This window comes from Limosilactobacillus pontis DSM 8475, from assembly GCF_001435345.1.
GTDB lineage: Bacteria > Bacillota > Bacilli > Lactobacillales > Lactobacillaceae > Limosilactobacillus > Limosilactobacillus pontis.
Genome location: NZ_AZGO01000065.1, coordinates 9,925 through 67,595 on the forward strand (window position 1 = coordinate 9,925; position 57,671 = coordinate 67,595).

The 57,671-nt window shown below is 53.9% G+C and carries 58 protein-coding genes and 1 riboswitch; of the genes, 51 read left to right on the forward strand and 7 right to left on the reverse strand.

All coding sequences use genetic code 11. The features are described from left to right. Positions 1-8 precede the first annotated feature (8 nt). Complete coding sequence (locus tag FD34_RS06985; protein ID WP_057808080.1) at positions 9-1,037, reverse strand: lactonase family protein; 1,029 nt, start codon at positions 1,035-1,037, stop codon at positions 9-11. 98 nt (positions 1,038-1,135) lie between these two features. Here FD34_RS06985 and FD34_RS06990 point away from each other — a divergent pair, with 98 nt between their 5' ends. The 3 genes from FD34_RS06990 to FD34_RS07000 all read left to right on the forward strand — a co-directional run bounded on the left by FD34_RS06990 (position 1,136) and on the right by FD34_RS07000 (position 5,010). Next, complete coding sequence (locus FD34_RS06990) at positions 1,136-1,990, forward strand: methyltransferase domain-containing protein (RefSeq protein WP_057808082.1); 855 nt, start codon at positions 1,136-1,138, stop codon at positions 1,988-1,990. Between the two features lie 171 nt (positions 1,991-2,161). Further along, a complete protein-coding gene (locus tag FD34_RS06995; protein WP_057808084.1) occupies positions 2,162-2,671 on the forward strand; it encodes a tRNA (cytidine(34)-2'-O)-methyltransferase in 510 nt (169 codons plus the stop codon). Positions 2,672-2,685: 14 nt separating this feature from the next. Next, positions 2,686-5,010: an FtsK/SpoIIIE family DNA translocase gene (locus tag FD34_RS07000; RefSeq protein ID WP_057808086.1), complete on the forward strand. Its 2,325-nt coding sequence runs from the start codon at positions 2,686-2,688 to the stop codon at positions 5,008-5,010. Between the two features lie 225 nt (positions 5,011-5,235). Here FD34_RS07000 and FD34_RS08500 read toward each other — a convergent pair whose 3' ends face one another. Then, positions 5,236-5,355 (reverse strand): DUF4044 domain-containing protein, encoded by a 120-nt coding sequence (locus tag FD34_RS08500; protein WP_083479927.1) that lies wholly within the window; start codon positions 5,353-5,355, stop codon positions 5,236-5,238. A gap of 125 nt (positions 5,356-5,480) precedes the next feature. On the opposite strand from FD34_RS08500, the gene FD34_RS07005 reads away from it, so the two are divergent. From FD34_RS07005 to FD34_RS07135, 27 genes are all read left to right on the forward strand, one after another. Further along, complete coding sequence (locus FD34_RS07005; protein WP_057808088.1) at positions 5,481-5,834, forward strand: hypothetical protein; 354 nt, start codon at positions 5,481-5,483, stop codon at positions 5,832-5,834. Positions 5,835-5,985: 151 nt separating this feature from the next. Continuing rightward, positions 5,986-6,414, forward strand: coding sequence for a division/cell wall cluster transcriptional repressor MraZ (gene mraZ / locus FD34_RS07010; RefSeq protein WP_057808337.1), 429 nt, complete (start codon positions 5,986-5,988; stop codon positions 6,412-6,414). A gap of 20 nt (positions 6,415-6,434) precedes the next feature. After that, the gene (gene rsmH, locus FD34_RS07015; protein WP_057808090.1) at positions 6,435-7,382 is read left to right on the forward strand and encodes a 16S rRNA (cytosine(1402)-N(4))-methyltransferase RsmH; all 948 of its coding nucleotides are present in this window, start codon (positions 6,435-6,437) and stop codon (positions 7,380-7,382) included. Between the two features lie 17 nt (positions 7,383-7,399). Then, on the forward strand, positions 7,400-7,756 hold the full coding sequence (locus FD34_RS07020) for a cell division protein FtsL (protein ID WP_057808091.1): 357 nt from the start codon (positions 7,400-7,402) through the stop codon (positions 7,754-7,756). After that, positions 7,756-9,909, forward strand: coding sequence for a penicillin-binding transpeptidase domain-containing protein (locus FD34_RS07025; protein ID WP_057808093.1), 2,154 nt, complete (start codon positions 7,756-7,758; stop codon positions 9,907-9,909). The genes FD34_RS07020 and FD34_RS07025 overlap by 1 nt, the downstream gene beginning before the upstream one ends. 12 nt (positions 9,910-9,921) lie before the next feature. After that, on the forward strand, positions 9,922-10,893 hold the full coding sequence (gene mraY / locus FD34_RS07030) for a phospho-N-acetylmuramoyl-pentapeptide-transferase (RefSeq protein WP_057808095.1): 972 nt from the start codon (positions 9,922-9,924) through the stop codon (positions 10,891-10,893). Between the two features lie 26 nt (positions 10,894-10,919). Next, positions 10,920-12,293, forward strand: coding sequence for a UDP-N-acetylmuramoyl-L-alanine--D-glutamate ligase (murD, locus tag FD34_RS07035; RefSeq protein WP_057808097.1), 1,374 nt, complete (start codon positions 10,920-10,922; stop codon positions 12,291-12,293). Positions 12,294-12,295: 2 nt separating this feature from the next. Next, positions 12,296-13,399 (forward strand): undecaprenyldiphospho-muramoylpentapeptide beta-N-acetylglucosaminyltransferase, encoded by a 1,104-nt coding sequence (murG, locus tag FD34_RS07040; RefSeq protein WP_057808100.1) that lies wholly within the window; start codon positions 12,296-12,298, stop codon positions 13,397-13,399. 22 nt (positions 13,400-13,421) lie between these two features. After that, positions 13,422-14,264, forward strand: coding sequence for a cell division protein FtsQ/DivIB (locus tag FD34_RS07045; protein WP_057808102.1), 843 nt, complete (start codon positions 13,422-13,424; stop codon positions 14,262-14,264). A gap of 127 nt (positions 14,265-14,391) precedes the next feature. Beyond that, on the forward strand, positions 14,392-15,759 hold the full coding sequence (gene ftsA, locus FD34_RS07050) for a cell division protein FtsA (protein ID WP_057808104.1): 1,368 nt from the start codon (positions 14,392-14,394) through the stop codon (positions 15,757-15,759). Positions 15,760-15,780: 21 nt separating this feature from the next. Beyond that, positions 15,781-17,037, forward strand: coding sequence for a cell division protein FtsZ (gene ftsZ, locus FD34_RS07055; RefSeq protein WP_057808106.1), 1,257 nt, complete (start codon positions 15,781-15,783; stop codon positions 17,035-17,037). 60 nt (positions 17,038-17,097) lie between these two features. Further along, a complete protein-coding gene (locus tag FD34_RS07060) occupies positions 17,098-17,517 on the forward strand; it encodes a cell division protein SepF (protein ID WP_407068179.1) in 420 nt (139 codons plus the stop codon). An 11-nt stretch (positions 17,518-17,528) separates the two neighbouring features. Then, positions 17,529-17,789, forward strand: a complete 261-nt coding sequence (locus tag FD34_RS07065) for a YggT family protein (protein WP_057808110.1) — start codon at positions 17,529-17,531, stop codon at positions 17,787-17,789. 15 nt (positions 17,790-17,804) lie between these two features. Then, entirely contained in the window at positions 17,805-18,590 is a 786-nt protein-coding gene (locus FD34_RS07070; RefSeq protein ID WP_057808111.1) for a YlmH family RNA-binding protein, read from the forward strand. Between the two features lie 21 nt (positions 18,591-18,611). Next, positions 18,612-19,346: a DivIVA domain-containing protein gene (locus tag FD34_RS07075; RefSeq protein ID WP_057808113.1), complete on the forward strand. Its 735-nt coding sequence runs from the start codon at positions 18,612-18,614 to the stop codon at positions 19,344-19,346. A gap of 295 nt (positions 19,347-19,641) precedes the next feature. Next, the gene (ileS, locus tag FD34_RS07080) at positions 19,642-22,437 is read left to right on the forward strand and encodes an isoleucine--tRNA ligase (protein WP_057808115.1); all 2,796 of its coding nucleotides are present in this window, start codon (positions 19,642-19,644) and stop codon (positions 22,435-22,437) included. A 121-nt stretch (positions 22,438-22,558) separates the two neighbouring features. After that, positions 22,559-22,774, forward strand: coding sequence for a cold-shock protein (locus FD34_RS07085; protein WP_057808117.1), 216 nt, complete (start codon positions 22,559-22,561; stop codon positions 22,772-22,774). After that, positions 22,774-23,325, forward strand: a complete 552-nt coding sequence (locus FD34_RS07090; protein ID WP_057808119.1) for an NUDIX hydrolase — start codon at positions 22,774-22,776, stop codon at positions 23,323-23,325. Before FD34_RS07085 ends, FD34_RS07090 begins: the two co-directional genes overlap by 1 nt. Next, positions 23,318-23,611 carry a hypothetical protein gene (locus FD34_RS07095; protein WP_057808121.1) on the forward strand — a complete coding sequence of 98 codons (294 nt, stop codon included), beginning with the start codon at positions 23,318-23,320 and terminating at the stop codon, positions 23,609-23,611. Before FD34_RS07090 ends, FD34_RS07095 begins: the two co-directional genes overlap by 8 nt. 35 nt (positions 23,612-23,646) lie before the next feature. Continuing rightward, entirely contained in the window at positions 23,647-24,342 is a 696-nt protein-coding gene (locus tag FD34_RS07100) for a 5'-methylthioadenosine/adenosylhomocysteine nucleosidase (protein WP_057808123.1), read from the forward strand. A gap of 18 nt (positions 24,343-24,360) precedes the next feature. Beyond that, a complete protein-coding gene (locus FD34_RS07105; protein WP_057808125.1) occupies positions 24,361-25,530 on the forward strand; it encodes a cysteine desulfurase family protein in 1,170 nt (389 codons plus the stop codon). Continuing rightward, positions 25,530-25,871, forward strand: a complete 342-nt coding sequence (locus FD34_RS07110) for a DUF1831 domain-containing protein (protein ID WP_057808127.1) — start codon at positions 25,530-25,532, stop codon at positions 25,869-25,871. The genes FD34_RS07105 and FD34_RS07110 overlap by 1 nt, the downstream gene beginning before the upstream one ends. Positions 25,872-25,979: 108 nt before the next feature. Continuing rightward, positions 25,980-27,113, forward strand: coding sequence for a tRNA 2-thiouridine(34) synthase MnmA (mnmA, locus tag FD34_RS07115; protein ID WP_057808129.1), 1,134 nt, complete (start codon positions 25,980-25,982; stop codon positions 27,111-27,113). A gap of 107 nt (positions 27,114-27,220) precedes the next feature. Further along, positions 27,221-27,877 (forward strand): histidine phosphatase family protein, encoded by a 657-nt coding sequence (locus FD34_RS07120; RefSeq protein ID WP_057808132.1) that lies wholly within the window; start codon positions 27,221-27,223, stop codon positions 27,875-27,877. A gap of 13 nt (positions 27,878-27,890) precedes the next feature. Next, positions 27,891-28,574, forward strand: coding sequence for a tetratricopeptide repeat protein (locus tag FD34_RS07125; RefSeq protein WP_057808134.1), 684 nt, complete (start codon positions 27,891-27,893; stop codon positions 28,572-28,574). A 24-nt stretch (positions 28,575-28,598) separates the two neighbouring features. After that, positions 28,599-31,082: an SF1B family DNA helicase RecD2 gene (gene recD2, locus FD34_RS07130; protein ID WP_057808136.1), complete on the forward strand. Its 2,484-nt coding sequence runs from the start codon at positions 28,599-28,601 to the stop codon at positions 31,080-31,082. 86 nt (positions 31,083-31,168) lie between these two features. Continuing rightward, on the forward strand, positions 31,169-32,146 hold the full coding sequence (locus FD34_RS07135; RefSeq protein WP_057808138.1) for a ribose-phosphate diphosphokinase: 978 nt from the start codon (positions 31,169-31,171) through the stop codon (positions 32,144-32,146). Between the two features lie 66 nt (positions 32,147-32,212). Here FD34_RS07135 and dapF read toward each other — a convergent pair whose 3' ends face one another. Together dapF and FD34_RS07145 are read right to left on the reverse strand one after the other, a co-directional pair. Next, on the reverse strand, positions 32,213-33,205 hold the full coding sequence (gene dapF / locus FD34_RS07140) for a diaminopimelate epimerase (protein ID WP_057808140.1): 993 nt from the start codon (positions 33,203-33,205) through the stop codon (positions 32,213-32,215). Positions 33,206-33,221: 16 nt separating this feature from the next. Further along, positions 33,222-34,580: an aspartate kinase gene (locus FD34_RS07145; RefSeq protein ID WP_057808142.1), complete on the reverse strand. Its 1,359-nt coding sequence runs from the start codon at positions 34,578-34,580 to the stop codon at positions 33,222-33,224. A gap of 212 nt (positions 34,581-34,792) precedes the next feature. Then, positions 34,793-34,975: riboswitch (Lysine riboswitch) on the forward strand. Between the two features lie 97 nt (positions 34,976-35,072). On the opposite strand from FD34_RS07145, the gene lysA reads away from it, so the two are divergent. The 8 genes from lysA to FD34_RS07185 all read left to right on the forward strand — a co-directional run bounded on the left by lysA (position 35,073) and on the right by FD34_RS07185 (position 43,142). Next, the gene (gene lysA, locus FD34_RS07150) at positions 35,073-36,386 is read left to right on the forward strand and encodes a diaminopimelate decarboxylase (RefSeq protein WP_057808144.1); all 1,314 of its coding nucleotides are present in this window, start codon (positions 35,073-35,075) and stop codon (positions 36,384-36,386) included. A gap of 37 nt (positions 36,387-36,423) precedes the next feature. Continuing rightward, positions 36,424-37,134 carry a 2,3,4,5-tetrahydropyridine-2,6-dicarboxylate N-acetyltransferase gene (dapD, locus tag FD34_RS07155; RefSeq protein ID WP_057808146.1) on the forward strand — a complete coding sequence of 237 codons (711 nt, stop codon included), beginning with the start codon at positions 36,424-36,426 and terminating at the stop codon, positions 37,132-37,134. A gap of 9 nt (positions 37,135-37,143) precedes the next feature. Next, positions 37,144-38,292 (forward strand): N-acetyldiaminopimelate deacetylase, encoded by a 1,149-nt coding sequence (locus FD34_RS07160; protein WP_057808148.1) that lies wholly within the window; start codon positions 37,144-37,146, stop codon positions 38,290-38,292. Between the two features lie 15 nt (positions 38,293-38,307). Then, positions 38,308-39,225, forward strand: coding sequence for a 4-hydroxy-tetrahydrodipicolinate synthase (gene dapA / locus FD34_RS07165; protein ID WP_057808149.1), 918 nt, complete (start codon positions 38,308-38,310; stop codon positions 39,223-39,225). Positions 39,226-39,240: 15 nt separating this feature from the next. Then, positions 39,241-40,020, forward strand: coding sequence for a 4-hydroxy-tetrahydrodipicolinate reductase (dapB, locus tag FD34_RS07170; RefSeq protein WP_057808150.1), 780 nt, complete (start codon positions 39,241-39,243; stop codon positions 40,018-40,020). Between the two features lie 25 nt (positions 40,021-40,045). Beyond that, positions 40,046-41,104: an aspartate-semialdehyde dehydrogenase gene (locus FD34_RS07175; protein ID WP_057808151.1), complete on the forward strand. Its 1,059-nt coding sequence runs from the start codon at positions 40,046-40,048 to the stop codon at positions 41,102-41,104. A 273-nt stretch (positions 41,105-41,377) separates the two neighbouring features. Further along, positions 41,378-42,796, forward strand: coding sequence for a C40 family peptidase (locus tag FD34_RS07180; protein ID WP_057808152.1), 1,419 nt, complete (start codon positions 41,378-41,380; stop codon positions 42,794-42,796). A gap of 139 nt (positions 42,797-42,935) precedes the next feature. Continuing rightward, entirely contained in the window at positions 42,936-43,142 is a 207-nt protein-coding gene (locus FD34_RS07185) for a hypothetical protein (RefSeq protein ID WP_057808153.1), read from the forward strand. A 30-nt stretch (positions 43,143-43,172) separates the two neighbouring features. Here the strand turns inward: FD34_RS07185 and FD34_RS07190 are convergent, their stop codons facing one another. Both FD34_RS07190 and FD34_RS07195 read right to left on the reverse strand, forming a co-directional pair. Further along, entirely contained in the window at positions 43,173-44,114 is a 942-nt protein-coding gene (locus FD34_RS07190; RefSeq protein WP_057808154.1) for a diacylglycerol/lipid kinase family protein, read from the reverse strand. A 73-nt stretch (positions 44,115-44,187) separates the two neighbouring features. Next, entirely contained in the window at positions 44,188-44,403 is a 216-nt protein-coding gene (locus tag FD34_RS07195; RefSeq protein WP_057808155.1) for a DNA-directed RNA polymerase subunit epsilon, read from the reverse strand. A gap of 138 nt (positions 44,404-44,541) precedes the next feature. Between FD34_RS07195 and FD34_RS07200 the strand changes: the two genes are divergently transcribed. Further along, positions 44,542-45,012 (forward strand): hypothetical protein, encoded by a 471-nt coding sequence (locus tag FD34_RS07200; protein ID WP_057808156.1) that lies wholly within the window; start codon positions 44,542-44,544, stop codon positions 45,010-45,012. Between the two features lie 40 nt (positions 45,013-45,052). On the opposite strand, the gene def is transcribed toward FD34_RS07200, so the two are convergent. Next, on the reverse strand, positions 45,053-45,622 hold the full coding sequence (gene def, locus FD34_RS07205; protein ID WP_057808157.1) for a peptide deformylase: 570 nt from the start codon (positions 45,620-45,622) through the stop codon (positions 45,053-45,055). Positions 45,623-45,877: 255 nt separating this feature from the next. On the opposite strand from def, the gene pdhA reads away from it, so the two are divergent. The 12 genes from pdhA (at position 45,878) to FD34_RS07265 (ending at position 57,634) form a co-directional block, all read left to right on the forward strand. Continuing rightward, positions 45,878-46,978, forward strand: coding sequence for a pyruvate dehydrogenase (acetyl-transferring) E1 component subunit alpha (gene pdhA / locus FD34_RS07210; RefSeq protein WP_057808158.1), 1,101 nt, complete (start codon positions 45,878-45,880; stop codon positions 46,976-46,978). A gap of 2 nt (positions 46,979-46,980) precedes the next feature. Further along, the gene (locus FD34_RS07215) at positions 46,981-47,958 is read left to right on the forward strand and encodes an alpha-ketoacid dehydrogenase subunit beta (RefSeq protein WP_057808159.1); all 978 of its coding nucleotides are present in this window, start codon (positions 46,981-46,983) and stop codon (positions 47,956-47,958) included. A gap of 45 nt (positions 47,959-48,003) precedes the next feature. After that, a complete protein-coding gene (locus FD34_RS07220) occupies positions 48,004-49,341 on the forward strand; it encodes a 2-oxo acid dehydrogenase subunit E2 (protein WP_057808160.1) in 1,338 nt (445 codons plus the stop codon). 6 nt (positions 49,342-49,347) lie between these two features. Then, a complete protein-coding gene (gene lpdA / locus FD34_RS07225) occupies positions 49,348-50,790 on the forward strand; it encodes a dihydrolipoyl dehydrogenase (RefSeq protein ID WP_057808161.1) in 1,443 nt (480 codons plus the stop codon). Positions 50,791-50,898: 108 nt separating this feature from the next. Beyond that, positions 50,899-51,186, forward strand: coding sequence for a UPF0223 family protein (locus tag FD34_RS07230; protein WP_057808162.1), 288 nt, complete (start codon positions 50,899-50,901; stop codon positions 51,184-51,186). Next, the gene (locus FD34_RS07235; protein ID WP_057808163.1) at positions 51,186-51,953 is read left to right on the forward strand and encodes an inositol monophosphatase family protein; all 768 of its coding nucleotides are present in this window, start codon (positions 51,186-51,188) and stop codon (positions 51,951-51,953) included. Before FD34_RS07230 ends, FD34_RS07235 begins: the two co-directional genes overlap by 1 nt. Positions 51,954-52,059: 106 nt before the next feature. Beyond that, entirely contained in the window at positions 52,060-53,904 is a 1,845-nt protein-coding gene (typA, locus tag FD34_RS07240; RefSeq protein ID WP_057808164.1) for a translational GTPase TypA, read from the forward strand. Between the two features lie 103 nt (positions 53,905-54,007). Further along, a complete protein-coding gene (locus FD34_RS07245; RefSeq protein WP_057808165.1) occupies positions 54,008-55,219 on the forward strand; it encodes an FtsW/RodA/SpoVE family cell cycle protein in 1,212 nt (403 codons plus the stop codon). Between the two features lie 15 nt (positions 55,220-55,234). Beyond that, on the forward strand, positions 55,235-55,519 hold the full coding sequence (locus tag FD34_RS07250; protein WP_057808166.1) for a YlbG family protein: 285 nt from the start codon (positions 55,235-55,237) through the stop codon (positions 55,517-55,519). Next, on the forward strand, positions 55,516-56,076 hold the full coding sequence (rsmD, locus tag FD34_RS07255) for a 16S rRNA (guanine(966)-N(2))-methyltransferase RsmD (protein ID WP_057808167.1): 561 nt from the start codon (positions 55,516-55,518) through the stop codon (positions 56,074-56,076). Before FD34_RS07250 ends, rsmD begins: the two co-directional genes overlap by 4 nt. Positions 56,077-56,082: 6 nt before the next feature. Next, positions 56,083-56,604, forward strand: a complete 522-nt coding sequence (coaD, locus tag FD34_RS07260; RefSeq protein WP_057808168.1) for a pantetheine-phosphate adenylyltransferase — start codon at positions 56,083-56,085, stop codon at positions 56,602-56,604. Continuing rightward, the gene (locus tag FD34_RS07265) at positions 56,588-57,634 is read left to right on the forward strand and encodes a SepM family pheromone-processing serine protease (protein ID WP_057808169.1); all 1,047 of its coding nucleotides are present in this window, start codon (positions 56,588-56,590) and stop codon (positions 57,632-57,634) included. The genes coaD and FD34_RS07265 overlap by 17 nt, the downstream gene beginning before the upstream one ends. Positions 57,635-57,671 lie beyond the last annotated feature (37 nt).

Consider the following 57,671-nt stretch of genomic DNA (forward strand, 5'->3'; position numbering starts at 1 on the left):
AACTTTAATTACTTCCACTTCATGACGCAGACCGGCTCGGGGCAGGCGACATCCTTTTGTAGGAGGGTCAACTTACCAGTGTCCGCATCCCGCTTGTAGAGGGTGAGGTTGTCGGAGTTCTGGTTGGAGGCCAGCAGGTAGGATTCGTCCTTGCTGAGGTTGAAGTCACGCGGGAAGTCCCCCTCAGTTGAGATGGATTGGATGTGCTTGACGGTGAAGTCCGGCTGAACCGCGAAGACCGCGATCGTGTTTTCACCCCGGTTAGAGGTGTAGATGAACTTACCATCGCTGGAGAAGCGAATAGCAGCGGCCCCATTATGAGCAGTCCAGTCATCTGGAATCGTCTTGACCGTCTGAACATGGGTGAAGCTGGCGTCGGCGGCGTTGTACTTCAAAACTTCAAGCTTGCTGGATAGTTCACCGAGGACGTAGGCGTACTTACCATTCGGGTGGAAGGCGATGTGACGGGTCCCAAAACCGTCTTCACACTTATAACGGGAGACGGCGGTCAGTTTGCCATCGGCGGAGACATCGTAGACCACGAGTAGGTCCATCCCCAGGTCACAGACGACCAGCCGCTTGTCGGGGGTCAGGTCGGCGAAGTGAACGTGGGGGGCCTCCTGCTCTGGCCGTGGACCGGTAGCACCCTGGTGGGTAACAGAATCAGTCTGGGTCAGCGTGCCATCTTCGTTGATCTTGAAGACGTCGACTTTGGCGGTGTGGTAGTTGGCACTGTAGAGCAGGTGGCGTTGTTCATCAAGGCCGACGTAGGCCGGTGGGGCCCCGGCAGCGAGCACCTTACTGAGCATCTTGGCGTTGTCGTCCTTCAGGGAGTAGGAAGCGACCCCGCCCTGGTCATCAATTTGCTTGATGGCGTAGACTCGATCATTGCTGCCGACTTGCAGGTAGGCGGGCTTTTGTGACGGGATGGCCAGGCGGACGTTGGTCAGCTTACCAGCGTCGTCATCGAGGGTGACGGCGTAGACCCCCTTGCTGTCCTTCTTAGTATAGGTTCCAATTAGAAAATTCTCTTCCACGATGGGATTCCTCCTTTGAAAATGCTTACTTATATGATAACAAAATTATGGCTATGGTAAACTATTAATATTGAGAAAAATGAAAAGGACGGATCGACGTGAAGAAAATTGAAAAGCAGCGGCAGTTTGTAAGGGCGCACCTGGACCTTTTCCGGTGCCCAACCTGTCAGGAACCCTTTGTCCAGCTGGAGGAGAACAGTATTGTTTGTGGTCGGGGGCACCGAATTGACTTTAACAAACACGGTTACCTCCATTTCCTGAAGGGGGCCGCAGATACGGAATACGGGCGGGAGATGTTTCTGGCCCGCCGCCAGCTCCTGGACGCGGGCCTGTTCAAACCGATTATTCAGGCGGTTGCCGAGCGATTATCCCAGCGTCCCCTGAAAATTCTGGATGTCGGTACGGGGGAGGGAACCCCACTTGCTCAACTGGCAACGTTGCGGGCCGGTCAAGGTGACTCCCTGCTGGGTTTTGACATTGCCAAGGCCGGGGTGATCCTGGCCACCCAGTTGGACCTGGACGCCTTCTTCTGTGTGGCCGACCTCCGCCAGCTACCCTTCAATGACCAGGCCTTCGACACCGTGATCGAGCTCTTCTCACCGTCAGACTACGCGGAGTTTAACCGGGTGCTGGCTCCAGATGGAACCCTAGTCAAGGTGATTCCCAATGCTGACTACCTGGTCGAACTCCGTCACTTACTCTATAGTCAGGATGACCAGCATGCCCACTACGATAACTCTCGGGTCAGGGAGCTCTTTGCTCGGCACTATCCGGATAGCCAGGTGCAGCGGGTCCGCTACCGTTTTGCTCTACCGGCAGGGATGGCAGCGGCCCTGGTTGAGATGACACCACTGCATTGGGGAAGGGGCGCCAAGCAGCTGACGGCTAGTGAATTGGCTGGTCTGCAGGCGGTAACCGTCGATGTTTCCCTGCTGATTGCTAAGAAATCTTAATAAAATGTTTGCACAAGCGACAAAATGATGCTAAAGTAACATAGAGAAATCGTTTGGCAGTTGACATCGAACCAATTCGTTGGTAACTGCCAAATAGCACTTCATTAAAGCAGCGTTTCGCCGTGCCCACACCGAGACCCTGCTTTTTTTATATTCTGAGGAGTTTTAACAATGACCAATCATATCGTACTGTTTGAACCACTTTTTCCCGCCAATACGGGTAATATCGCCCGGACCTGCGCCGGTACTAATACGGAGCTGCACCTGATCCGGCCGCTGGGCTTCTCGACCGACGACAAACACATGAAGCGGGCCGGGCTGGATTACTGGGACAAGGTCAAGATTACCTACCACGATGACCTGCAGGACTTTGTTGCCAGCGTAGCGGACATCAGCAAGCTCTACCTAGTCTCCAAGTTTGCCAGCCGTGACTACACAGACGTCGACTACACCAGCGCGGGTGATCATTACTTCCTGTTTGGCAAGGAGACGACCGGCCTGCCCGAACAATTCATGCGGCGCTACCCGGAAAATACCATCCGGATCCCGCAAAATGATGACAATATTCGGGCGCTCAACCTCTCAAACAGTGCCGCCATTGTCATCTACGAGGCCTTGCGCCAGCAGAGTTTTCCGGGACTGGCCCGGGTTCACACCTATCACTTTGACAAACTGAAGTAGCGAGGGGAGGGCGTATGGCACAGCGAAAGAAAATAAGCAAGCGGCGCCGTCCGCGGCGTAGTTCAAGCGCTAAGCAGCACCGCCTCATTAACAACCTGGTTGGGCTCATTGTGGCCCTCTTGATGCTAGTGGGATTATTTAAGCTCGGGGCCCTGGGAGCACTCATCCAGGGGATCTTCAAGCTCTTGGTGGGGGCAAGTTACCCGGTATTGATGCTGGTTGTCCTCCTCTATGGGCTTGGCTTTGCCCTTTATGCACGGTGGCTGCGCTTCGGCCCACGGCGGATCGTTGGGGTGGTGGTTTGCTATCTCGGTCTATTGATTTGGCTGCACGTCCTGATGATGAACCAGCTAAACGTTCACGCTAAGATTCCGGTGGTCACCTGGAGTAACCTGAGTAAGGCAATTCTCAATGGCGACAGCACGCTGCCGATCGGTGGGGGGATGGCGGGTGCTTACCTCTACACTGCCTGTGACGTCCTGGTTGACCGGGTTGGCACCGCGGTCTTTGCCTGGCTGCTAATGATCTGTGGGGTGGTGATCTTCTTTGCCCTGCCGTGGCGGGATTCTCTCCGGCTCTGTGGTCAGCTGGTTCAGCGCTTGGCGCGGGCCCTGCATACCGGAGGGCAGGAGCTGTCGGCCAAGGTGAAGCAGCCGGGGGTGACCACCCCGACAGCGCCAGCCCCGGGCCCATCGTTGGGTAAAAAGGTGCAGGACTTCTTCAAAGACGATGACGATAATCAGGCACCATCACCGGCGATGTCCGCCCCTGCTCCACAACCCACCACGCCGGTGACCGAGCCCAAGATCACAGTGGCTAGTGACCACCAGGAGAAGACGACGCCAGAGAGTGCAAAGGACAACGAGCGGCCGGAACTTTCCCTGGCTGGGGTTTCCGCCCAGGCGGATAAGGATTATCAGCTGCCGCCGCTGACCTTGTTGAGTAAGGTCAAGGCGACTGACCAGCAGGCCGACCTGAAGAATATCAAGAAGAACACCCAGCTCCTGCAGAAAACGCTGAAGTCCTTCAACGTTGACGCAACGGTTGAAAATGTTAACCTAGGACCGTCCGTTACCAAGTACGAGCTGCGGCCGGCCGTAGGTGTCAAGGTCAGCCGGATTACCCATCTGGCGGATGACCTAGCCCTGGCCCTGGCCGCCAAGGACATTCGGATCGAGGCCCCAATTCCCGGTAAGTCGTTGATCGGGATTGAGGTGCCAAATCAGCAGGTCGCCACCGTTGGCTTCCGCGACATGTTCGAGGCAGCACCCCAGGACGATAGCCCGATGAACGTGCCCCTTGGTCGAACCGTCACCGGGGACGTTGAGATGGCCGACCTGACCAAGATGCCCCACCTGCTGATCGCCGGGGCGACCGGGAGCGGGAAGTCGGTGGCCATCAACGTTATCCTGACGAGCATCTTGCTTAAGGCCAAGCCTCACCAGGTGAAAATGCTCTTAATCGACCCGAAGAAGGTTGAATTGAGCGTCTACAACGACATTCCCCACCTACTCAGTCCGGTGGTTTCCGAACCTAAGAAGGCTGCCCGGGCCCTGGCCAAGGTGGTGGCGGAGATGGAACGGCGCTACGAGCTGTTTGCTAAGTTTGGGGTGCGCAACCTCAAGGGTTATAACCACCTGGTTCAGCAGCAAAATACCGCCCACCCGGATGACCAGCAGCCATCACTACCCCTGGTCCTGGTGGTCGTTGATGAGTTGGCGGACCTGATGATGACGGTCTCCAATGATGTTGAGGATGCAATCGTCCGGATTGCCCAGATGGGGCGGGCCGCCGGAATTCATATGATTCTGGCGACGCAGCGACCATCCGTCGACGTCATCACTGGTCTAATCAAGGCCAACGTGCCGTCCCGGATTGCCTTTGCCGTTTCCAGCGGGGTTGATTCCCGAACCATCTTAGATGCCAACGGGGCCGAGAAGTTACTCGGTCGTGGGGATATGCTGTTTGAACCGATTGACCAGAACAAGCCAGTTCGGGTCCAGGGGGCTTTTATCTCCGATCATGATGTGGAGGCCGTGGTGGACTTCATCAAGCAGGAGCGACCGGCCGAATATGACCAGCAGATGGTGGTCAGCGACTCCGAGATGGCTGCGGAGGCCGAAAAAGAGGACGAAGATCCCCTCTTCAAGGAGGCACTCGACTTTGTAGTTCAGGAGCAGCGGGCCTCGACTTCACTGATCCAACGACGTTTTCGGATTGGTTACAACCGGGCGGCGCGGATTGTTGACGATATGGCGCAGCGCGGCTACGTCAGTCCGGCTAACGGCTCCAAGCCACGCGAGGTTTATAAGAAGCCTGATCAACTGGAGCAAAAATAAAAGAAGCGTGGCTGGGAGAAAACTTTGTTTTCTCACCAGCCACGTTTAGTTTTCCGAATATTACAGTGCAGTTACGGGAAACCTAATAGGCTAGCTTCGCGTCGTAAGCGCGCCCTTAGCGTCTAGCTACGAACGAAGGCCGACGCCTCTAGCGTCAACCTCCGTTCTAGGCTAGCCGTACAGGGCGCCGAGAAGCTTATTTCCCAGCCTCCTTCTTTTTTAACGTTAGATGAGGTTCAATGCGGCGACCGCACTGAAGATGAGGGATCCCAGCATCGCAATCAGCATTAACCAGATGGCGACCATGGTGATCTTTTGGAAACGTGTCTTCTTTTTCCGTTGCATAATCCTTAACCGCCTTTCACGATTGTTAACTCCTAGTAGTGTACCGCATTTTGCGGCCGTCTTTCAAACGGAATACTAAATTTATGGTAGACTTAAGACAATGAATTTTGAAGGTGGTTAAAAAAGTGTTGGTTGACTATCATCGTATCTTAATGCAGCTGGCGATTGTTATTTTGCTGGCGGTAGTGACCCGGCTGCTGCAACGGTTCAGCCGGGGGCGCCGGATGAAACAGATCTGCGGCTACGTCTGGGTGACGGTTCTCTGGGGGATGAGCATTACTAATCTAGGACCATACTGGTTTGCCTATCCGATGGCCCTTTGGATGATCCTGGCCCTGGTTCTGATTTTCATTCAGTTGATCCATAACCATGAGTTCATTTATCGGCGGCCCTGGCCAGTCTTCTGGCACGGGTCCTTGCTGTATGCGGTGGTGGTGTTTATCGCCTCACTGTTCAGCGGAAAACTGCCATTGATTTAATAAATTAATAATTAATAACTATTAAATAAGGTAGCGGAAATCGGACAATTTCCGTTATTTTTTTATTATAATAAAATTCTAAAATATCGTGGTGAGAAGTGGGGGATTGTGGTAGACTTGTCCTATAAAGTGGTTAAAGGGGATGATTGGCTTGTTGATGGGTGAATATCAGCACACGCTTGACACCAAACAACGGCTGATCATCCCGGCTAAGTTCCGCGATCAGCTCGGTGGTCAGTTCGTGGTTACCCGGGGATTAGACGGGTGCCTATTTGGCTACCCGATGGCTGAATGGCGAGCCCTTGAGGAGAAACTAAAGACGTTGCCACTGACCAAGCGGGATGCCCGGGCATTTGTCCGTTTCCTCTATTCCGCCGCGACCGTCTGTGTGATCGATAAGCAGGGACGGATCAACATCCCCGACCCGCTGTGCCAGTATGCTAAGTTAAGTAAGAAGTGCATGGTGGTGGGGGTTTCTAACCGTCTGGAGATCTGGGACTGTGATCGTTGGAATGAATACAATAGCACCACCGCAGATAATTTTGACGAGATTGCTGAGGACCTAAACATTGATTTTTAATTTAAAGGGAGGGCAAGTTGATGGCAGAATTTAAGCACGTAACGGTTTTACTTCATGAGGCCGTGGCAGGATTAAATCTGCAACCAACTGGCACCTACGTTGATGCAACCCTTGGTGGTGGTGGTCACTCTGGCGAGATCCTAAAGCAGTTGACCACCGGCCACCTTTATTCGTTTGACCAGGACAAGACCGCGATTGAATATAATCAGGAACACCTGGCACCGACCCTGGCGGCAGGGAAACTGACCCTGGTGGAGGACAATTTCCGTCACCTCAAGGCGGCCCTGACTGCACGGGGAGTAACGAGCATCGACGGAATTGTCTATGACCTTGGGGTGTCGTCACCACAGTTTGACGACGGTGCCCGGGGATTTAGCTACCAGCACGACGCTCCCTTGGACATGCGGATGAACCAGGAGCAATCGCTGTCAGCGATGCAAGTGGTCAACGAGTGGCCATATGAGCGGCTAGTGAAGATTCTTTACCGGTATGGTGAGGAGCGCTTTGCCAAGCAGATTGCACGTAAGATTGAGCAGCGGCGGGCGCATCGGCCAATCCAGACGACCTTTGAACTGGTGGATGTCATCAAGGAAGCTATTCCGGCGGCAGCGCGGCGGCATGGTGGGCACCCAGCCAAGAAGAGCTTTCAGGCTATCCGGATCGCCGTCAACGACGAGCTGGGCGCCCTTGAGGAGTCACTTGAACAGGCCCTCGACCTCCTAAATGTTCATGGCCGGATCAGCGTGATCACCTTCCAGTCATTAGAAGACCGGCTGGTGAAGACGATGTTTCGGGAAAAGACTTCACTGAGTGCTGACCTGCCCCAGGGCCTACCGGTAATTCCGGCCGGGATGGAGCCCCATTTCAAACTAGTAAATAAGAAGCCAATTCTTCCTAGTGCTCGCGAATTAGCTGATAATCACCGAGCACACAGCGCTAAATTGCGGATTATCGAGAAAGTCAAATAAAGGAAAGAGTGATTAAAGTGGTTTCAAATACTGCACGAGAATTATCAAACGAGCAAGCGACACGACCGGCTCAACAGGCGCACCCAGTTGGGGTTGTCAAGGTAGCCTGGTCGCCCTTTGAACGTTCGCTAATGTTTGTCGGCAGTATTGTGACCCTGTGCTTAGTCATTACCTTATTATCGACGAAGGTGACGATGAATAGTCGTCAGCACCACTTGCAAGACCTGCAGAATCAAATCACCCGGGTGAAGAATTCTAATACGAGTGCCCACCAGGAGATTGCCGAACTGACCAGCCAGTCCAACCTCAAGGCCGCGGCACACAAGTATGGCCTATCCGATAAAATCTCGAATGTAAGGAACATTAACAAATAATGAATAAGATGCCACGACGAACGAAAAACAAGTTGAATAATAAAAACCGCGGAACATTTGGTAAATGGTTGTTCATGATCACGGTTGCGTTATTCGTCTTGTTTATCGTTCGTTTTGCGTATATTGCGATTAACAAGGATGTTCAGCACGTTAACCTTCAATCAAAGGCGGAGCAGATCTACACCCAGCGCCAGGTAATTCAAGCCAAGCGGGGAACGATCTATGATGCCGAAGGTAACCAGCTGGCTAGCGATACTAGCAATTATACGCTCTATGCCGTGGTTGATCGCAACCAGCGTTCCAACACCGGCAGGCCACTTTATGTGACGAATAAGAAGAAGACGGCCAAGGTGCTGGCACGCTATATCAACCTGTCACCCGCTAAAATTGAGAAGATCCTGACGACTAACCGGCAGACCTATCAGGTCGAATTTGGGGCGGCGGGGAGTCACCTATCCGTGGCGACCATGCAGAAAATCAAGAGTCACCACCTACCGGGGATCAACTTTGTGGCGACCCCGGCCCGCCAGTATCCAGAGGGGGAGTTTGCCTCTCAGCTGATTGGGATGGCTAACCCCAAGACCGATCCAAAGGTTCCTGGGGGGACTACCCTGGTGGGTCAGCTCGGCCTGGAGGGCTACTTCAATAAGCAGCTGACCGGAGTTAACGGGATCCGGCAGGATAAGCAGGATGTTTACGGCTACCAGCTGGCCAACTCTAAGGCGACAATGAAAAAAGCCGTTAATGGTGATGATGTTCGGACCACCCTAGACCCGCAGACCCAGCACTTCCTTGAAAGTAAGGTCAATAAGGTCTATGAACATTCACGGGCCAACGCGATGACGGCCGTCGTGATGGAGGCCAAGACCGGTAAGATCATTGCGGCCACCCAACGGCCGACATTACGTTCTAAAAAGGACCCGGTCTGGCGCAACATGCTGGTCCAGGATGCTTATGAACCAGGTTCGACGATGAAGATTCTGGCCCTGAGTGCGGCGATTGACTCTGGTCACTTCGACCCCAACGGAACCTTTAATTCTGGAACCTGGTCGATGGGTGGTGGTAAAATCACCGACTGGTCATCCGGTGGCTGGGGTGTAATTACCTATAAGGACGCCTTTGACCTGTCCAGTAACGTCGGTTTTGCTCACCTGGAACAGAATATGGGTGCCGATACCTGGTATAAGTACATCAAGCGCTTTGGCCTATTAAAGAAGGTCAACGTGGTTGGGATGGGAAATGAGGTCGCCGGATTCACCCAGTTCAAGGGAATCCTGGAGCAGGCTAACACCGCCTTTGGTCAGGGGATTACAGTAAATGTGATGCAGATGATGCAGGCATTTACGGCAGTTGCCAACCATGGTAAGATGATGCGGCCTTACTTTGTTTCTAAGGTGACGAACAGTGACGGTCAGGTGGTCAAACGAGTCAAGACAACCGAGGTCGGTCACCCGATCAAGAGCCAGACCGCCCATAAGGTCCTTGACCTGATGCAGGGAGTTGTTTACGACCAGAAGGGACTCGGCCATGCCTATCAGATCAAGGGCCACCGGATTGCTGCTAAGACCGGGACCGCCCAGATCGGTGGGGCCAACGGGTACAGTAATGGTGATACCAATTACCTCTACTCGATGGTTGGGATGGCACCGGCCGAGAATCCCCAGTACATTATCTACATTACCCTGCGCCAGCCACAGAACATCAACCCGCAGCCAGCTGATCAGATTGCCGAAGTCTTCAACCCAACGATGAAGATGCTGCTCAACCGGCGGAGTGCTAGCAAGAAGGCTGCCCACAGCAAGGTCACTGTGCCATCCGTTGTCGGTCACACCAGCCAGGCCGCCAGCGATGAACTAAGCGCTCGCCGCCTCCAGCCGGTCCTGATCGGTAGTGGCAAGAAGGTCAAGCAACAATCACAAGCGGGTGGTCAGCAGGTGTTGGTCAACCAGCGGGTTATCCTGGATACCGGTGGTCGCGTCAAGATGCCAGACCTGACCGGCTGGAGCGCTGCCGACGTTGAGGAACTCGCCCAGTTGCTGCACCTACAACTCAGTGAACAGGGTGACGGCTATGTCGACTCGCAGAGTATCAAGGCTAACGCGTCAATCAATAAGAACCAAACCTTGGTTGTTAAATATAAAGCAAAGAACTAATTGGAGGACACTATGAATTTATTGACAGCTATTCTGACGGTAATCAGTGCGTTTGCGATTACCTTTTTCCTGATGCCATCACTAATTCGCTATTTTCGGGCCAAGAAAGAGGGCCAGCAGATCAGAAAGGAAGGACCAACCTGGCACGCCAAGAAGGCTGGGACCCCAACGATGGGGGGACTCCTCTTCATCATCTCGGCAGTGATCACCATTCTCTGGGTGGCGGTCTGGCAGGGGATGGTTACCAACACCCTCTGGGCCCTCCTCTTTATCCTGGTCGTTTACGGTCTGATCGGGATGTGGGACGACAGTATTAAAATTTTTCACCACCAAAATGAGGGCTTCAAGGCATGGCAGAAGGCCCTCTGTCAGGTTATTGCAGCGATGACCTTCACGGTGATCTACCAGCACGAAGGTTTCTGGATGGGCTTTGGCACCAGTCAAATCGGCTGGTGGTTTGGCCTATTCATTATCTTCTGGATCGTTGGTTTCTCTAACGCGGTCAACCTGACCGATGGCCTCGATGGCCTGGTCAGTGGCCTGTCGATTATCTCTTTTGCCGCCTATCTGATCATTGCCCTGATCGACATCAACCAGCCTGGTTATCCTGAGGTAGCCCTGTTCTGTCTGGCGATGATCGGGACGCTGGTGGGCTTCTTCCCGTATAATCACAAGCCAGCCAATATTTTCATGGGTGACATGGGGTCGCTGGCAATTGGGGCCTCCCTGGCAGCGGTATCCTTGCTACTGCACCACGAATGGTCCCTGCTGGTTATCGGGATCGTTTACGTTTGCGAGACGGCCAGTGTTATGCTGCAGGTGGCGTCATTCAAGCTGACTGGTAAGCGGATCTTCAAGATGAGTCCAATCCACCACCACTTCGAACTTTGTGGCTGGAGTGAATGGAAGATTGATATTGTCTTTTGGATCGTTGGTCTGATCGGTGCCATTGTTGCCGTAAGTTGGATTTTAATTGCAGGCTAATTTCAGATTAAGAGAGGGAACATCCGATGAAGAAGATTAGTAAGTATCAAGGCAAGAAGGTTCTGGTAATGGGCTTTGGAATTAGTGGGATTAACGCAGCCCACCTGCTCGTCAAGCTCGGAGCCACGGTAACGGCCAATGACCAGCAGACACCTAAGGACCCGAAGGTGGTTGCCGACCTGGAAAACGACGGCATTAAGGTTATCACCGGTTCCAACCCGGTCAGCCTGGCCGATGAGGGATTTGATATTGTGGTGAAGAACCCCGGAATCCCGTACGATAATCCGCTGGTTGCCAAGTTTGTTGAGCAGGGCACGCCGATCATTACCGAGGCTGAACTCGGCTGGGAGATCTTTGATGGCCACCTGGTTAGCGTTACCGGGAGTAACGGGAAGACGACCACCACGACTTTGACCCAGCTGATGTTGGCTAAGAGCTCCAGTCACAATGTTAAGTACGCGGGGAACATCGGTGTGTCCTTCAGCAAGGTTGCCGAGGGGATGGGGCCCGACGATACCCTGGTCACTGAGCTATCCAGCTTCCAGCTGCTTGGCTGCCCGACCATCCACCCGCGCATTGCCATCATCACCAATATTTTCTCCAACCACCTGGACTACCACAAGACCCGGGAGAACTACATTAACGCTAAGCTCAACATCACCCGGAACCAGACCAAGGATGATTTCCTGATCATGAACTGGGACCGCGACGAGTGGCAAGAGATTGCCCGGCGTTCCCAGGCGACAATCGTACCGTTCTCCCGGCTTAACAAGAGCCATGAGGGGGCTTATGAAGAGGACGGGATGATCTGCTGGCGTGGTGAACAAATCATGAAGGCAAGGGATATTCGGTTGATCGGTCCCCAGAACGTCGAGAACGCCCTGGCCGCCATCGCCGCTGCCAAGCTTAGTGGGGTATCAAACGAAGACATCATCAGTGTCCTAACAACCTTTGGTGGGGTTCGGCACCGCCTTCAGTACGTCATGGAATACCAGGATCGCCTGTTTTACAACGATTCCAAGTCAACCGATATTGAGGCCACCGAGGTTGCCCTGCAGGGGTTTGATCGTCCGGTGATCCTCCTCGCCGGGGGCCTGGACCGTGGTTATACCTTTGAACGACTGGTACCGTACTTTAAGAAGCACGTCAAGGCAATCATCGTCTTCGGTCAGTGCAAGGACAAGATGAAGGATGCCGCAAAGCAGGCTGGTATCCCGACGATTCTGGAGAGTGAGAATGCCATCACCGCGGTTCCGGCGGCCTGGGAGGTCAGTGAACCCGGGGATGTAATCCTGCTGTCACCGGCCAACGCCAGCTGGGACCAGTTCCCGAGTTTTGAGGTACGCGGGGACCGGTTCATTGAAGCCGTTGAGAAGTTAACGAATCAAAAGGAGAAGTAAAAATGCGGTTACTTGTATCTGGTGGGGGCACCGGTGGTCATATCTATCCGGCGCTGGCCCTGATTGAACGTTTGAAACAGGTGGAACCCGATACGGAGGTCCTCTATGTTGGAACCACCCGGGGGTTGGAGAATAAGATTGTCCCCGATGCGGGCATTAAACTGGAGACCATGCATATGCAGGGCTTTAAGCGTTCCCTTTCCCTGGATAATTTCAAGACCATTTATTTATTCCTGCATTCGGTTCACCATGCTAAGAAGATCATTCGCGACTTCAAACCCGATGTCGTCCTTGGTACGGGGGGCTATGTCAGTGGGGCGGTCCTGTATGCGGCAGCCAAACACCATGTTCCAACGGTTATCCACGAGCAAAACAGCGTGGTGGGGGTCACCAACAAGTTCCTCAGCCGCTATGTTGACCAGATTGCGATCGCCTTTGCGGCGGCGCGTGACCAGTTCCCGACTGATAAGGTAACAATGGTGGGAAACCCACGGGCTCAACAGGTGGCAGCCCAGGCCGACAGTGACTTCTCCTGGACCAGCTATGGCCTCAGAGATGACGTGCCAACCCTGATGATCTTTGGTGGAAGCCAGGGGGCCCCGAAGATCAACCAGGCAGTCGTGGATGCCATTCCCGAGTTTAGTAAGCGCGACTACCAGGTGATCTTTGCCACCGGGCAGAAGCGTTATGACCATGTCAAGGAGCAGCTGGGTGACACCAAGATTGGCACCAACGTTAAGGTCGTCCCATATATCAAGGACATGCCGGCCAAGATGCCCCGGGTAGCAGCCCTGGTTTCCCGGGCGGGGGCGACGACCATTGCCGAGGTTACCGCTTTGGGTGTGCCTACCATCTTGATCCCAAGCCCGTACGTCACGGCCAACCACCAGGTGAAGAACGCCCAGGCCCTGGTCAAGAACAATGCGGCCGCCATGATCACCGAGGACAAGCTGGACGCCAAGTCATTACTCTTACAGGCGGATCGGATCATGGAAAATGACGACCTGCGGGCTAAGATGTCAGCAGCGTCCAAGAAGATGGGACGCCCCGATGCGGCCGATCGACTGATTAAGGTCCTGCACCAGGCAATGGATGAACACAGGTAAGAAGTGAGGAGGGCGGCTGAAGATGACAAGGGATCACTATGTCTCTGAACACCAGCGTTACGCCAAGCGGCTGGCAGAGCTGGAGGAACGAAGCCGTCAGGCACACCAGCAACGTCAGCAGCCAAATAAGAAGCACATTAGCAAACGGTTGCCGCGCCTGCGTCACCACCACTACCGCAAGAACGGTGAGCGCGTGTTCAAACTAGTCCTGGTGTTTGGCCTTGTCCTCCTGCTGATGGCCTATATCATCTCACCACTGAGCAAGCTTTCATCCGTGAAGGTGGTTGGCAACAAGGAGTTGACGGCCACAAACGTTGAGGACGCGGTGAAGGTGTACCCGGGGCGTTTTATCTGGGGTGTCTACTTGAACAGGGGCAAGCTCTGTCGGCAGGCCCGGGTGACCCAACCCCGGATTGCCAGTGCCAAGATCAGGGTTACCGGGTTACAGAGCATGACGGTCACAGTCCAGGAGAATCCGCTACTTGGGACTGCCCGGCTCGGTAAACAGGTATACGCCGTGTTGGCCGATGGACACCTGCAGGTAACCACGATGGATAGCACGGGGATCGACTATCGGCAGTTCAACGGTCACCGCGCTGATCTTCAGCTGGTTGCTCGCCAGATAGGTAAACTAAAGCCAGCAATTCGTAGCGGGATTTCGGCGATCGTCTATCAGCCTACTAAGCAGATGCCAAACCGGATTGTTTTGTACATGCGTGATGGCAATACGGTCCTGGCCAACAAGAACACGGTGGGCACGAAGATGGCCTACTACCCTGGTATTGCGGCAAACATGAAGCAAAATGGGGTTGTTGACCTGCAAGTGGGGGCCTTTTCCTACGATTATGGTGCAAAGGATAAGTGATAAAATTTGAAAAGCTTGTAACAATCCATTTGAGAGTAGGATTAACTGTGGTAAAATCTTTATTAGGTCAACATTAAATTACGAAAAAAATAATTTAGTATAATAGTTTTAGGAGGGTTCCGACCAGATGAATAATTCAGAAGTTTATGTTGGATTAGATATTGGAACCACCTCGATCAAGGCAATGGTCTGTGAAAATGTAAAGGGACAACTGAAGGTCATCAGTGTTGGCGTTGTACCTTCGGCTGGTCTGAATCGTGGCGTGATTGTTGATATCGATAAAACCGCTCGTGCAATTTTTCAAGCTGTTAAGAAGGCCGAGGCAAGGTCCAATATCGATATTAAGAATGTTGTCGTGGGGTTGCCGGCAAACTATCTCCAGATGCAGCGGGTCCACGGTTCAATCACGATTGCCTCACAGGGTCAGTCGCGCGAGATCACTGACCGTGACGTGATTGACGTTGCCAAGGAGACGTTGACTCAGAGCATCTCACCCGAGTTAGCGGTCCTTGATTTGATTCCAACCGAGTTCACGGTGGACGGGTTTAATGGTATTAAGGATCCCCGTGGGATGGTTGGTGTCCGTCTCGAAATGAAAGGGACCCTGTATACCGGACCTAAAACTATTATTCATAACACAAAGAAGGCCGTTCAGCAGGCCGGCTATGGCATCCGCGACTTCGTGATCGCGCCGATTGCCACCGGCTTTACCCTCCTCAACGATGGTGAGCAGTACTTTGGGACGGTGGTCATCGACCTTGGTGGTGGCCAGACGACGACCAGCATCATCCATGATCACCAGCTTAAGTATACCTTCGTCGATCCCGAGGGTGGCCAGTACGTCACGAGAGATATCTCGACGGTACTCAACACCTCCCTGCGCAATGCTGAGCGACTAAAGCTCGACCATGGTTATGCCATGGCTAATTTGACCAAGGCTGACGCCCAGGTCGATGTCCCAGTCGTGGGTGAAAATACCCCACAGCAGTTTTCGGAAGAGTACCTGGCTGAGATCATTGAGGCCCGGGTTCGCCAGATCCTCGAGCGGAGTGTTCAACGTTTGCATGCCATTCACGCTCCACGGCTGCCCGGCGGGGTGGTTCTGGTCGGTGGTGGTGCCTCACTACCGGGAATCGTCCAGCTGGCTCAGCAGTACTTCAAGGAGAGTGTCAAGGTCTACCAGCCTGAACAGATGGGGGTTCGTTATCCTCGCTACTCACTGGCCCTGGCACTGACCATGTACGAGAGTCAGCTGACGGACGTTGACCGTCTTATCAAGCAGACCCTGCAACAGACGGACCTGATCACCAGCCCACACGAAACGGCGGTCAAGCCACGTCCTGCCCAGGCCAACAAAGGGCAGTGGACCGCTACACCGACTCAGCCTAGCACGGCCAACCAGGCGGTGGAAAAGAAGCCGGCGCACGCTAAAAAGAATAAGAGCCACTCGATTGGCAACCGCTTTAAGAGTATGTTTAACAACTTATTCGATTAATATTCACGGAGGAACAGCTGTATGGACAACAACGAAACAAACACTATGGAAAACGAATTTGCCGGTGCACGGATTAAGGTAATTGGTGTTGGTGGCGGTGGCGGTAACGCCGTCAACCGGATGATCAGTGAAAAGGTACAGGGGGTTGACTTTATCGTGGCCAACACGGACCTGCAGGCCCTAAACGCTTCGCAGGCTCCAACCAAGATTCAATTGGGCCCTAAGCTGACCAAGGGCCTGGGTGCCGGTTCCAACCCTGAAGTTGGTGATAAGGCGGCCCAGGAGAGTGAAGAACAGATTCAAAAGGCGCTTGAGGGTGCTGACATGGTCTTCATCACTGCCGGAATGGGCGGTGGTACCGGGACCGGTGCCGCCCCGGTCATTGCCAAGATCGCTAAGGACAGCGGCGCCCTGACGGTGGGGGTTGTCACCCGGCCATTCTCCTTTGAGGGACCACGGCGCTCTAAGTTTGCTACCGATGGTCTTGAGGAACTCAAGTCCAACGTCGACACGCTGATCATTGTGGCTAACAACCGTCTGCTGGAGATGATCGACAAGAAGACGCCAATGATGGAAGCCTTCAAGGAAGCCGATAACGTCCTGCGGCAGGGTGTTCAAGGGATCTCTGACCTGATTGTGACGCCAGGTTACATCAACCTGGACTTTGCCGACATTAAGACCTTGATGTCCAACCAGGGGGCAGCCCTGATGGGGGTTGGTAACTCTACCGGCGAAAACCGGGCCACTGAGGCTACTAAGAAGGCCATCTCCTCACCACTCTTGGAAGTATCCATCAATGGTGCCCAGCACGTTCTGATGGACATCACGGGAGGCAAGGACCTGTCAATGTTTGAGGCCCAGGAAGCTTCCGACGTCATCCGTCAAGCAGCAGGGACCGACGTTGACATTGCCTTTGGGATGTCCCTCAACGAGAAGATGGGTGATGAGGTTCGGGTAACCGTGATTGCCACGGGAATCGACAAGAAGAAGTCATCTAATCCTAGCCAGCACCAGCAAACGATGGCGCAAAGTGCGGCCCCACAGAGTGTCGCTCCATCGCAACCAACGGAAGCGGCTAAGGAGCAGGACCCGTTTGACAACTGGAGTGACCCAACGGCGGGCAACACGGCAGCTCAACCGGGTTCAGCAGCGGATAGCAGCTTTGCGCACGTTGATAAGCCGGAATTCAATGTATTCAATGATGATACCGCTAGTTCGGATGATAGCGATGACGACAACCTGTCAACCCCACCTTTCTTCAAGAACCGGCGTAAATAAGGGATTAACGGGGGCATCTAATTGCACCCGTTTTAGTATATTCTGTGGATTAAAGGAGGAATTAGTATGGCACTTTTCAAGAGCCTGTTCGGTGACGATGACGCTGCCCAGGATGAATACTACGATGATGAGGCGCCAGCTCAACAGTCTGGGCGACGCAACAACGTCGTTTCTATCCGCCAGGCCAAGCAGGAGACCCGGCTCAGTCAGATTTCTCTGTACGAACCGCGCTTGTATGCTGATGTTCGCCAGATTGCGACGCAGCTGCTTGATGGCCGGGCGGTGATCGTTAACTTCACCCAGATGGATAACGACAACGCTAAGCGGGTAGTTGACTTCCTAAACGGGGCCACCTTTGCGATTGATGGTGGGATTAAACGGATTGGCAAGGAGATCTTCCTCTGTACACCGAAGAATTACGAGGTTTCCGGTAACCTGTCTGACAGCCTGAAGATGGATAACAGCAACCTGCCAAATTAAGGAGCGAAGCGATGTTAGGATACATATTCTGGTGCCTGAACTGGCTGATCAACGCCTATATCCTGGTGATCGTGGTCTGGTGTCTCTTGTCATGGTTCCCGATTTCTCGGGACACGCGGCTGGGTGAGATTATTAATCGGCTGGTTGAACCCTATATGCACTGGTTCGACTTCATCCCACCGTTGGGCGGTATCAGTTTCGCACCGGTTGTGGCCATTATTGTCTTGTACCTGGTGCAGGACGGACTGGCCTTCTTGGCACACCTGATCTAGTGGGTAGGGACCAGCATGGATAGTGAAAACATTAAACAGCATTTTCGCCCGGAAGAGGCCCCGTTGATCGACCAGGTCAACGATTGGGTAGCCACGGCAACCAGACAGTACCGGCCCGTCTTGACCGCCTTCTTGAACCCCCGTCAACGCTACATTGCCCAGACGATTGCCAACCGGGTCGATGAGATTAAATTGGCTAGTGATGGTGGTTGGTCAGGGGCCGAGATGCAGCGTCTGCTCTTCTACCCGACCTACTATCAGCCGACTGCTGCTGACTTTGACCTCCAGCTCCTGACCGTTGATTACCCGGTTAAGTTTGCCGAACTTCACCACTGGCAGATAATGGGGACTCTGATCGGGGAGGGGCTCAGTCGGGAATCGTTTGGTGATATCATCACCGATGGTCAGCGTTGGCAGGTGGTAGTGACTAAGGAGATGGCCCAATTCTTGCGTCAGGAAGTTCACCATGTTGGCCGGGTGAAGGTGAAGTGGTTGGTCACCGAACAAACTGGGGTCCTGACTCCAGTTGAGGATTGGGAGCAGGTAGCTACCACCATTTCGTCGCTGCGTCTTGACAATGTCGTGGCGGCCGGCTTTAATTATTCTCGTAACCGGGCCAAGCAGCTGATTGAGCACGGGCTGGTCCACCTAAACTGGGAAGTGATGGACCGACCGGATTACCCGATCGTCGCCCATGACCTCCTATCGGTACGGCACGCGGGTCGGATTAGGATTGACGCAATCGGTGGCAAGACCAGAAAGCAGAAGGATCGGATAAGCATGTCCGTTGTCCGGGCATAAATTAAGTTTGGAGGAAATAAAATGGGGTTAACAATTGATCAAATCAACAATCAGGATTTCTCGACTAAGATGCGGGGTTACAACCAGGAGGAGGTCCACAACTTCATCCAGGAGGTTTCCCAGACGGTTCAGGAACTGACTGAAAAGAACAATGCCTTGCAGGAAGCCATCAAGGCCGATGAGGAGAAGCTGAAGTACTTCACGGAACTTAAGGATTCCCTGAACAAGTCAATTCTGGTTGCCCAGGAAGCCGCTGATAAGGTCAAGACAAATGCTAAACGTGAGGCGGACATCATGATTCGTGAGGCCCAAAAGCAGGCTACTGATATCGTCTCCGAGGCGAATGAAAAATCCAACCAGGTCATTGAGACGAGTGCGGAAGATACGCGGAAGCTGACCACGGAGACCAACGACCTTAAGAAGCAGACCCGGATCTTCCGGCAGCGGCTTCAGGTGATGCTGGAGTCCCAGCTTGAGGTTGTCAAGAGCGATGAGTGGGATAAGCTCTTGGCTACCGACAACACTGACAAGTACGATGAAATCCAAAAGATCTTGGGAGCATCGCTTGACAAGCATTCCGACGACAGTGTAGAATCATCAACAACTAGTTCAGACACGCAGCCCGTAGCTGGTGACCAGCCAGCCGTTGAGCCGGCGGACAATGATAGTGCGGCATCTGATTCTGACGATCAGAGTGCTGATGCCGGGCAGACTGTCGTTGTCTTCCCGGATGATGACAGTTCTGCCGACAAGTAGGCCGTGTTTGAATCATAGGCGCTTTAATAAAACGTTGAGGAGAATTGCAATCGTAATGGTCAGGTTCAGCGAGCCAATGGGTGGTGCAAGATTGGCACCTGACCGCGAGTGCTGATCGTCTCTGAGTAATGGGGTGAAGCTAGTAGCCCCGTTCGGCTCATTACCGTTACCCAATGACTTGAGGAGGCCGCTGTTGGCCTTGAATCTGGGTGGTACCACGTTTAGCTTCGTCCCAAGCGGGATGGGGTTTTTTTATTAAGGTGACCAATTTGCATAACAGAAAGGGGTAATTGCGATGCGTGTGAAAGACACACTGAACATCGGCCGGACCAAGTTTCCAATGCGCGGGAAGCTGCCGGTTACCGAAGCCCAACGTGAACAACTTTGGGAAGAGAATAAAGTCTATCAATTACGGCAAAAGTTGAATGAGGGGAAGCCATCGTTCGTTCTCCACGATGGCCCCCCGTACGCCAACGGGAACATTCACATTGGCCATGCCATGAACAAGATCTCCAAGGACTTCATCGTCCGCTACAAGTCGATGACCGGCTACCGGGCTCCATATGTACCCGGCTGGGATACCCACGGTTTGCCGATTGAACACCAATTGACTAAGTCCGGTTACGACCGCAAGAAGATGTCCACCTCCGAGTTCCGGGACCTCTGTCGCAAGTACGCCCTGGAGCAGGTTGACAAGCAACGGACTGACTTCAAGCGGCTGGGCGTCAGCGGTGAATGGGACCACCCATACCTGACCCTGGACAAGGAATTCGAGGCGGCCCAGATCCGGGTTTTCGGTGAATTTGCCAAGAAGGGGCTGCTTTATCAGGCCAAGAAGCCCGTTTACTGGTCATGGTCATCCGAGTCTGCCCTGGCCGAGGCCGAGGTTGAATACCACGACGTTGTAGCCAAGACGGCCTTCTTCGTTGAACAGGTTAAGGACGGTAAGGGACGTTTAGACGACAACACCTACCTGGTTGTTTGGACGACAACCCCGTGGACGGTTCCCGCATCTGAGGCGGTCGCTGTCAACCCGAAGTTCGATTACTCCGTTGTGAAGCCCGCTGGTGACGACCGTAAGTACGTTGTTGGTACCGAACTGTTGGGCAACCTAGCCGAGAAGCTCGGCTGGGACGACTACGAGGTTGTTGACCACCTTGCCGGCGCTGACATGGAAGGGATGACAACTCAGCACCCATACCTCGACCGGGAACTGCTGGTGGGCAACGCCGACTACGTTACCGCCGACACCGGGACTGGCCTGGTACACACCGCCCCTGGTTATGGTGACGACGACTACAACTTCGGTAAGAAGTATGACCTGCCAATCTTTGCCCCGATTAATGACCAGGGTGTCCTGACCAAGGAGAACGGTGCTGACTTCGATGGCGTCTTCTACCAGAAGGCCGACGATATCTCCCTGCAGAAATTGGAAGACAACCACGCCCTCTTGCTGGAAGAACCGCTCAAGCACTCCTACCCATTCGACTGGCGGACTAAGAAGCCGATCATCTTCCGGGCCACCGACCAGTGGTTCGTCTCCATCGAGAAGATGCGGCAGGATATCCTCGACGCCTTAGAAGACGTTGAGTACCACCCGGCATGGGGGAAGGTCCGGTTGCGTAACATGATCAAGGACCGTGGCGACTGGGTTATCTCCCGGCAACGGGTCTGGGGTGTGCCGCTGCCAATCTTCTACGCCGAGGATGGCACGCCGATCATGGAAGAAGAAATGATCAACCATGTTGCTGACCTCTTTGCCAAGTACGGCTCCAACGTCTGGTTTGACCGTGACGCCAAGGACCTCCTGCCAGAGGGTTACACCAATGAGCATTCACCACACGGGAAGTTCACCAAGGAAACCGACATCATGGATGTTTGGTTCGATTCCGGTTCCTCCCACCAGGGGGTTCTGGCGGAGCGTGACTACCTGACCTACCCGGCTGACATGTACCTGGAAGGGTCTGACCAGTACCGTGGTTGGTTCAACTCTAGTCTGATCACCAGTGTGGTCTGCTCCGGCCACGCCCCGTACAAGAGCATCATCTCCCAAGGTTTCACCCTGGACAAGAAGGGTAAGAAGATGAGCAAGTCAATGGGGAACGTCATCGACCCGAACAAGGTGGTCAAGCAGATGGGGGCCGAGATCATCCGCCTCTGGGTAATGTCTGCCGACACCTCTGCCGACGTCCGGGTTTCCATGGGGACCTTCCAACAGATCTCTGAGGCCTACCGGAAGTTGCGGAATACCTTCCGTTTCCTGCTGGCCAACACCGCCGACTTCACGCCGGCCGAAAACACGGTTTCCTACGAGAAGCTGGAAGCCGTTGACCAGTACATGCTGGTTAAATTGAACCACTTCCTCAAGCAGATGCGGGACGACTTCGACCAGTACGACTTCCTGGACGCCTACAAGCTCTTGATCAACTTTGTCAACAACGACCTGTCCGCCTTCTACATGAACGTGGCCAAGGACGTCCTCTACATCGAACCGGCCGACTCCCATGTTCGCCGGTCGATGCAGACGGTCTTCTACCAGATCCTACTGACCCTGGTCAAGCTGCTGACGCCAATCCTGCCGCACACGACGGAAGAGGTCTGGGGCTACATGGACGAGCCAGAGGAATTCGTCCAACTGACCGAGATTCCGGACGTTCAGACCTTTGATAACGAAAGTGACCTCTTGGATAAGTGGCGCGACTTCATGGAGGTTCGTTCCCACGTCCTGAAGAGTCTGGAAGAGGCCCGGAACGCCAAGATGATCGGGAAGTCCCTGGAAGCTCAGGCCGACCTTTACTTAAACGATCAGCAGGCGGCGCTCCTGGATAGCCTGAATGCTGATGCCCAGCTCCTGCTTGGCGTCTCCGCTCTCCATGTTCACCCACTGGATGAGGCGCCTGATGCTGCCGACCAGTTCAACGACGGGGTTGCGGTCAAGGTTAGTCCGGCTCCTGGTGAGGCCTGTGCTCGTTGTCGGATAGTTAAGGAAGATGTCGGCAGCGACAGTGCATACCCAACCCTCTGTGCGCGGTGTGCCAAGATTGTTCGCGACAACTTCCCAGAGACGGTCGATGAAGGCTTAGAGAAGTAAAGAAACGCGTAAAATCCAGCCGCTGATTGCCGATTCATGACAATTATTTGTGAGCGGTGTAAAATACCAAGTGACTGTGTCGCTTGGTATTTTTAGTTTGATGAAATTAGTAGGTGAAGAAATGCTTGAAGGCAAAGTAAAGAGTTTTGATGAGCAGAAGGGGTGGGGCTTCATTACTGTTCCCCACGAGGGCGAGATCTTCGTCCACTACAGCGGGATTGAGGGTACCCACCGGCGTGTCCTGCATCCGGGCCAACGGGTGTCTTTGGTGATCGTTCAGGGGAAGAAGGGGCCCCAGGCCGCTCATGTCCGTATCCTAGCGAAGGAGGGATTCTAGTGGATTTTGAAGAAAAACCGATCGAAAGTAAGACGGTGTTTCACGGTCACCTGATCGACGTTGAGGTGCAGCAGGTCAAGACCCCCCAGGGCAACGTGGCCCAGCGAGAGATCGTCCACCATGCACCGGCCATTGCGATCCTGGCGCTGACGAGTGATGACAAGATGATCCTGGAGAAGCAATGGCGCGCCCCAATTGCTAAGACCACCTTGGAGATTCCGGCCGGTAAGCTCGATGACCGTGATGCCGATAATGCAGTTCACGCCGCCAAACGGGAGCTGAATGAGGAGACGCGCTATCGGGCCACTGACCTGGAGAAGGTCTCATCCTTTTATACTTCGGTGGGCTGTATGGACGAATACATGACCCTTTACCTGGCTCGGGGCCTGGAGCGAGTCGACCACGAGCTACCCCAGGACCAGGACGAGCAGTTGGCCCTGCAAACGGTCAGCCTAAACGAGGCCCTGGCGATGATTGACCGTGGTGAGATTGAAGACGCCAAGACGATCATGGCCATCTACTACTGGCGGGGAATGAAGAACCATGAATAACCAACCGACCACCCCCCATGATGGCCAACCAAGTGCAGAACCCTTTTTGTCCCGGCAGCAGTACCGGCAGCAACAGAAAGCCCAACGTCACCAGCGCCCGGAGCAACCCGTCGAAAATACGGCCGCTCCGGAGCCGGCGATGCGGCGTCGCGACTTTGAAAATGAGCGCGCCGATAGTGACCAAGAGGAAAAGGTGCGGCGGTTGAAACGGCGTCTGAACATCGCTATCGTGGCCCTTGTGGCCGCAATCATCGTCGTGTATTTGATCCTCTTTTACGTTGGATAAGTCATGTGGTTTATAGAATATGAGGAGAAGTGAAAATGAAATTTGGAATTATTTGTGCAATGCCAGAAGAAATCAAGGAGTTGACTGCCCGGCTCTCTGATAAGCAAGTTGAGACAATCGGCGGTAAGGACTACCTCCAGGGGAAGATCAGCAACCAGCAGGTCGTCTTAGTGGAGTCTGGGATCGGTAAGGTCGAGGCCGGAATCACTACGGAACACCTGATTACCGATTTCAACGTCGACGTGGTGATTAACTCTGGTTCCGCCGGTGGAATCGGTCGGGGCCTCCACATTGGGGATGTGGTCATCTCCAGTGAGACGGCCTACCATGACGTTGACGCCCGCGCCTTTGACTATGTTTACGGTCAGCTACCGGGCAAGCAGCCCCGCTTCAAGGCCTCCGAAAAGTGGGGACGAGCCCTGGAGACGGCCGGGGAGCAGACCGGGTTGAACATCAAGCGCGGCCTGATCGTTTCCGGTGACCAGTTCATCGCCAGCCAGGACGCCATCGACCAAATCCTCCACTACTTCCCTGAAGCCCTGTCCAGCGAGATGGAGGGGGCTGCGGTTGGTCAGGTAGCCACCGATCATGACGTGCCATACGTCGTGGTGCGGGCCATGTCCGATACCGGGAACGAGGATGCCGGCGTCAGCTTCGATGAGTTTATCATTGAGGCCGGTAAGCGGTCCGCCAACATGCTCCTGCAGCTGTTTGCCGACCTGAACAAGTAATTGAAAGGATGAATTGTAGTGAGTGAGGTTTACTTAGATAACGCGGCTACCACCCCGATGGCCCCGGAGGTAATCGCCACGATGACCAAGGAGATGGCAGATTCCTGGGGAAACGCCTCGACAGGCTATTCCTACGGGCGTCACTCCAAGCTGGTGATGGAGAACAGTCGTTACCTGATTGCCCAGAGCATCAATGCAGATGACAACGAGATCATCTTCACCAGTGGGGGGACCGAGAGTGATAACACCGCCATTATCCAGACCGCCCTGACCCGGCAGCAACTGGGTAAACACATCATCACCACGGCGATCGAGCATGAGGCGGTCCTAAAGCCCTTGCATTTCCTGGAACAGCGAGGCTTTGAGGTTACCTATCTGCCGGTGGACGAGAACGGTGAGATTTCCCTTGCCGACTTCAAAGCCGCCCTGCGTGATGACACCATCCTGGTTACCATCATGACCGGGAATAACGAGGTCGGTAGCCGGATGCCAATCCACGAGATCGGTGAAATCCTAAAGGACCATCAAGCCTGGTTCCACACCGATGCTGTCCAGGCATATGGCCTGCTGCCGATTGACGTCAAGCGTGACCACATCGACATGTTGTCGACGTCGGCCCACAAACTCAACGGCCCCAAGATGATTGGCTTTCTTTACCGTCGCGATGGGATCAGCTTCCCGAGCTTCATCAAGGGCGGTGACCAGGAAACCAAGCGCCGGGCCGGCACCGAGAACGTGCCCGCCATCGCGGCCTTTGCCAAGGCGGTCGAGCTCGATTCGCCGGAAGAGAAGCAGCGGCGCCAGGAGCGTTACTACCACTTTAAGCAGAAGATTGTTCAGGGACTGCGCGATAATCACATTGACTTTGCGGTCAACGGCAAGCTTGACCCGAGTGGCCTGAATCATGTTCTCAGTATCTGGTTCAAGGGGATCTCAACCTACGTCATGCAGACCGACCTCGACCTGGCCGGGATCGCCGTCTCTGGGGGTTCTGCCTGCACTGCCGGCAGCATCGAGCCATCCCACGTGTTGACGGCGATGTACGGGGCGGACAGCCCGCGGATCAGTCAGTCTATTCGGATCAGCTTCGGGGCGATGAACACCGATGAGGACATCGACAAGCTGATTGCCGCCATCGTCGAGATCGTGGCCAAGCTCAAGCGGGTCAAGGAAGAGGGGAAAGCCTGATGCAGTTTACCAAGTGTGTGCAAATTCAGGGTGATTCTGACACCTATTCCATCAGTACCGACATCAAGAAGTACGCCCTCTTAGACCTAGGCTTCGAACAGACGCGGCGGGGGAACTTCGAGTACAAGGGGAGCCTGGACACCGACAACCCCTTTAACCCGGTCGCCCGGCTGCGGATCCTGATTGATAGCGACCTGACCGGGTTCAAAATGGAGACCCTCTCCGGTAACGGGTTGCGCAAGGTCAACATCTTCACCCACCCGCGGTCGGCTGAGTTCGTTGAGCAGTACCACTACATCTTAAAAGAGATGCTCGACCGTCACGTTCTGGTAAAGAATTAAATCTGTGCAGGGTTGGGGATCATTTGGTACAATGGTGCATACTGGATGCATGCGACCTTCAATCGTAGATTATTCCAGAATCTATTCGAAATGATGGTGATGTAAAAAATGACTGATCACAGTCACACACGTGTTGTTGTTGGGATGAGCGGGGGTGTTGACTCCTCAGTGACCGCCTTGCTGCTCAAAAAGCAGGGCTATGACGTTGTCGGCGTCTTCATGAAGAACTGGGACGACACCGATGAGAACGGGGTTTGTACCGCCACCGAGGATTACAAGGACGTGGCCAAGGTAGCCGCCAAGATCGGTATTCCCTACTACTCGGTCAATTTTGAGAAGGAGTACTGGGACCGGGTCTTCAAGTACTTCATCGCCGAGTACAAGAAGGGGCGGACACCCAACCCGGACGTTATCTGCAATAAGGAAATTAAGTTCAAGGCCTTCATCGACTATGCTAACCAGCTGGGGGCTGATTACGTGGCCACGGGTCACTATGCGGACCTCAAGCGGGATGAAGGTGGCCGGATGCACCTGATGCGAGCTGCCGACCAGCACAAGGACCAGACCTACTTCCTGAGTCAGCTAGACTACCACCAGCTAGACAAGGTCATGTTCCCGCTGGCTCACTACACCAAGCCGCAGATCCGGCAGATCGCAGCGGATGCTGGCCTGGCCACGGCGGACAAGAAGGACTCCGTCGGGATCTGCTTCATTGGTGAGGACGGTCACTTCCGCGAGTTCCTCAGTCAGTACATCCCGGCTCAGCCCGGGAACATGGAGACCGTCGATGGCAAGGTCGTTGGTCAGCACATGGGGCTGATGTACTACACGATCGGTCAGCGGCGCGGTCTGGGTCTCGGTGGTAACAAGGAGAGTAATGAGCCTTGGTTCGTGATCGGTAAGGATATCGACAAGAACGTCCTTTACGTCGGTCAGGGCTACCACAACCCGCACCTCTACGCCACCCACCTGGAGGCCAGTGATATCCACTGGGTCGACGACATGGTCAGCCGCTACGGTCGTGACTTCCATTGCACGGCCAAGTTCCGTTACCGTCAAAAGGACGTCGGCGTGACCGCCCACACCAGCGAGGATGGCCAGCAGGTCACGGTCGAGTTTGATGATCCAGCCCGGGCCATCACACCGGGTCAGGCGGTGGTCTTCTACGATGGCGACGAGTGCCTTGGTAGTGCCATCATCGACCGGGCTTACAACCATGACCGGCAATTGCAATATGTTTAGGCAAATAAATGAAGTTAGTTTCGACTGGCTTCATTTATTTTTAAGTAAGAATGAACAAGTGGCTGATTTTTTGGTAGAATATTAATTAAAAAGGTCTGCGATAAGTAATGACAAAAGTTTATCTAATCCGTCATGGAAAAACTGAATGGAATCTGCAATCCCGCTATCAGGGTGCCCACGGTGATTCACCGCTCTTGGTCAGCAGCTATCACGAGATTGCTCAGCTCGCTAAGCCGCTGGAATCCGTGCCGATCGCGCATGTTTACGCCAGTCCTCTGAAGCGGGCCCGGGTGACCGCCCAGAAGCTGATTGATCACCTCAACCGGCCGATCCCACTGACGATCGACAGCCGTCTCCGGGAGTTCAACCTGGGGAAGATGGAAGGGATGCACTTCGCCGATGTTGAGGCCAAGTGGCCGGAAGCCCTCCATAACTTCCGCCACCATCCCGACAAGTACGATGCCGAACTGATCGAGAGTGAGAGCTTTCAGGAGGTTATCGACCGGGTGGGGTCGGCCATTAAGGAGTTCTGCCGTCTCAATTCCGACAAGAACATTGTGGTCGTCTCTCACGGGGCAGCCCTAAACGCCACCATCAACGCGTTGGTGGGGACCCCGATGGCTCATCTGAAGGACCGGGGTGGGTTGAGCAATACCTCGACCACCATCCTACAGACGACGGATGCGGAGCACTTCCAGCTTGAGCAATGGAACGACACCTCATACCTGCATAAGACCAAGGTTGACCCGACGGACACAATTTAAAGGGGCGAAGACAATGGCAGAAAAAGAATTTCGTGAAGAAAAGAAGAAGGAAACGGAAAAGCTGGTCCACAAGCTGATCCAGGAGATTGATGAGCACCCGGACAAGGTGAACAACTACTATGATCTGGGTTCTCTGTTGACCCGTTTGAATGACTACACCCAGGCTGAAGAATTGTTCATGAAGGCGCTTGGAATCTTCGAGGCCAAAAATGACCGGGAAGCCCAGGACCTGCTGAACTACGGTTTGGGGAACCTTTACTACGAGGTTGGTAAGGTTAATCGGGCCATCGAACTCTACAATAAGATCGAAGACGGTAAGCTCAAAGCGGACGCCTACCTGATGCTGGCCCAGAGCTACATGAAGAAGGGGCAGCATAAACAGGCCGTGGCGTACGGTCTGACCGCCCATGAGCTACGGAAAGAGGATCCGGCTATCAATCAGGTAATCGGGGACTCACTGTTGGCCCTCGGTGAATTTACTAAGGCCAAGGAGTACTACGATGCGATCTTGAAGCGGCACCCAGGCCGGGCTGACACCCAGTTCAACCGGGGGATCGTCGCCATGGTCCTCGGCGAGCCTTACAAGGACTACCTCGCCCAGGCCAAGCAGCTGGACCTCAACTACTACCAGAAGAGTGAACAGCGCCTGGCCGACATCGAAAAGACCCTGCAGAAGACCCAGGGCAAAAACAATTGATCCCGTTTGGAAAGGATGACTTCAATGGCAGCTGAAATGGATCTATTTAAGACGCCGACGGAGCCGTCTTTTTTTGTTGGGCAGGTCCAGTCGGAAATTTTCACCAGCCCAGACTCCTTTTATAAAGTCCTGATTGTCTCGGTGGAGGAGGCTAATTTTGACTGGAATGAGACTGAGATCACCGTCACCGGGAGTTTCGGCGACCTCAGCGACGATCGCACCTATCGCTTTGAGGGTCAGCTGGTCGACCATCCGCGCTACGGTCGTCAGTTTCAGGCCCAGTCCTACCATATCAACCAGCCGACCAGTCGGGACGGGTTGATCGACTTCCTGTCTGGCAAGCAGTTTAGTGGGGTCGGCAAGAAAACGGCCGAGAAGATCGTCGACACCTTGGGGACGGACGCCATCGCGAAGATCAACCGTGACCCCCACGTGCTGGATTCAATCACTCTCCGCCACGGGGTTAAACAGTCGATCATCGAGAACCTCCAGGCCAGCCAGGGGATGGACCAGATCATCATCGGGCTGAATGACCTGGGCTTCGGGAGCAACCTCAGTAGCACCATCTTTGACAAGTATGGCGACGAGACCCTCCACGTAATCCGGGGGAACCCTTACAAGTTGGCCCAAGACATTGACGGGATCAGCTTTAAGCGGGCTGACCAGGTGGCAAACCAGATGAAGATCGCCCCCGATGACCCCCGGCGGATCACGGCGGCCATCTTCCAGAGCCTCGATGATTTGATGATGGCCACCGGGGATACCTACACCAGCAGCCAGCCCCTCCTTTCGCAGACGGTCCGCCTGCTTAACGAGAGCGGAGCCGGGCAGGTTGGCGTAAATGCGATTTCGGATCAGATCGTGGCCTTGGAGAAAAAGGACGCCATCAACTATGAGGACCAGCGAATATACCCGGCGTCCCTCTACAAGGCGGAGTGGCAGATTGCCGATCACCTGCACCGGTTGATGAACGCCCCAGAAGAGGAACTCGACCAGAAGACGGTTGACCAGACCGTCGATAAGGTCAGTGTCCAGACCGGGATCAAGTATGACCCGGTTCAGGAGCGGGCAATCAAGATGGCCCTCAACCATAAGGTGATGCTGTTGACCGGGGGGCCTGGGACCGGTAAGACCACAATTATCAAGGGGATCGTGGCGGCCTATGCCCGTCTGCACCAGATTTCCCTTGACCTGGATGAATATAAGGACAACGCCTTCCCGGTCCTGCTGGCCGCCCCAACCGGCCGGGCTGCCAAACGGATGAGCGAGGCGACCGACCTGCCGGCCAGCACCATTCATCGGATGCTGGGGCTCAACGGGCGTGAGCTGCCGACCGACATGAACGCCCGGGACATCAAGGGGGCACTGCTGATCATTGATGAGATGTCAATGGTCGACACCCTCCTCTTCAAGACCCTGGTCCAGGCGATTCCGACCGCGATGCACGTCGTCCTGGTTGGCGATAAGGACCAGCTGCCCTCGGTCAGTCCCGGTCAGGTCTTCCACGACCTGCTTAGCTTTCCGGAGATCCCCCGGGTGGAATTGACCAACATTCACCGGCAGGCGGCCGATTCGACCATCATCCCATTGGCCCATGCCATCAAGGAGGGACACCTGCCGGCCGACCTGACCAACCGCCTGCCGGATCGTTCCTTCATCAAGTGTCATACCCCCCAGGTGCCAAGCATCATTAACCAGATCATCACCCTGTCGGCCAAGCGGGGTTACACCGCTGCCGATGTTCAGATTCTGGCCCCGATGTATCGCGGCCAGGCCGGGGTCGACAACCTCAACCAGCTTGCCCAGCAGTCCTATAATCCGCCGGCCAAGGGCAAGCAGGAGGTCGCGTTCCGGGGGCAGATCTTCCGGGTGGGAGATAAGGTCCTCCAGCTAGTCAATAGCCCGGAGAACAACGTCTTCAATGGCGACATTGGTCAGATCACGGCCGTCGAGACGGGGGCCAAGAAGGGGGGGGAGCGGACCGATACGATCACGATTGACTTCGATGGTAACGAGGTCAATTACGGTCGTCAGGAATGGACGCAGATCCGTCTGGCCTACTGTATCTCAATTCATAAGGCCCAGGGGAGTCAGTTCAAGATGGTCCTTTTGCCCCTGGTCCGGCAGTTTAGCCGGATGCTTCAGCGGAATCTGGTCTACACGGCAGTGACCCGGGCAGCCGAGAAGCTGGTTTTAATCGGTGAACCAGCCGCCCTGGTGACGGCCACCCAGCACACGGGTGAGAATCGGCAAACGTCCCTGCCGCAACGGCTGGTGACGGTCTGGCAGCGCCATGATCAGTTGAAGTCACCGCTGGATAAGCCCATCGCACGGCCCCAGCATGCTGCCTCGCAGGTGGTGCCGCAGATTAAGAGTACCGATGTGTTAGAACCGGTCGCCCAATCCCCAGCTCCCGATCAGCCAGCTATCCTGACGGCGGCGATGATTGAAGATCAGCAAATCGACCCGATGATCGGGATGGCTGGTCTCACCCCTGATAACTGCTAGTAACGTAAATTTAACTTAATCAACCATTCATTTGTTGCGATAATGAAGGTGGATTTTTTGCATTGACTTAAAAGGAGCACAGAAACATGACGCAGATTAAGAACGCTGAGAATGTCCGCCTGTTTGCCTTAAACTCAAACCGGCCCTTGGCTAAGAGCATTGCCAACCGGATTGGCTTGCCATTGAGTAAGGCCTCCATCAGCCACTTTGCTGACGGGGAGATCAAGATCACGATTGACGAGAGTGTCCGGGGCTGTGAGGTTTACGTGATCCAGTCTGTTTCGGACCCGGTCAACACTAACCTGATGGAACTCCTGATCATGGTTGACGCCCTGCGGCGGGCCAGTGCGGCGAAGATCAACGTGGTCATGCCCTACTATGGCTATGCCCGCCAGGATCGGAAGGCCCGGAGCCGGGAACCAATTACGGCCAAGCTGATCGCCAACCTCCTGGAAATGGATCAGATCGACCGCCTGGTCACCATTGACCTGCACGCCGCCCAAGTTCAAGGCTTCTTCGACATTCCAGTTGATCACCTCCAAGCCACCAGCCTCTTTGCCAGCTACTGTGAGCAGCATGGCCTGACTGGGGATGACGTTGTCGTTGTTTCACCCGACCACGCCGGAGTTAACCTGGCCCGGAAGTTTGCCGAACACATCAAGGCGCCGATCGCCATCGTCGACAACCGGGCAGATGAGGTCCGGGAGCGGACCAGCCAGGAAGTTCCGGAATACGTCATCGGTGACGTCGAAGGACGGACTGCACTGGTGGTTGACGATATTGTCGATACTGGGGTCCGGATGAAACTTTCTGCTGCCGCCCTGCAGAAGTTTGGTGCCAAGCGGATCTTTGGGATTGCGACCCACGCCGTCCTCTCCGGTGATGCCGTCAATATCCTGGAAGACTCTGGATTGGAGAAGATGATCGTCACGGATACCATCCAGTTGCCAGAGGAGAAGTGTTTCGATAAGCTAGTCCGGTTGTCAGTGGCTGACCTGCTGGCCGAGGCGATGGTTCGCATCCATAATCATCAGTCTATTGATACGCTATTTAATCGCAAGTAAGAATTGCTATCCAAAAACAAGCGACGCAAGCTGATTAGCTTCAGTTTGCGTCGCTTTTCATATTAGTTAATCAATGAGACCCAGCTGAGGGAGCTGGCTGACAAAGGCCTGGTAGGCTGCCTGCTCCCCGGTGGTTGTGATCTGACACTGGACCGCTGCCCGGTGGAGATCCGCCTCATCCACCACAATCTCGTGGGTGAAGGTCGCATTACCGATCAGTTCAATCCAGTATTCCTGGTTCTGGAAGTGGACGATGGTCCGCACCTTGCCGCCCGGGTTGAAAACCTCAATCGGCTGATCGAAGTCGGCAGCCTCGGGGTGGAGGAGGACGAAGGCCAAGCTGGTGGCCGACATCCCGGTTCCACAGGCGTTGGTGAAGCCTACCCCACGCTCATAGGTACGGACGAAGAGTTGATTATGACCAAGAATGTGGGCGAAGTTGACGTTGACCCCGTCATTGAAGTAGGGGTTCTTCCCGTTTAGACGGTGGCCAATCACGCCGAGAACGTCATCCTGGAGGGCCGGACGGTCAACGAAGCTGATCAGGTGGGGGTTAGGGACCGCAATGGCACTGAAACGTAGGCGGGGCCAGAGTTCTGGTGCTGGGGTGTCGAGTAGGCGGTCGTGGCCGAGGTTATCAAAAGGGAGGGCGTCCTTGGCGAAACGGACCGGTGAGATTTCGACGGCAAAGGCGGGCACCCCGGGGGCCAGGTCATCCTGCTTGCGGACCCGAAGGCTGGCGTCCTTGGTATCGACCTTGAACTGGTCAAGCTGGTCACGGTTGGCAACGTAACGGGCCACCGTCCGCAGTCCGTTGCCGCACATGGTAGCCTCGCTACCGTCAGCGTTGATCACCCGCATCTGGGCTTGGGCACCTGGACGGAATGGTCGATCGACCACCAGAACCCCGTCGGCACCGCCCAGCAGTCCGGTCTGGGGGTTAGTGACCTGTTGGGTCAGTTGACGGAGCTCAGGGTCGGTCAATGGCTGATCAAGAGTGGTCTGGTCAAGGATGAAGAACTGGTTCTGGGAACCGTGGACTTTGAGTAGGGTTGGCATGTACATTCCTCCTAACTTAGTTGGCAAAGAAACGGTGGTAGATTGCACGGACGGCGTTGTCGGCATCCTGGTCGTCGGTACCGATCATGATCGAGATTCGGGATGCTCCCTGATTGATCATCGGTACGGCGATGTGGTTATGGGCCAGGGGGGCCAGAATATCGTTGATGACCCCGATCAGGTTACGCATCCCTTCGCCGACGACCATGGTGATGGCGTAGTTATTGATCCACTCAAGTCGGTCGGGATTGACCGCCTCTTGAATCTTGTTGGAGATGGTGTCGATCAGCTGGTCGTCAACCAGGTTGCGGTCCATGATAATGGTGATGTCGTCGATTCCTGATGGCATGTGTTCGTATGAAACGTGGTACTTGGCTAGAATTTCCAAAATCCGCAGGGTGAAACCGGTCTGCTTGTTGAGCAGGTACTTGTGGAGGTAGAGGGCCGCAAAATGCTTACCACTGACGATCCCGGTGACAATGTCGCTTGGTTGGAAGTCCTTGTCGGGAACGATCAGGGTGCCAGACTTCTCAGGGTGGTGGGTGTTCTTGACATTGATTGGAACATTGCCCTCGATTGCCGGGATTAGGGCCTCATCATGGAAGACCGAGAAGCCGGCGTAGGAGAGCTCCCGCATCTCACGGTAGGTCATCTTGCGGATCGGCTGGGGCTCGTCGACTACGCTGGGGTTAGCTGCGTAGATGGCGTCGACGTCGGTGAAGTTTTCGTACAGGTCGGCGTGTAGGCCGCGGGCCAGGATTGCGCCAGTGATGTCGGAGCCGCCCCAGGAGAAGGTGGCAATGTGGCCAGCCAGGGTAATGCCGTAGAAACCGGGAAAGACCAGGAGCTCACTTTGCTTGGCCGTAAATTGATCGAGCAGGCTGTATGTCTCGGGGATTACGCTGGCGTTGTTTGGGGTTCCGGAAACCCGGATCCCGGCAGCTGTTGGGGTGACGAAGCGGGCTTCATAACCCAGGTGGTTGAGAATCAGGGCCATCAACTGGGCGTTGGAACGCTCACCGTGGGCCTTGAAGGCGGCCAGCAGATATTGGTTGTTCGGGTAGTCCCCATTTGGCAGGTCGCGGAGGCGGTCGATGATCGGTGTTAACTGGCTTGCCGGTAAGTGGAAGTGGTTGGCGATGGCCCGGTAGCGGTCGGTGACCTGCTGGAGGACATCATCCGTAGCTTGCCCGTCGATCACTGATCGGGCGTACTTGATCAGGAGGTCGGTGACCTTGGTGTCGCCGGCGTGGCGTTTACCGGGGGCGGAGGTAACGATCACTCGCCGCTCAGGGTCGGCCGTGATAATTTTAATTGCCTGGGCGAAGCTGTCCCCGTCAGCCAGAGAGCTGCCACCGAATTTAACTACTTTCATCTTTCTCAAACTCCTTTGGACGGATAATTAATAATCCTCATCATCGTCGACTTATTTTAATCGAATTCTAACATGGAACTTAAAATAAGCAAGTATAATTATTCTAATCCGGCGTAATGTTAACGTTTTACTTCATATAACGGAATTAGATTAACCTGATAAAAATTAATTTAGCCTATTGACTTTCTCATAATTTATTATAAGCTAGAAACATAAATCGAAGAGGTGCAGCCAACACCAGTAGTCGACCGGAACGATGCCAAGTATTGATGGTCGGTGAACAGGGCGGCTGCCGAAGCGCTCAGCCAGGCACGGCTGGGTTGGCTGGGGCGTGGTCGAATAGGTCACGGACTGTCGCAGGACGGATAGGAGCCTGCGTTGCGCTATCGACAGATGAAATGGATAATCAATGGGATCCACTGTTTGTTTGCGCAGACAGTGGATTTTTTTATCAGTCGAATCCCCGCTACGGACAGCACAGGAGGGAACAAGATGAATGAGCAATTAACTGAGCAACAGATTAACGCCGCCGGCCACCTGACAATCGGTGGCTGTGACGCGATCGAACTGGCCCACAAGTATGGGACACCGCTGGTGGTTTACGACGTCAGCCGGATCCGTGACCAGATCCGCCGTTTTAAGAAGGTCTTCGAGGCCAACCAGGTGGATTACGAGGTCAGCTACGCCAGCAAGGCCTTCGCCGCTATTGCTATGTATCAGGTGGCTGCGGCGGCGGGCGCCCACATCGACGTGGTTTCCGGTGGGGAACTCTACACGGCGATCAAAGCTGGCTTTCCGATGGACCGGGTCAGCTTCCACGGCAATAATAAGTCTGCCGACGAGCTGGCGATGGCGATCCACCACCATGTCGGGGTGATCATGCTGGATAACTTCCACGAGACTGACCTCCTGTCCCAACTTCTGGAAGAAAATGACGCCAAAATCAAGGTCATGCTCCGGATCACCCCGGGGATTGCCGCCCATACTAATAAGTACATTCAAACGGGGCAGGTCGACAGCAAGTTCGGTTTCGACCTGGCATCCGGCCAAGCGGATGAGGCATTGGAAAAGGTCCTGGCTAACCCACGGATGGAGATGCTCGGTCTGCATGCCCATATCGGGTCGCAGATCTTTGAACTGGCCGGCTTCGAAGGGGTCGCTGACAAGCTGGTCGAGGTGGCCAGCCACTGGCAAGCAAAGTACGGCTACCAGGCCCGGGTCATCAACGTCGGGGGCGGCTTCGGGATTCGCTACGTCAGCGTTGATCACCCGCTGATGCCAGAGGAGTTCGTCGACGCCATCATCAAGGCGATCAAAACGGCAGTAGCCAAGACCAACCTGGACCTGCCGGCCATCTGGATTGAACCTGGTCGGTCGATTGTTGGCCCCGCGGGTTATAACCTCTACACGGTGGGTTCGCGCAAGGACGTACCGGGATTGAAACCCTATGTAACCGTTGATGGGGGGATGGGTGACAACATCCGGCCAGCGCTTTACCAGGCCGAGTACGAGACGGTGCTGGCCAGCAACCCCCACGCCCCGATCGAGGAACACGTTCGCCTGGCCGGCAAGTACTGTGAGTCCGGCGATATCCTGAGTCAGGACCAGGGGCTACCGGCGACCAAGCCTGGCGACGTACTGGCAATGCTGGATACCGGCGCGTACGGTTACGCGATGGCCTCCAACTATAACCGTAACCCGCGGCCAGCGGTGGTCTTCGCCGAAAACGGCCATGACCAGCTGGTAATTGAACGCGAGAGCTATGCCGACCTGGTGCACCTAGACCGGCCCTATGAACAACAATAATGATTCCTTATAAAATATGTAGAAAGAGGTTAGCAACATGGCAAAATTAGACGCACAGACGATCATTAACTACATCGGTAACGCCCCTAAGAAGACCCCCGTCAAGGTCTACCTGCGTGGGAACCTGGCCGATCTGGAATTTCCTCAAGGGGTTCAGCACTTCACCGAGGCCCACAGTGGAGTAATCTTCGGTGATTGGGCAGACGTCCAGCCCTTCCTTGAACAGGCCGGCGACCGGATTGCCGACTACCACGTCGAAAACGACGCCCGCAACTCCGCTGTCCCGTTGCTTGACCTGAAGGGGATCAACGCCCGGATCGAACCGGGGGCGATCATCAGGGATAAGGTCCTGATTGGTGACAACGCCGTCATCATGATGGGAGCCACAATCAATATTGGTGCTGAGATCGGTGCCGACTCGATGATCGACATGGGCGCCATCCTCGGTGGCCGGGCGATCGTCGGTAAGCACTGTCACATCGGTGCCGGGACCGTTCTCGCCGGGGTGGTTGAACCTGCCTCTGCCCAGCCGGTGCGAATTGATGACAATGTCCTGATCGGGGCCAATGCCGTGGTGATCGAGGGGATTCACGTTGGTGAGGGTGCCGTGGTCGCCGCCGGGGCGATCGTCACCCATGACGTGGCACCGCACACGATGGTCGCCGGGGTACCCGCCAAGTTTATCAAGAATGTCGACCAACAGACTGAGAGTAAGACGGCCCTGGAAGACGGCCTCAGGAAGCTGTAGGGTGAGCAGATGCTAACGGAAGAACAACTGATTCACGTGCGGCGCCACCTTCACGAGATTCCGGAGTTGGCCCTACACGAATACCAAACCCATGACTACCTATTAGAAGTGATTCACGAATTTAACCAGGCCAACCTGGAAATCCGGGTGCCAGACGATCTGCCGACAGCGATCCTGGTCCTGGTTCACGGCCGTCAGCCAGCCCGGACGATCGGTTACCGGACCGACATCGACGCCCTGCCGGTGGAGGAGCAGACGGGCCTGCCCTTTGCCTCCCGCCACCCGGGGGTGATGCACGCCTGCGGACACGACATCCACATGACCGTGGCCTTAGGAGTGCTGAGCTTCTTCAGTACCCACCAGCCCAAGGACAACCTGCTCTTCTTCTTCCAACCGGCGGAGGAGAGCGACTACGGTGGTAAGCGGGCCTACGAGGCGGGGATCTTCACCGGTAAGTGGCACCCAGACGAGTTCTACGGCCTCCACGATAACCCCGACCTACCTGCCGGGGAGATCGGTTGTCGGATGGGAACCCTGTTTGCCGGGACCACTGAGGTTAACATCGACATTAACGGGAAGGGGGGGCACGCAGCCTACCCCCAGGACGCCAATGACACTGTGGTCGCGGCCGCCAGCCTGATCATGCAGGTCCAGACGATTATCTCTCGCAGCATTGACCCGATTGCCAGTGGGGTGATCACCCTGGGCAAGATTCGGGGTGGGACGATCCGCAACGTCATCGCGGGCCACACCCGTATTGAGGGGACGATCCGCGGCCTCACCCAGGAGATGATCGAGCATATCGACCACCGCCTGCAGGCCGTCTGTGACGGGGTTGCCACCAGCTTCGGACTGGACGTCGACCTGGAGCTCAACCAGGGCGGCTACTGGCCGGTCGAGAACGATCCATCCTTGACTAAGCGTTTTATTGACTATATGCAGCAGAATCCGGATGTTAACTTCATCGAGACGGCCCCGGCGATGACCGGGGAGGACTTCGGCTACCTGCTGGCCCAGTTTCCGGGCACGATGTTCTGGCTGGGAGTTGACGAAGACTCCCAGCTCCACTCCGCCACCTTGACACCAAAGGAGGACGCCATCCAAAAGGGTGTTGACGCCATTGCTGGTTTCCTAAACTACCGGATGCAAGAGAATTAATTGGAGGATGAAAAGATGACAACATTACAAGACGCTGATTTACTAACCGCAATCGTGACCCCGTTTGACGGCGACAATCATATCAACTTTGCCAGCCTTAAGACACTGACCGAGCACCTCCTGGCCGGGGGCAGTAACGGTTTCGTCATCGGGGGTACCACCGGTGAGACGCCAACCCTCTCCCACGACGAGAAGATCGCCCTCTACCAGCAGTTCGGTCAGATCATCGCTGGCCGGGTACCCGTGATCGCTGGGACCGGGTCCAACAACACCCAAGAGACGATTGACTTTACTAACGAGGTCGCCGCGATTGCCGGGATCGACTACGCCCTGGTGGTGGTTCCGCCGTACAACAAGCCGAACCAGCGGGGGATGATCGCCCACTTTACCGCCGTCGCCGACCAGGTTAAGATCCCGATTATTATCTATAACATTCCGGGGCGGACCGGGGTCAAGATGGATGCCCGGACCGTCGTGGAACTGTCACAGCACCCAAACATTGCCGGAGTCAAGCAGTGTGCCTCCCTCGAAGAGATGCAGTACATCATCGACCACGCCGCTGACGACTTCGCCATCTTCACCGGTGAGGACGCCCAGGCACTGACCGCCCGTGTTCTCGGCGCCAACGGGGTTATCTCCGTGGCTTCTCACTGCTACGTCAAGGAGATGCGGCAGATGTATGACCAACTCTACGCCGGCAACTACCAGAAAGCTGGTCAGCTACAGCGTCTGCTGACGCCAAAGATGGCCGCCCTCTTCATGTACCCGTCACCGTCACCGGTCAAGGCGGTCCTGAATGCCCAGGGCCTGGCCGCTGGCGGCTGCCGGCTGCCGATCCTCTCCTTAAACGATCCGGAGAAGCGGGCCCTGGAATCCGCCCTGGAACTGCCGGCTAACTCGCTGAGTACCCAGGACCTGCCGTTGGACTTGTAAAGGGTGGTGACGAGCATGAAAAAGGTTTTAATTGCTGGGGCTGCCGGAGCAATGGGACAGAAGGCCGTTGACCTGGTTAACTCCCTCCCGGATTACCAGCTAACAGCCGTCCTGGCTCCCCACCTGGCGGCTGAGCAGGCGGAGCAATACCACCTGGCTGCCGCGGTCAAGGTCTACCACCGGTTGGCCGAGATTGAAGACGGGATCGCTGATATCTGGGTTGACTTTACCCTACCGGACGCCGGCTACGAAAACGTCAAGTTCGCTCTCCAACACGGGATGCGGCCGATCGTCGGCACGACTGGTCTGACCGATGACCAGGAGGCGGAATTGGTCCGGCTCAGCCAGCGGCAGGGGCTGGGCGGCCTGATCGCCCCGAACTTTGGGATGTCGGCCGTCCTCTTGATGAAGTTTGCCAAGGAGGCGGCGACCTACTTCCCGGACGTGGAGATCATCGAGATGCACCACGCTGACAAGAAGGATGCCCCCTCTGGGACCGCCCTGAGTACGGCCAAGCTGATCGACCAGGTCCGGTCTGACCACGAGACCAACCCGGATGAGCAGGAGAGCTTAGCCGGGGCCCGTGGCGGTGACTACCACGGGATCAAGATCCATGCCGTTCGCCTGCCCGGCTATATTGCCCACGAGCAGGTTCTCTTTGGGGGCGCCGGTGAGGCCCTGACTATCCGGCAGGACTCCTTTGACCGCCAGTCATTCATGAGCGGGGTCAAGGTCGCCCTAGAAAAGATCTGTCAGCTGGATCAACTGGTGATTGGCCTTGAGAACATCCTTTAGCACAGACAGAAAGAAGAATCGTTATATGAGTAAGGAATACAATGTCGCAATTTTAGGGGCCACCGGTGCGGTTGGTACCCGGATGATTCAACAACTTGAACAATCTACCATCCCGGTTAAGAGCTTGAAGCTCCTGGCCTCCAGCCGATCCGCCGGCAAGCAGCTCCAGTTTAAGGGGCAGCCGATCACGGTTGAGGAGGCCACCCCAGATGCCTTTAACGGGGTCGACCTAGTACTTTCCTCTGCTGGGGGCAGTGTCTCCAAGAAGCTCTTGCCTGAGGCCGTCAAGCGTGGGGCGGTCTGTGTCGATAACACCAGCGCCTTCCGGATGAAACCGGACGTGCCACTGGTTGTTCCCGAGGTTAACGAGGAAGCCCTGAAGAATCATCATGGGATCGTTGCCAACCCGAACTGCTCAACGATTCAGATGGTCGTCGCTCTTGAGCCAATCCGACAGGCGTTTGGTCTCAAGCAGGTGATCGTCTCCACCTACCAGGCGGCATCCGGGGCCGGGCAGTCCGCCTTAAACGAGTTGAAGCATGAGGCCCAGGACTACCTAGACGGCAAGGACATTCAGGAGGATGCTCAGATTCTGCCGACCAAGGGGGATAAGAAACATTACCCGCTGGCCTTCAACCTCCTGCCACAGATCGACGTCTTCGAGGACGACGGCTACTCCCACGAGGAGTGGAAGATGATCCACGAAACCAAGAAAATTATGCTCAACGACATGGACGCTGGTGACATCAAGGTTACCGCCACCTGTGTCCGGGTACCGGTTCCGATCGCCCATGGTGAGTCGGTCTACTTTACGGTCGATGACCCGACCGTCACCGTTGACCAACTTCGTGAAGTCTTGCAGGGGGCCCCGGGTGTTACCCTCCAGGATGACCCGGCCCACCAGGTCTATCCACAACCGTTGAACGCCGTCGGTAAGCGTGACACTTTCGTCGGCCGGCTACGGGCGGACGCCGAAAACCCGGGTTCCTTCAACATGTGGGTGGTTGCCGATAACCTCCTGAAGGGGGCTGCTTGGAACACGGTTGAGAATGCCGAGTGCCTGGTCAAGGACGGTCTTCTCTAAAGCATGATTAAAAATTCATAATTAATTTTTTGTATTGAGCAAACCGAAGAACGCTTGGATTAGTCGGTTGACGGCTCGGTGCTTGATGAAGGCGCTGGTCTTGCCCGGTTGAAGGGGACAGGACCAGCGCCTTATTAGCCAGCGGGCCCCTGAGCCGATAACTGACCAGATGTTCGCTATACTAATCGTTCAAATAATGCTACAGTGGACATTATATGCTTAACTAATTATTTATTTTTGTACAAAATCATTTGTAGGAAGGAAGTTTTGCTTATGGTAAAACGAGCACACCATCGTTCAGCGGTCCGCAACGTGCTGGCCGGGACAATCGGTACCTTAGGTGCATTAGCGGTAACTACCCAGGTCGCTAGTGCTAACCACGTCATTGTTAAGGCTGGGGATACCATCTGGAAGATTGCCGAACAGCACCAGACCACCGTTTCCGCCCTGGAAAACGCCAATACTAATACTGTCAAGAAGGTTAGTGATAGTGTTGACCTGATTTATGCTGGTCAACAGCTCGCCCTTCCTGGTAGCAACGACCAGGCGATGCAGGCAGATGCCAACGGCCACTATACCGTGAAGCCCGGTGATACCCTGAGTAAAATTGCCCAACACTTCCACACCTCAGTTGCCAACCTGCGGGCCTTAAACGGGTTGTCTGGTGATCAGCTTTACATCGGCCAGCAACTGGTTGTTAATGGCCAGGCGGTTTCGACCACTGTTACCACCCCAGCGGTTACCACTCAGCCAGTAGCAACGAGTGAAACGTCGGTGGCCAGTGCCGCCCCACTTGCTAGTCAAGAAGCAACAAGCACGCCAACGCCGGTCCAGTCTGCCAGCGCCAGTCAAGCGCAACCGGTTAGTGCAGCTGATAGCTCAGCAAACGTGACGACCCCGGCCACAAGTGCTAGTGCTGGTTCTGTTGCCCCGACTAGTACCGAAGCAACTGACCAGATGGCCGTGGCTGCCACCACTAATAGTGCTGCTAATAGTAACGCTGATACGACCACTACGGCAGAGACGGCGAGTCAGACCAGCGCGGTAGCGACGAGCACCACGCCGGCCAACGTCCAGTCGACTTCCGTTGCGCCAGCTCCAATGCAATCCGCCAGTGCCAACGTCACGACAACGGCAAACACTAGCTCGGCAACACCGCAGCCGGTTGCCTCCCAGGCCCCGGCTAGTGCTAGCCAGCAGGCCGCCCCACAAGCAGCCAGTCAAGCGCCGGCTCAACAATCGGCCAGTCAGGCACCAGTTCAGCAATCTAGCCAGCCGGCCACACCAGCGTCGGCCCAACCACAGACTAACGCCAGTCAGAATCTCAGCTCTGGTTCCGTGGTTAGCCTGGCTACCAAGGTTGCGAACTCAAACAGCGTCCCTTACGTTTGGGGTGGTTCCTCATTGAACGGAATGGATTGCTCTGGCCTGGTGGATTACGTTTACGCCAATGCCGAGGGCAAGCAGCTGCCGCATAACACGGTAGCCCTCGAAAGCCACGTTAACCAGCACGCTGTCAGTGACGCCCAGGCGGGGGACATCCTCTTCTGGGGCCAGCACGGGTCAACGTATCACTGTGCAATCTACACCGGTAACAACCAATTCGTTGCGGCGGCTAAGCCCGGAACCAATGTGGCTTCCTACACGATCAGTCCATACTTCCAGCCAAGCTTTGCCGGAACGGTTAAGTAACATTAGAGAATTTTCACCATGAAGTAACAGAAGTGTAACGTCGCAGGGGTTAACTTTTTCGATCAGGCATGATATTTTGTTTATATGCAATTTGTTGATTGCTTTAAATATTTACTAATCTAGATTGGAAGTGTTTAAAGTGAGTAATAAACATGAGATTGAAGAAGAATTGAACCAGGCCCAGGCGCGGCTTGACGCCCTCTGTCAAAATGAGGGGACGGTTGACGACCATGGTAATCAAACGGTGGTTGTTCAACCAACCTATGGTGATGAGATGCAGTCATTGCGTGAGGAATGCAGCAATTTGCAGATTATCCTCGAAGCGATGGAAGCCTCTGAAGACTAAAAAAGCATTTGGATTTTCCAAATGCTTTTTTTAGTTCTGTGCTTGTTGATAGAAAGGGTAGCTGGTGGTGGTGATTAGCAGGTCCATGAACTGGTTACCGATCTCTTCACCATCAACCTGGGCAAATTCTAGTGAGGTGGTCGTGCAGTGGAAACTGCGACCATGGTAGTAGCTAGCAAAACGTGAATTGGCTAATTTGCCGTGGGTAAACTTCCAGATTTGCCAGAAGGTGACCAGCCAGTTTTTCCGTTCAGCCACGATCAGGTCCAAGGAGGATTCTGTTAGGTCGGCGGCTGGGGTAATTTGGAGGTGACCACTCATGTAAGGGTGGTTGGCGATGATCACAATGTAGGCCTTCTTGAAGAACTCGCGGCTGCCTTGCTGCTGGACCATCAGGTTGAAGGCCTGCTGCTGATTATATAGGACCTCAAGGGCGTGACGGAAGAAACCGAATCGGCTGAGTGGTCGTTGCCGTTTGGAGTGACTGTTCACCCGACTGATGATTGCGGCGTCAAAACCGATTCCGAGGTTGTTGAGAAAGTATTGGTCCTGGTCCTTGATCGCATCATGGTAGTGGCCAATGTTGATTCGACGAATTTCGTGGGCACTGAGAATCTGCTGGAGGGCCTTATCTGGGTCCATTGAGATACCGTAGCCCTTGGCAAAGACACTGTTAACCCCAATGGGGATGTAGGCGAGGGGGACCTGGTCGGCGTGATTCGGCGTGGACCTGATGAGACCGTTCAAGACGTCGTGGAGGGTACCGTCACCACCCACCACGATCATCACCAGTGACTGTGACCATTGGCGATGACCGATCCGACGGGCAAGGTATTCGGCATCTCCAACCTCTTTGGTCAGCTGGTAGTCATAGTGAACGTTTGCTGCATCGAGCTGGCTCTTGATATGTTGCCATGCCTGCTTGGCTGTACCGTTGCCAGCCTGGGGATTAATGATGATTGAATAATGCATTGCTCTTCTTCCTTTAGTTGAAAATAGAAGGGGGTTGCGACAAAATGATTGCCGCAACCCCCATCAACGCCCATTAATCAAATGTCGTAATCTTAAAGTTAGGATTTTGCTTTTCGTAAGCGAGGGCCTGGTCATCAAGCTGTTCAACATACTCGATGTTGTAATCGGTGTTGTGCTCAACCATCAGCAGTGCTTCAGCCTCTGAGTCGGCTTCGATGTACATGGATTGAGTATTCTCACGGACCGGCCGCTTGGTCTTATCCGGTTGGTAGTATACCTTGAAAGTCATACTGTAAAAACTCCCTTATTTAAAGATATTGTTTACTGTAATTACTCTATCCATTTTAGCACAACTAATCAATGCTGTCCTAGAATTTACCGACATGGTATTATTAAGTCAAGTAATAAATAAAAGTGGGGCGATAGTATGCGACTATTTTGGGTATGTTTGGTTGCTGTCATCATTGTGATTGGCCTATACGTAGCCATTCACCGGATCCTGATTAACCGGGCAACGATTATGCTGCGCAATCGTGCACAACAGACGACTGATGATGCGGTCAACGCCAGCCTGCAGAAGCTACTGAGCTGGGATCAGACCTTGAATTCCCAGCTGGTGGCTGATGTTTGGGGCAAGGGGGTCCTGGCCTTTGAGTATCATTTTGATCGTAAGCAAGCCAGCGCTCAGCTAGATCGGGACCAGCTCATGGCGGCCCTGGGCGACTATGCCAACCGGCACGACCTAAAGCCCGCCCAGCCAGGGAAACCGGTTTTTGTGGTGACCGACTGGTGGGAATATGAGGAAATCCTCCATATCGACGTGGCCTACTTGCTGAATGAGTCAACAATGGAATACGTCAGCGACCTGAAGCGTCTCGACCATCACGATAAGCATTAAAAAAAGAAGCAACCGTTCGCGATTGCTTCTTTTTTGTATCTTAGCTGATCATGATCGTGCCTTCCGGAGCCTCAAAGGGATGCTCCTTGTTGATGTGGTCATAGAAGAGAACGCCGTGCAGGTGGTCAATTTCGTGTTGACAGACGATCGCTGGGTAGTTCTTTAGCCGAACCTGGTGCTTTTCGCCCTTAACATCCTGGTAGCGCAGGGTGATTCGGTCGTGGCGGGGAACATAGCCGGGGACGTCCTTATCAACTGATAAGCAGCCCTCGCCCTCTGTCAGGGCACCGTACTGGACGGACTCACTGACGATCACCGGGTTGATGATGACGTCTTTGAACAAGGGCTTGGCGTCCTCGTCGTCACTATCCAGCGGTGGCACTAGGACGGCGGCCATCTGCTTAGAAACCCCTACCTGTGGAGCGGCCAGGCCGACCCCGGCGCGGAGCTTGTACTTTTCGCACAGCTCGGGATCCTGGCTGACCTCCAGGTATTCCATCATCTTTTTGGCTAACTCTTGATCTTCTTCCGAGAGTGGGAATTCAACTTTTGCGGCTCGCTTCCGTAAGACGGGGTTACCGTCGCGAGTAATGTCCTTCATTAGGTACAAGGATATTCGCCTCCAAAAAATACTCTATCTTATTAATACTATCATACTCACCGGAAATAGCTAATTAAATAAACCAGATTCATAAAAAAATACGCCAATCTTTAAAATAACCTTTTCACAAGCACTTTTTAGTCATTTTTTCGGTAAAAAGTATATGAAAGCGCTTGTTTTGTCTCGAAAAACAGTTATACTAGAAAATGTAAGTAGGCAACCGCTTACATGATGTTAATTGGATTTGGGAAGGGATGTTTTATAATGGCCAATGCTGTTGACTTTGCAAAGATTAAAGCCGATGAAGGCGCTGCATACGCAAAGCCTGTTCAAATTCTTGATAATGATGGGAACGTCGTTAACAAGGAATTAATGGCTAATTTCACTGATGACCAATTAGTAGACTTAATGAAGAAAATGGTTTGGGAACGTGCACTGCACGAACAAACGATGAGCTTCTCTCAACAAGGTCGTTTAGGCTTCTATGCTCCAACCTGGGGTGAGGAGGCTTCCGAAATGGGTACGGCATCAGCATTCAAGAAGCAGGACTTCCTTTGCCCTGCATACCGTGACATACCACAATTGATTCAACACGGTGCTACTGTTGCTCAAATGTACCTGTGGTCCAAGGGTCACCTCAAGGGTAACCTGTTCGAAGCTCGTGCTCTTCGTCCACAAATTATCATTGGTGCCCAAATGGTTGAAATGGCCGGTGCCGCTCTTGGTATCAAGAAGAACGGTGAAAAGGATGCCGTTGCTTATGCCTACACTGGTGAAGGTGGTTCTTCACAGGGTGACACCTACGAAGGGATGAACTTCGCTGGTGCATTCCAAGCACCTGCCGTATTCATTATTCAAAACAATGGTTGGGCAATTTCTTACCCAAGTAAGCTTCAAACCGAAGCACAAACTATTGCTCAAAAGGGTGTTGCTGCTGGTATTCCAGGCGTTCAAGTTGACGGGATGGATGTACTGGCATGTTACGAAGTTGCCAAGGAAGCACGTGAATTCGCTGCTGCCGGTAACGGCCCAGTTCTGATTGAAACCTTAACTTACCGGTTCGGTGCCCACAGTTCTGCTGGTGATGACCCTAGTCGGTACCGTACCAAGGAAGAAGAAAAGCCTTGGTTCGACAAGGACCCACTGATTCGGCTTCGTAAGTACTTAACTAAGAAGGGCCTCTGGTCTGAAGACGAAGAAAAGAAGTACGCCGATGAATGCAAGGACGACTTCAAGAAGGCTATCAAGGAAGCTGACTCTGTTGAACCAGAAAAGGTTTCTGACATGCTGAAGCGGACCTTCGAAGTACCAACCCCAGATATTAAGGAACAAATCAAAGAGTACGAAGCAAAGGAGTCGAAGTAATCATGGCTAAAAAGACATATATCAAAGCTATTACTGAAGGTATTGACATTGCTTTGGCTGAAGATCCAAAGACCTTGGTCTTCGGTGAAGATGTTGGTAAAAACGGTGGTGTCTTCCGTGCTACTAATGGCTTACAAACGAAGTACGGCAAGGATCGTGTATTCAGTACCCCACTTGCTGAATCAGGTATTTTAGGGATGTCAATTGGTCTGGCTGCTACTGGCTGGCGTCCAGTTCCAGAAATTCAGTTCATGGGCTTCACCTTTGAAGCAATGGACTCCATTGCCGGACAGATGTCTCGTGTACGTTTCCAATACAACGGTACCAAGAACATGCCAATCACCATCCGGACTCCTTACGGTGGTGGTACCCACACTGCTGAGCTCCACGGGGACGACCTTGAAAACTTCTTCGTTGGTATCCCAGGGCTGCGGGTTGTTACCCCAAGTTCCGCTTACGATGCCAAAGGTCTGGTAATTTCCGCTATTGAAAACAACGACCCAGTGCTCTTCCTTGAAAACCTTCGTCTCTACCGTTCAGTTAAGGGTGAAGTTCCTGATGACAAGTACACTGTTCCGTTGGACAAGGCTAATGTTGTTCAAGAAGGGAACGACATTACGATCGTTACCTACGGTGGGATGGTTCCAGAAGCTGTTAAGGCTGCTAAGAAGCTGGCTAAGGACAACATCTCTGCTGAAGTTATCGACCTTCGTTCACTCTACCCACTTGACACTGACACCATCTTCGAATCTGTAAAGAAGACGCACCATGTTGTTGTCGTTCAAGAATCACAAAAGATGGCCGGTGTTGGTGCCCAAGTTGCTTCCGCAATTTCCGAAGGTGCCATCATGTACCTGGATGCACCAATCACCCGGGTTGCCGCACCTAACTCTGTCTACCCATTCCCAATGGCAGAAGACGTATGGCTTCCACGTGCTAAGGAAATTGAAGACGCAGCTCGTCAAGTAGTTAACTATTAATCACAGCCAACCGCTACGATTAATTAGAAAGGAAGTTAAATAAATATGGCTTACAAATTCAGACTACCTGAAATGGGTGAAGGCCTTACCGAAGGTGACATCGCTTCATTCCTGGTTAAGGAAGGCGACCAGATCAAGGCCGACGATCCATTAGTAGAAATTCAAACCGATAAATCAACCACCCAATTGGTATCACCAGTTGACGGGACCGTTACTAAGCTGGATGCTAAGGAAGACGATCACGTTGAAAAGGGTGATGACCTGGTTGAAATCGATGACGGCAAGGACGGTGTAAGCACCAACGTTGAAGCCGAGGATGATGACGACGATGCTGGTGATGATGCTGCTGATGAGGCACCAGCTGAGGAAGAATCTGCTGCGCCAGCCGAGAGTGCTGCTCCAGCAAAGCCAGCTGAAGGTGCCAAGGGTGGCGTTGCACCACTGGCTGAACCAAACAAGCTGGTTATGGCCATGCCATCAGTTCGTCAATACGCTCGTGATAAGGGCGTTGACATCTCCTTGGTACAGCCAAGTGGTAACCACGGTCAAGTACTGAAGGAAGACATTGACAACTTCAACGGCGCTGCTGCTAGTGCTCCAGCTGCCGGCGAGGCACCAGCTGCAGCCGCCGCTCCAAAGGCTGGTAACACGATCAAGCCTTACACCGGTGCTGGTGAGGATGCTGAAACTCGTGAACCACTGTCCAAGATGCGTCAAATCATTGCTAAGAACATGCGTGAGTCTGCCGACATCAGTCCAATGGTTACGGTCTTCGCTAACGCTGAAGTATCCAAGATCATGGCTAACCGGAAGAAGTACAAGTCAGTTGCTGCTGACCAGGGTATTCACTTGACCTTCCTGCCTTACGTTGTTAAGGCCCTCATTGCCATGATGAAGAAGTACCCAGAATTCAACAGTTCAATTGATGACAGCACTCAAGAATTAGTTCAAAAGCACTACTACAACATTGGTATTGCTACTAGCACTGATCACGGGCTGTATAACCCGAACATCAAGAATGCTGACTCTAAGAGCATGTTTGAAATTGCTAAGGAAATCTCCGACAACGCACAAGCTGCTGAAGACAACAAGCTTAGTCCGGAGAGTATGGCACACGGCTGCATCACCATCTCCAACATTGGCTCCATGCGTGGTGGCTGGTTCACACCAATCATCAACCAACCAGAAGTTGCTATTCTCGGGATGGGTACCATTGCTACCGAACCAGTTGTCAATGCTGAAGGTGAAATTGTTGTTGGCCATAACATGAAGTTATCACTGACCGTTGATCACCGTCTGATTGATGGTGCCTTAGCTACTGAAGCTTTGAACTATCTGAAGAAGCTCCTTGAAGATCCTGAATTGTTAATGATGGAGGGCTAATTAAATATGGCTGATGTTGAACAAAAAGATACGGTTATTGTCGGAGGGGGCCCTGGTGGCTACGTTGCCGCTATCCGTGCCTCTGAATTAGGACAAAAGGTTACCCTGATCGAAAAGGGTACAGGTGAGCCTAACCATACTGGTTTGGGTGGTGTCTGCCTGAATGTTGGTTGTGTACCTTCTAAGGCTTTGATTGCTGCTGGTCACCGGCTTCGTGAAGCTCGTGATGCCTCGACCTACGGAATTTCCAAGACCGACGCAACAATTGACTTTAAGAAGACCCAAGACTGGAAGCAACATAAGGTTGTTGACCGGATGACCCGTGGTGTCAAGATGCTGCTCAAGAAGCACAAGGTTGAGATTATCGACGGGGTTGCCATGATGGACAACGATCACCAGCTCCGGGTTCTGAAGTCTGGTTCAAAGCAATTCATGGGTTTTGACGGTGGTAAGAAGATTACCTGGAAGAACCTGATTTTGGCAACTGGTTCACGTCCAGTTGAAATTCCTAACTTCAAGTTTGAAGGTCGGGTTATTGACTCTACGGGTGGCTTAGGCCTGAAGGAAGTTCCAAAGGAATTAGTTGTCATCGGTGGTGGTTACATCGGGACCGAATTGGCTGGTGCTTACGCTGATCTCGGTTCACACGTAACGATCATTGAAGGTACTGACAGTATCCTTGGTGGCTTTGACAAGGATATGGTAAAGGTCGTTGTCAAGAACCTGAAGAAGAAGGGGATTGACATTATCACCAAAGCCATGGCCAAGAACTCTACCCAAGATGATTCTTCTGTCACGGTTACCTACGAAGTTGATGGCAAGGAAAACAGTATCAAGGCAGATTACTGCATGGTTTCTGTTGGTCGGAAGCCAAACACCGATAACTTTGCCCTCGACATGACGAGTGTTAAGCTCAACGATCACCATCAAGTGATCGTTGATAAGCAGGGTCGGACCAACGTACCAGGTATCTGGGCAATTGGTGATATTGTTCCAGGTCCTGCCTTAGCCCACAAGGCCTTCTTTGAAGGTAAGACTGCTGCTGGAGCGATTGCCGGTAAGAACACCGCCAATGACTGGGTAGGGGTACCTGCCGTCTGCTTCGCTGACCCTGAATTGGCCCAAGTCGGCATGACTGCTGACGAAACCAAGGAGAAGGGGATCGAGGTTGCCACCGCTAAGTTCCCATTTGCCGGGAACGCACGTGCGGTATCACTTGACCAACCTGATGGGTTTGTCCGGTTCACCTACACCAAGGACAAGAAGAATGTTGTTGGTGCTGAGGTTGTTGGGCCAGAAGCAAGTACGCTGGCCGGTGAATTGTCATTAATTGTCAACTGTGGCATGAATGTTGAGGATGTTTCCTTAACCATTCACCCGCACCCAACCCTTAATGAACCAATTCAAGAAGCTGCTGACGTTGCAATGGGCTTCCCAACCCACATTTAATTAAGTTACTAACATCTTAATCAAATCCAAAGTACGTTGTCATAATCGACAACGTATTTTTGGTTTAAAGGTTATAATAGGGATAAAGTACTGAAGAGGAGTGGTCATATGCAAAGCCAAAATTACTCTTACCCATTGAACCCCAGTTGGTCAACTACCGAGATGGAGACCGTGATCGCGATGCTCCGGGCCGTTGAGGATGCCTACGAGGTCGGGATCAATCGTGAAGAACTGTTGAAACGTTACCGTTCCTTCAAAGAGGTCGTTAATTCCAAGGCTGAGGAGAAGCAGATCGGTCGTGACTTTGAACGTGAATCCGGCTACGTCCTCTACCGGGCCGTCAAGGCGGCTCAGGAGGGTGATACTAAGCGGATCAAGATGGCGGGGGAGCGCTGATGCTGGAAGGGATTGACTTACAAGTGCAAAGAATGCTGCGTCGAGTTAACCGTCAGACCCTCCGGCACCTGGATGGCTCCTACCAGGTAGCTACCAAGAGCAGCTATAGCGACCTGGTGACCACGATCGACCGGCAGAATGAACAGGAGATTGACCGTCAGCTCCGGGTGATTGATCCTGGCTGCCGGATTTTGAGTGAGGAGGGCTTTGGTGACCGCCGGGTTGACGACCTGGATGGTCATGTCTGGATCGTCGACCCCCTGGACGGCACCCTCAACTTTGTTAAACAGCATGATCACTTCGGCATCATGTTGGCCCTCTACGTTGACGGACGGCCGACCCTGGCCTACATCATGGATGCGGTCAACCAGGACCTCTATCATGGCGGTAACGGCGGGGGTGTTTTCAAGAACGACCGCCGGCTGACACGGCCGGCTGACGTTGGTCTCCATGATATCTTGGTTGCCATCAGCTCCTCACTGGTCCTAGATGACGTGGCCCACCTGACCCGGGTGGCCCGTCAGGCGAGTGGCCTTAGGATGTATGGCAGTGCGGCGATGGAGATGATCGGCGTGTTGACCGGTGAATTGGGAGCATACGTTTCACGCCTGAAGCCATGGGACCTGGCCCCGGGACGAGTCTTGGCAGAAGAATTAGGATTGAGCGTTAAATCAATTGACGATGATGGAATAAGTGTGCTATCATCTAATCTTGTATTAGTAGCAACGAAGCGCGCGGGTCAGGATATTCTGGATCGCACCGATTAGTTGTCGAAGCTGTGACCGGTTTGTCACAGTTTTTTTATGAAATCAGTCGCTAACCAGTGTATACTGGTTAAGATGAACAGATTGAAACGAAAGGAAGAATTACGCTTTGAAAACTCGTGAGGACATTCGTAACATTGCGATCATTGCCCACGTTGACCACGGTAAGACGACCCTGGTTAACGAAATGTTGAAGCAGTCAGATACTTTACCGGAACACTTCAGCATCCAAGACCGGGCCATGGATACCAACGCCATTGAACGGGAGCGTGGGATCACCATCCTGTCCAAGAACACGGCCGTTAAGTACGGCAAGTACCAGATTAATATCCTGGATACCCCGGGACACGCCGATTTCGGTGGTGAAGTTGAACGGGTTATGAAGATGGTTGATGGGGTATTGCTGGTTGTCGATGCCTTTGAAGGGACCATGCCACAGACCCGCTTCGTGCTGAAGAAGGCCTTGGAACAGCACCTGACCCCAATCGTGGTCATCAACAAGGTTGACCGGAAGGGTGCTCGTCCGGAAGAAGTTGTCGACGAAGTATTGGACCTCTTCATTGAACTGGGTGCTGACGAAGACCAACTGGACTTCCCAGTGGTTTACACCTCAGCCATGAACGGGACTTCCAGTTACGATTCTGATATTTCAACTCAGGAACACACGATGAAGCCACTGTTCGACACCATCATCAAGACCATTCCGGCCCCAGTTGACAACTCCGACGAACCGCTCCAGTTCCAAGTTGCCATCCTGGATTACAATGACTTTGTCGGCCGGATCGGGATTGGTCGGGTTTTCCGTGGTAAGATCAAGGTCGGCGACAACGTTACCCTGATGAAGTTAGACGGGACCAAGAAGAACTTCCGGGTTACCAAGCTGTTCGGTTTCTTCGGTCTGAAGCGGTTGGAAATTAAGGAAGCCAAGGCTGGTGACCTGATTGCCGTTTCCGGGATGGAAGACATCAACGTCGGTGAGACGGTTACCGACCCAGACCACCCAGAAGCCCTGACCCCACTGCGGATTGATCCACCGACGCTGCGGATGACTTTCCGGACCAACGATTCACCGTTTGCCGGCCGGGAAGGTAAGTTTGTGACGGCCCGTCAGCTGGAAGACCGCCTGAAGCGTGAGATGCAGACCGATGTTTCCCTTAAGGTTGACGACACGGATGATCCAGGTGCCTGGACTGTTTCCGGTCGTGGTGAACTCCACCTGTCCATCCTGATCGAGACCCTGCGGCGTGAAGGCTACGAACTGTCCGTATCACGGCCAGAAGTTATCTACCGTGAAATCGACGGGACGATGTGTGAACCATTCGAAGAGGTTCAGATTGACACCCCTGATGAATACACCGGGGCCGTGATCGACGGTCTCTCCAAGCGTAAGGGTGAGATGAAGAACATGGAGCCTGGTGAAAACGGCCAGACCCGGTTAATCTTCCTTGCACCATCACGTGGTTTGATCGGTTACTCCACCGAGTTCATGACCCAGACCCGTGGTTACGGGATCATGAGCCACACCTTCGAGAAGTACGCTCCAGTAATCAAGAACTGGAACCCAGGTCGGCAAAAGGGTACCCTGGTTTCCATGAACGCTGGTAAGGCCACGACTTATGCCATGATGGGGATTGAAAGTCGTGGGCAGCTTCTGATCGACCCAGGTACGGAGGTCTACGAAGGAATGATCGTTGGTGAAAACAGCCGTGAAAATGACATCACGGTTAATATCACCAAGGGTAAGAACCTGACCAACGTCCGGGCAGCCGGTTCTGATGAGATGGCCCACATCAAGACGCCAACCCACTTCTCCCTTGAGGAATCACTCGAATTCCTGAACGAAGATGAGTACTGTGAGGTTACGCCTGAAAACATCCGCCTGCGTAAGAAGATCCTGAACACGAATGCTCGTGAAAAGGAAGCCAAGCGCCGTCGTGCGGCTTCACGCAAGTAATCAATTTTAAGAAAACCCGAAAGGTGCTGTGATGCCTTTCGGGTTTTTGCTATTATAATGCTATAATGAAAAGGATACTTTTAGTTGGAGCAGGTGTAACTTCGTGAAAAAGATAAAGCTGCGGCCCCGTCATGGACTGGCCACAATTAAACAAAACTTTCATTTTTGGGACTATTACTTGATGGTTCCCTACCTTGTTCTGTGCCTGATCGGGATCGTGATGGTCTATTCATCAAGCGCGGCAATTCAGATGCAAAATGGGGGCACGCCCCAGGCCTACCTGATCAAGCAGACCATCTATGTCATCCTGGGGGTCCTCGTCCTCCTGTTCTGTGCCAACTACCCCCTTGAACACTACCGGCACCGTCGCTTCCTCGAATATTCGACCGTCGGCATGGGTTTCTTGCTAGCGGTAGTCCTGTTGATTGGGAAAGCGGTCAACGGCGCCAAGGGGTGGCTGAATCTGGGGCCGATCAATATCCAGCCGGTGGAGTTCTGTAAACTCTACTTTATTCTCTACCTGGCCGACCGGATGGCCCGCGCACGGCAGCAGGGGAAACACTTCCTGCTTTCCAAGTCATCGCGGGGACCACTGATTCTTGCCGCGGGTTACCTGATCTTGATTCTTGTTCAGCCTGACACGGGGGGCTTTGCGATCAACGCCTGCATCATCGCCGTGATGATTCTCGCCTGTGACATCCGTTGGGGGAAGGCCATCACCGCAGTGATTGGTTTTCCACTGCTGGTTTACTTTGGCCTGCAACTGGCCATCATCAACGGGTGGCTGCATGGTGGCTACCGGATTCAGCGATTCATCGCCTTCATGAACCCGTTTGGTAACGCCAGCGGGTCCGGGAGTCAACTGGTCAATTCCTACTACGCCATCAGTAACGGTGGTATTTTTGGCGTCGGGTTGGGAAACAGTGTCCAGAAGATGGGGTATCTGCCAGAGCCCAACACCGATTTTATCATGGCGATCACCAGCGAGGAGCTCGGCCTGGTCGGTGTGACGGTCATTTTGGTTCTCCTCTTGGTCCTGATCTGCCGGATGATCCAGCTGGGGGTCAAGAGCCAGTCATTGTACCAAAGCCTGATCTGCTATGGGTCCGCCACCTTCTTCACGATTGAAACCTTCTTTAACATCGGTGGGGTCCTGGGCCTGCTGCCGATTACTGGGGTGACCTTCCCTTTCATCAGTTATGGGGGATCCAGTATGCTGGTCCTCTCGGCAACGGTGGGGATCATCATGAACATCAGTATTCGCCAGAATAAGGCCCAGTTGGAAATCGGCGAACCATTTTTACCAACAGATTAGTAAGGATATGATAGGATGTTTAAATTAACTGCGCGGCGGGCCCTAGTGGTGTACGTCAATGGCAACCGGGTCGTACGGGCCCTTCGCCATTACGGGCTGGTCCGTTACGTTTCCCGACGAATGCATTACGTGATTCTATACGTTGATCAAGATCAGATCGACACGGTAAAGGACAAGGTCAAACACCTGCGGGCGGTTCGGCGAGTGGAGGAATCAGTCCGCCCCGACCTCGACCCAACCCTGACCGACCTGGAGATGACTGGACTATACAAACTACATGATGAGGATGATAAGCAATGAGAGTAGTATCTGGTGAGTTTCGCGGCCGGAAGCTAAGTGCCGTACCCGGCATGGCGACCCGGCCCACGACCGATAAGGTGAAGGAAGCCCTCTTCAACATCATCGGGCCATACTTCGATGGTGGACAAAGTCTGGACCTGTTTGCCGGTAGCGGGGGACTCAGTATTGAAGGGGTCTCCCGCGGCATCGATCACGCTGTCCTGATTGATCGGCAGTACCAGGCGATCAAGACGATTCGCCACAACGTTGAAGTGACTAAGCACCCTGAGCGATTCTCAATTTATAAGATGGATGCTCGTAAGGCGCTAGGAATGCTCGGTAAGCACCAGGCTAGGTTTGATCTGGTTTATCTGGACCCGCCATATGCTAAGCAGCAGATCTTGAAGGATCTTGATCAGATGGTGGCAGACAACCTGCTCAACGATGGGGCGGTGATCGTTGCCGAGACCAACCAGGCGGCGGACCTGCCGACCACCGACCGACCGAACTTTACGTTTATTCGCCGGCAGACATATGGTATAACGGTACTGACCATTTACCGTTTTCGAAAGGAGTAGTTTTTTATGAAAGTTGCTGTATTTCCCGGGACCTTTGACCCGCTAACCCTGGGTCATTTGGACCTGATCAAGCGGGGGAGCGCCCTTTTTGATCAACTGGCTGTTGCTGTGATGACCAATAACAGCAAGAAACCGTTGTTTACGGTTGAGGAACGGGTTGACCAGATTAAGGAGGCCGTGGCTGGACTAGACAACGTTTCCGTAATTACGGCGTCTGGGTTAACTGTTGACCTGATGAACCGGATCGGGGCCGACTACCTGATGCGGGGGTTGCGAAACAATACCGATTTCCAGTATGAACGCGATATCGCCGCCATGAACAACTTTTTAGATGACCAGTGCGAGACGATTTTCTTCCTGGCCAAGCCGGAGTATCAGCACCTATCGAGTAGTCTGCTGAAGGAGGTTACCTCCAATGGTGGTGACATCTCCGCCTACCTGCCGGCCAATATCAATGCGGCCCTGAAGAAGCGACTGGAAGAACGGCAATTGATGCGGGTAAAGGCACAGAATGAAAAGACAAGATAAACAGGTCCTCCGCTGGATTGGGGTTGTCCTTGCGCTGATCCTCTTTTTGGGCTGGTTTCTCCTCTGGCCGCTGAATTCCTACGTTGAGGCGCCGGGGACCGCTACCAACCTACGCTCCTTTGTCCGGGTCAAAGACCACCCGGATTTGGGGAAGGGAAGCTTTATGATCACCTCGGTGGCGCTCCAGCGTGCCCACCCGGCGACCTATCTCGTTGCCAAGGCGGTCCCATACCTGTCCATTGAGAAGGCGGCGGACGTCACGGGGGGACAGAGTGGGGCGACCTTTGACCGGGTTCAGCATTTCTACATGCAGAGCTCGATCAACGAGGCCATCGCGGTGGCCTTTCAGGCGGCCCACCAGCCGGTTTCCCGAAAGTATTTGGGGATTTATGTTCTCCAGGTGGAACCGAACTCTAAGTTCAAGCGGGTGATTAAGGTGGGGGATACCATCACGAAGGTTGATGGTCGTCACTTCAACACCGCCCAGGGATTTCAGAAGTACATTGGTAAGCAAAAGATCGGCTCCCCGCTGACGGTAACCTATGAGCGCACTGGTCGTCAGCACCAGGCGACTCGTCGGCTGGTACGGCTAACCGCCCGCCGAGCCGGGATTGGGATCCTGTTGACCAATAATATGAAGGTTAAGACTAGGGTGCCAGTGAAGGTCGATCCGGGACAGCTGGGCGGTCCGTCCGGTGGGCTGATGTTTACCCTGCAGATCTATGAACAGATCAGCGGACACGACCTCCAGCGGGGCCGCAAGATTGCTGGCACCGGGACGATTGCCCCGGACGGCAGTGTTGGTGAGATCGGTGGGATCGACAAGAAGGTCATTGCCGCGCACCGGGCCGGTGCCACTATTTTTCTGGCGCCGTACATCAAACCCACCAAGCTGGTTCTGAAGTACGAGGACGGCCACCAGACCAACTACCAGCTGGCCAAGAAGACGGCTAAACGATATGCACCGGGAATGAAGGTCGTTCCGGTGACCTCCTTTAAGCAGGCGGTCCACTACCTAGAACAGAAGTAAACGAATATTTAGGGCAGCGATTGTGGTCGCTGCCTTT

Coding starts and splice junctions, on each gene's coding strand:
- FD34_RS07215 (WP_057808159.1), top strand. CDS start 46,981: ATGGCTAAAAAGACATATATCAAAGCTATTACTGAAGGTATTGACATT.
- FD34_RS07235 (WP_057808163.1), top strand. CDS start 51,186: ATGCTGGAAGGGATTGACTTACAAGTGCAAAGAATGCTGCGTCGAGTT.
- lysA (WP_057808144.1), top strand. CDS start 35,073: ATGAATGAGCAATTAACTGAGCAACAGATTAACGCCGCCGGCCACCTG.
- FD34_RS07120 (WP_057808132.1), top strand. CDS start 27,221: ATGACAAAAGTTTATCTAATCCGTCATGGAAAAACTGAATGGAATCTG.
- FD34_RS07250 (WP_057808166.1), top strand. CDS start 55,235: ATGTTTAAATTAACTGCGCGGCGGGCCCTAGTGGTGTACGTCAATGGC.
- mraY (WP_057808095.1), top strand. CDS start 9,922: ATGAATTTATTGACAGCTATTCTGACGGTAATCAGTGCGTTTGCGATT.
- FD34_RS07265 (WP_057808169.1), top strand. CDS start 56,588: ATGAAAAGACAAGATAAACAGGTCCTCCGCTGGATTGGGGTTGTCCTT.
- FD34_RS06995 (WP_057808084.1), top strand. CDS start 2,162: ATGACCAATCATATCGTACTGTTTGAACCACTTTTTCCCGCCAATACG.
- murD (WP_057808097.1), top strand. CDS start 10,920: ATGAAGAAGATTAGTAAGTATCAAGGCAAGAAGGTTCTGGTAATGGGC.
- FD34_RS07070 (WP_057808111.1), top strand. CDS start 17,805: ATGGATAGTGAAAACATTAAACAGCATTTTCGCCCGGAAGAGGCCCCG.
- mnmA (WP_057808129.1), top strand. CDS start 25,980: ATGACTGATCACAGTCACACACGTGTTGTTGTTGGGATGAGCGGGGGT.
- dapB (WP_057808150.1), top strand. CDS start 39,241: ATGAAAAAGGTTTTAATTGCTGGGGCTGCCGGAGCAATGGGACAGAAG.
- dapF (WP_057808140.1), bottom strand. CDS start 33,205: ATGCCAACCCTACTCAAAGTCCACGGTTCCCAGAACCAGTTCTTCATC.
- FD34_RS07180 (WP_057808152.1), top strand. CDS start 41,378: ATGGTAAAACGAGCACACCATCGTTCAGCGGTCCGCAACGTGCTGGCC.
- FD34_RS07085 (WP_057808117.1), top strand. CDS start 22,559: ATGCTTGAAGGCAAAGTAAAGAGTTTTGATGAGCAGAAGGGGTGGGGC.
- FD34_RS07045 (WP_057808102.1), top strand. CDS start 13,422: ATGACAAGGGATCACTATGTCTCTGAACACCAGCGTTACGCCAAGCGG.
- FD34_RS07000 (WP_057808086.1), top strand. CDS start 2,686: ATGGCACAGCGAAAGAAAATAAGCAAGCGGCGCCGTCCGCGGCGTAGT.
- FD34_RS08500 (WP_083479927.1), bottom strand. CDS start 5,355: ATGCAACGGAAAAAGAAGACACGTTTCCAAAAGATCACCATGGTCGCC.
- FD34_RS07135 (WP_057808138.1), top strand. CDS start 31,169: ATGACGCAGATTAAGAACGCTGAGAATGTCCGCCTGTTTGCCTTAAAC.
- FD34_RS07230 (WP_057808162.1), top strand. CDS start 50,899: ATGCAAAGCCAAAATTACTCTTACCCATTGAACCCCAGTTGGTCAACT.
- FD34_RS07100 (WP_057808123.1), top strand. CDS start 23,647: ATGAAATTTGGAATTATTTGTGCAATGCCAGAAGAAATCAAGGAGTTG.
- FD34_RS07075 (WP_057808113.1), top strand. CDS start 18,612: ATGGGGTTAACAATTGATCAAATCAACAATCAGGATTTCTCGACTAAG.
- FD34_RS07025 (WP_057808093.1), top strand. CDS start 7,756: ATGAATAAGATGCCACGACGAACGAAAAACAAGTTGAATAATAAAAAC.
- FD34_RS07065 (WP_057808110.1), top strand. CDS start 17,529: ATGTTAGGATACATATTCTGGTGCCTGAACTGGCTGATCAACGCCTAT.
- FD34_RS07145 (WP_057808142.1), bottom strand. CDS start 34,580: ATGAAAGTAGTTAAATTCGGTGGCAGCTCTCTGGCTGACGGGGACAGC.
- FD34_RS07200 (WP_057808156.1), top strand. CDS start 44,542: ATGCGACTATTTTGGGTATGTTTGGTTGCTGTCATCATTGTGATTGGC.
- murG (WP_057808100.1), top strand. CDS start 12,296: ATGCGGTTACTTGTATCTGGTGGGGGCACCGGTGGTCATATCTATCCG.
- coaD (WP_057808168.1), top strand. CDS start 56,083: ATGAAAGTTGCTGTATTTCCCGGGACCTTTGACCCGCTAACCCTGGGT.
- dapD (WP_057808146.1), top strand. CDS start 36,424: ATGGCAAAATTAGACGCACAGACGATCATTAACTACATCGGTAACGCC.
- dapA (WP_057808149.1), top strand. CDS start 38,308: ATGACAACATTACAAGACGCTGATTTACTAACCGCAATCGTGACCCCG.
- rsmH (WP_057808090.1), top strand. CDS start 6,435: ATGGCAGAATTTAAGCACGTAACGGTTTTACTTCATGAGGCCGTGGCA.
- FD34_RS07190 (WP_057808154.1), bottom strand. CDS start 44,114: ATGCATTATTCAATCATCATTAATCCCCAGGCTGGCAACGGTACAGCC.
- FD34_RS07160 (WP_057808148.1), top strand. CDS start 37,144: ATGCTAACGGAAGAACAACTGATTCACGTGCGGCGCCACCTTCACGAG.
- FD34_RS07195 (WP_057808155.1), bottom strand. CDS start 44,403: ATGACTTTCAAGGTATACTACCAACCGGATAAGACCAAGCGGCCGGTC.
- FD34_RS07220 (WP_057808160.1), top strand. CDS start 48,004: ATGGCTTACAAATTCAGACTACCTGAAATGGGTGAAGGCCTTACCGAA.
- FD34_RS07125 (WP_057808134.1), top strand. CDS start 27,891: ATGGCAGAAAAAGAATTTCGTGAAGAAAAGAAGAAGGAAACGGAAAAG.
- FD34_RS07110 (WP_057808127.1), top strand. CDS start 25,530: ATGCAGTTTACCAAGTGTGTGCAAATTCAGGGTGATTCTGACACCTAT.
- rsmD (WP_057808167.1), top strand. CDS start 55,516: ATGAGAGTAGTATCTGGTGAGTTTCGCGGCCGGAAGCTAAGTGCCGTA.
- lpdA (WP_057808161.1), top strand. CDS start 49,348: ATGGCTGATGTTGAACAAAAAGATACGGTTATTGTCGGAGGGGGCCCT.
- ileS (WP_057808115.1), top strand. CDS start 19,642: ATGCGTGTGAAAGACACACTGAACATCGGCCGGACCAAGTTTCCAATG.
- FD34_RS07095 (WP_057808121.1), top strand. CDS start 23,318: ATGAATAACCAACCGACCACCCCCCATGATGGCCAACCAAGTGCAGAA.
- pdhA (WP_057808158.1), top strand. CDS start 45,878: ATGGCCAATGCTGTTGACTTTGCAAAGATTAAAGCCGATGAAGGCGCT.
- ftsA (WP_057808104.1), top strand. CDS start 14,392: ATGAATAATTCAGAAGTTTATGTTGGATTAGATATTGGAACCACCTCG.
- recD2 (WP_057808136.1), top strand. CDS start 28,599: ATGGCAGCTGAAATGGATCTATTTAAGACGCCGACGGAGCCGTCTTTT.
- FD34_RS07175 (WP_057808151.1), top strand. CDS start 40,046: ATGAGTAAGGAATACAATGTCGCAATTTTAGGGGCCACCGGTGCGGTT.
- ftsZ (WP_057808106.1), top strand. CDS start 15,781: ATGGACAACAACGAAACAAACACTATGGAAAACGAATTTGCCGGTGCA.